This window comes from Streptomyces sp. NPDC001502 (assembly GCF_042894785.1).
In the GTDB taxonomy this organism is placed as follows: domain Bacteria; phylum Actinomycetota; class Actinomycetes; order Streptomycetales; family Streptomycetaceae; genus Streptomyces; species Streptomyces kutzneri.
This window is the reverse complement of the sequence record NZ_JBIAVW010000017.1, coordinates 54,561-109,521: the sequence shown is the minus strand read 5'-3', so window position 1 is coordinate 109,521 and position 54,961 is coordinate 54,561. Positions and strand designations below refer to the sequence as shown.

The 54,961-nt window shown below is 72.4% G+C and carries 53 protein-coding genes and 2 pseudogenes (2 of these 55 only partly in view); 29 read left to right on the top strand and 26 right to left on the bottom strand.

The window, feature by feature from the left end:
* Window positions 1-302, top strand: the final stretch of a protein-coding gene (gene xdhB / locus ACFY0D_RS27270) for a xanthine dehydrogenase molybdopterin binding subunit (RefSeq protein WP_390800689.1). Its footprint begins 2,110 nt before the window's first position; the window shows 302 of its 2,412 coding nt (coding positions 2,111-2,412); the start codon falls outside the window, past its left edge; the stop codon is at window positions 300-302.
* Between the two features lies 1 nt (window position 303).
* Window positions 304-1,104 (top strand): annotated as a pseudogene (gene xdhC / locus ACFY0D_RS27265) (xanthine dehydrogenase accessory protein XdhC); the annotation flags it as partial.
* Window positions 1,105-1,323: 219 nt separating this feature from the next.
* On the opposite strand, the pseudogene ACFY0D_RS27260 reads toward xdhC, so the two are convergent.
* Window positions 1,324-1,473, bottom strand: a pseudogene (locus tag ACFY0D_RS27260) (IS701 family transposase); the annotation flags it as partial.
* 149 nt (window positions 1,474-1,622) lie between these two features.
* Between ACFY0D_RS27260 and ACFY0D_RS27255 the strand changes: the two are divergent.
* Together ACFY0D_RS27255 and ACFY0D_RS27250 are read left to right on the top strand one after the other, a co-directional pair.
* Entirely contained in the window at window positions 1,623-2,411 is a 789-nt protein-coding gene (locus tag ACFY0D_RS27255; RefSeq protein ID WP_024756398.1) for a class I SAM-dependent methyltransferase, read from the top strand.
* A 145-nt stretch (window positions 2,412-2,556) separates the two neighbouring features.
* Window positions 2,557-3,813, top strand: a complete 1,257-nt coding sequence (locus ACFY0D_RS27250) for an IS701 family transposase (protein WP_390800758.1) — start codon at window positions 2,557-2,559, stop codon at window positions 3,811-3,813.
* Between the two features lie 10 nt (window positions 3,814-3,823).
* Here ACFY0D_RS27250 and ACFY0D_RS27245 read toward each other — a convergent pair whose 3' ends face one another.
* The 3 genes from ACFY0D_RS27245 to ACFY0D_RS27235 form a co-directional block, all read right to left on the bottom strand.
* Window positions 3,824-4,711: a hypothetical protein gene (locus ACFY0D_RS27245; RefSeq protein WP_390800688.1), complete on the bottom strand. Its 888-nt coding sequence runs from the start codon at window positions 4,709-4,711 to the stop codon at window positions 3,824-3,826.
* 104 nt (window positions 4,712-4,815) lie between these two features.
* Window positions 4,816-5,184: a hypothetical protein gene (locus tag ACFY0D_RS27240; protein WP_390800687.1), complete on the bottom strand. Its 369-nt coding sequence runs from the start codon at window positions 5,182-5,184 to the stop codon at window positions 4,816-4,818.
* A 143-nt stretch (window positions 5,185-5,327) separates the two neighbouring features.
* Complete coding sequence (locus ACFY0D_RS27235; RefSeq protein WP_390800686.1) at window positions 5,328-6,167, bottom strand: hypothetical protein; 840 nt, start codon at window positions 6,165-6,167, stop codon at window positions 5,328-5,330.
* A gap of 140 nt (window positions 6,168-6,307) precedes the next feature.
* On the opposite strand from ACFY0D_RS27235, the gene ACFY0D_RS27230 reads away from it, so the two are divergent.
* Window positions 6,308-6,844: an NUDIX hydrolase family protein gene (locus ACFY0D_RS27230; protein WP_390800685.1), complete on the top strand. Its 537-nt coding sequence runs from the start codon at window positions 6,308-6,310 to the stop codon at window positions 6,842-6,844.
* A gap of 89 nt (window positions 6,845-6,933) precedes the next feature.
* Here ACFY0D_RS27230 and ACFY0D_RS27225 read toward each other — a convergent pair whose 3' ends face one another.
* Entirely contained in the window at window positions 6,934-7,506 is a 573-nt protein-coding gene (locus ACFY0D_RS27225) for a TetR/AcrR family transcriptional regulator (RefSeq protein ID WP_390800684.1), read from the bottom strand.
* A 147-nt stretch (window positions 7,507-7,653) separates the two neighbouring features.
* Here ACFY0D_RS27225 and ACFY0D_RS27220 point away from each other — a divergent pair, with 147 nt between their 5' ends.
* Both ACFY0D_RS27220 and ACFY0D_RS27215 read left to right on the top strand, forming a co-directional pair.
* Entirely contained in the window at window positions 7,654-8,445 is a 792-nt protein-coding gene (locus tag ACFY0D_RS27220) for an SDR family NAD(P)-dependent oxidoreductase (protein WP_390800683.1), read from the top strand.
* A 112-nt stretch (window positions 8,446-8,557) separates the two neighbouring features.
* Window positions 8,558-11,068, top strand: a complete 2,511-nt coding sequence (locus ACFY0D_RS27215) for a CehA/McbA family metallohydrolase (protein ID WP_390800682.1) — start codon at window positions 8,558-8,560, stop codon at window positions 11,066-11,068.
* A 150-nt stretch (window positions 11,069-11,218) separates the two neighbouring features.
* On the opposite strand, the gene ACFY0D_RS27210 is transcribed toward ACFY0D_RS27215, so the two are convergent.
* Both ACFY0D_RS27210 and cutA read right to left on the bottom strand, forming a co-directional pair.
* Entirely contained in the window at window positions 11,219-12,385 is a 1,167-nt protein-coding gene (locus ACFY0D_RS27210) for an alanine--tRNA ligase-related protein (RefSeq protein WP_390800681.1), read from the bottom strand.
* A 293-nt stretch (window positions 12,386-12,678) separates the two neighbouring features.
* The gene (cutA, locus tag ACFY0D_RS27205; protein WP_390800680.1) at window positions 12,679-13,002 is read right to left on the bottom strand and encodes a divalent-cation tolerance protein CutA; all 324 of its coding nucleotides are present in this window, start codon (window positions 13,000-13,002) and stop codon (window positions 12,679-12,681) included.
* A gap of 151 nt (window positions 13,003-13,153) precedes the next feature.
* Between cutA and ACFY0D_RS27200 the strand changes: the two genes are divergently transcribed.
* On the top strand, window positions 13,154-13,699 hold the full coding sequence (locus ACFY0D_RS27200; RefSeq protein WP_390800679.1) for a hypothetical protein: 546 nt from the start codon (window positions 13,154-13,156) through the stop codon (window positions 13,697-13,699).
* Between the two features lie 44 nt (window positions 13,700-13,743).
* Here ACFY0D_RS27200 and ACFY0D_RS27195 read toward each other — a convergent pair whose 3' ends face one another.
* The 3 genes from ACFY0D_RS27195 to ACFY0D_RS27185 form a co-directional block, all read right to left on the bottom strand.
* Window positions 13,744-15,099: a ClC family H(+)/Cl(-) exchange transporter gene (locus ACFY0D_RS27195; protein ID WP_390800678.1), complete on the bottom strand. Its 1,356-nt coding sequence runs from the start codon at window positions 15,097-15,099 to the stop codon at window positions 13,744-13,746.
* Between the two features lie 2 nt (window positions 15,100-15,101).
* Window positions 15,102-15,716 carry a dihydrofolate reductase family protein gene (locus ACFY0D_RS27190; RefSeq protein ID WP_390800677.1) on the bottom strand — a complete coding sequence of 205 codons (615 nt, stop codon included), beginning with the start codon at window positions 15,714-15,716 and terminating at the stop codon, window positions 15,102-15,104.
* A 209-nt stretch (window positions 15,717-15,925) separates the two neighbouring features.
* Window positions 15,926-16,888, bottom strand: coding sequence for an endonuclease/exonuclease/phosphatase family protein (locus ACFY0D_RS27185; protein ID WP_390800676.1), 963 nt, complete (start codon window positions 16,886-16,888; stop codon window positions 15,926-15,928).
* A gap of 285 nt (window positions 16,889-17,173) precedes the next feature.
* Here ACFY0D_RS27185 and ACFY0D_RS27180 point away from each other — a divergent pair, with 285 nt between their 5' ends.
* On the top strand, window positions 17,174-17,719 hold the full coding sequence (locus ACFY0D_RS27180; protein ID WP_390800675.1) for an HPP family protein: 546 nt from the start codon (window positions 17,174-17,176) through the stop codon (window positions 17,717-17,719).
* Between the two features lie 66 nt (window positions 17,720-17,785).
* On the opposite strand, the gene ACFY0D_RS27175 is transcribed toward ACFY0D_RS27180, so the two are convergent.
* A complete protein-coding gene (locus ACFY0D_RS27175) occupies window positions 17,786-18,085 on the bottom strand; it encodes a hypothetical protein (protein ID WP_390800674.1) in 300 nt (99 codons plus the stop codon).
* Between the two features lie 323 nt (window positions 18,086-18,408).
* Here ACFY0D_RS27175 and ACFY0D_RS27170 point away from each other — a divergent pair, with 323 nt between their 5' ends.
* The 7 genes from ACFY0D_RS27170 (at window position 18,409) to ACFY0D_RS27140 (ending at window position 27,050) form a co-directional block, all read left to right on the top strand.
* Window positions 18,409-18,897 carry a hypothetical protein gene (locus ACFY0D_RS27170; RefSeq protein ID WP_390800673.1) on the top strand — a complete coding sequence of 163 codons (489 nt, stop codon included), beginning with the start codon at window positions 18,409-18,411 and terminating at the stop codon, window positions 18,895-18,897.
* Between the two features lie 442 nt (window positions 18,898-19,339).
* Window positions 19,340-20,560 (top strand): cytochrome P450, cyclodipeptide synthase-associated, encoded by a 1,221-nt coding sequence (locus ACFY0D_RS27165; RefSeq protein ID WP_390800672.1) that lies wholly within the window; start codon window positions 19,340-19,342, stop codon window positions 20,558-20,560.
* Window positions 20,561-20,768: 208 nt separating this feature from the next.
* The gene (locus ACFY0D_RS27160; protein WP_390800671.1) at window positions 20,769-21,161 is read left to right on the top strand and encodes a nuclear transport factor 2 family protein; all 393 of its coding nucleotides are present in this window, start codon (window positions 20,769-20,771) and stop codon (window positions 21,159-21,161) included.
* A gap of 267 nt (window positions 21,162-21,428) precedes the next feature.
* A complete protein-coding gene (locus ACFY0D_RS27155; protein ID WP_390800670.1) occupies window positions 21,429-23,435 on the top strand; it encodes an AAA family ATPase in 2,007 nt (668 codons plus the stop codon).
* Between the two features lie 113 nt (window positions 23,436-23,548).
* A complete protein-coding gene (locus ACFY0D_RS27150; protein WP_390800669.1) occupies window positions 23,549-25,075 on the top strand; it encodes an MFS transporter in 1,527 nt (508 codons plus the stop codon).
* Between the two features lie 52 nt (window positions 25,076-25,127).
* Window positions 25,128-25,568, top strand: coding sequence for an SRPBCC family protein (locus ACFY0D_RS27145; protein ID WP_390800668.1), 441 nt, complete (start codon window positions 25,128-25,130; stop codon window positions 25,566-25,568).
* Between the two features lie 117 nt (window positions 25,569-25,685).
* Entirely contained in the window at window positions 25,686-27,050 is a 1,365-nt protein-coding gene (locus ACFY0D_RS27140; protein ID WP_390800667.1) for a carotenoid oxygenase family protein, read from the top strand.
* Between the two features lie 165 nt (window positions 27,051-27,215).
* Here ACFY0D_RS27140 and ACFY0D_RS27135 read toward each other — a convergent pair whose 3' ends face one another.
* Window positions 27,216-27,572 carry a carboxymuconolactone decarboxylase gene (locus tag ACFY0D_RS27135; RefSeq protein ID WP_390169943.1) on the bottom strand — a complete coding sequence of 119 codons (357 nt, stop codon included), beginning with the start codon at window positions 27,570-27,572 and terminating at the stop codon, window positions 27,216-27,218.
* A gap of 213 nt (window positions 27,573-27,785) precedes the next feature.
* Here ACFY0D_RS27135 and ACFY0D_RS27130 point away from each other — a divergent pair, with 213 nt between their 5' ends.
* Together ACFY0D_RS27130 and ACFY0D_RS27125 are read left to right on the top strand one after the other, a co-directional pair.
* Window positions 27,786-28,967, top strand: a complete 1,182-nt coding sequence (locus ACFY0D_RS27130; protein ID WP_390800666.1) for a glycosyltransferase — start codon at window positions 27,786-27,788, stop codon at window positions 28,965-28,967.
* Between the two features lie 50 nt (window positions 28,968-29,017).
* Complete coding sequence (locus ACFY0D_RS27125) at window positions 29,018-29,890, top strand: alpha/beta fold hydrolase (protein ID WP_390800665.1); 873 nt, start codon at window positions 29,018-29,020, stop codon at window positions 29,888-29,890.
* Window positions 29,891-29,945: 55 nt separating this feature from the next.
* On the opposite strand, the gene ACFY0D_RS27120 is transcribed toward ACFY0D_RS27125, so the two are convergent.
* The 3 genes from ACFY0D_RS27120 to ACFY0D_RS27110 form a co-directional block, all read right to left on the bottom strand.
* Window positions 29,946-30,236: a hypothetical protein gene (locus ACFY0D_RS27120; RefSeq protein WP_390800664.1), complete on the bottom strand. Its 291-nt coding sequence runs from the start codon at window positions 30,234-30,236 to the stop codon at window positions 29,946-29,948.
* A 97-nt stretch (window positions 30,237-30,333) separates the two neighbouring features.
* Window positions 30,334-31,197 carry an NAD(P)H-binding protein gene (locus ACFY0D_RS27115; protein ID WP_390800663.1) on the bottom strand — a complete coding sequence of 288 codons (864 nt, stop codon included), beginning with the start codon at window positions 31,195-31,197 and terminating at the stop codon, window positions 30,334-30,336.
* Window positions 31,194-31,640: a nuclear transport factor 2 family protein gene (locus ACFY0D_RS27110; protein WP_390800662.1), complete on the bottom strand. Its 447-nt coding sequence runs from the start codon at window positions 31,638-31,640 to the stop codon at window positions 31,194-31,196. Before ACFY0D_RS27110 ends, ACFY0D_RS27115 begins: the two co-directional genes overlap by 4 nt.
* A 95-nt stretch (window positions 31,641-31,735) precedes the next feature.
* Here ACFY0D_RS27110 and ACFY0D_RS27105 point away from each other — a divergent pair, with 95 nt between their 5' ends.
* Window positions 31,736-32,347 carry a TetR/AcrR family transcriptional regulator gene (locus tag ACFY0D_RS27105; RefSeq protein ID WP_390800661.1) on the top strand — a complete coding sequence of 204 codons (612 nt, stop codon included), beginning with the start codon at window positions 31,736-31,738 and terminating at the stop codon, window positions 32,345-32,347.
* Window positions 32,348-32,483: 136 nt separating this feature from the next.
* On the opposite strand, the gene ACFY0D_RS27100 is transcribed toward ACFY0D_RS27105, so the two are convergent.
* Window positions 32,484-33,401 (bottom strand): LysR family transcriptional regulator, encoded by a 918-nt coding sequence (locus tag ACFY0D_RS27100; RefSeq protein ID WP_390800660.1) that lies wholly within the window; start codon window positions 33,399-33,401, stop codon window positions 32,484-32,486.
* A 78-nt stretch (window positions 33,402-33,479) separates the two neighbouring features.
* Here ACFY0D_RS27100 and ACFY0D_RS27095 point away from each other — a divergent pair, with 78 nt between their 5' ends.
* Together ACFY0D_RS27095 and ACFY0D_RS27090 are read left to right on the top strand one after the other, a co-directional pair.
* A complete protein-coding gene (locus tag ACFY0D_RS27095) occupies window positions 33,480-35,027 on the top strand; it encodes an aminotransferase class I/II-fold pyridoxal phosphate-dependent enzyme (RefSeq protein WP_390800659.1) in 1,548 nt (515 codons plus the stop codon).
* 90 nt (window positions 35,028-35,117) lie between these two features.
* A complete protein-coding gene (locus tag ACFY0D_RS27090) occupies window positions 35,118-36,077 on the top strand; it encodes an ABC transporter substrate-binding protein (RefSeq protein WP_390800658.1) in 960 nt (319 codons plus the stop codon).
* 138 nt (window positions 36,078-36,215) lie between these two features.
* Here ACFY0D_RS27090 and ACFY0D_RS27085 read toward each other — a convergent pair whose 3' ends face one another.
* The 3 genes from ACFY0D_RS27085 to ACFY0D_RS27075 form a co-directional block, all read right to left on the bottom strand.
* A complete protein-coding gene (locus ACFY0D_RS27085; protein WP_390800657.1) occupies window positions 36,216-36,521 on the bottom strand; it encodes an SHOCT domain-containing protein in 306 nt (101 codons plus the stop codon).
* Window positions 36,522-36,548: 27 nt separating this feature from the next.
* Window positions 36,549-37,025, bottom strand: coding sequence for a DUF6325 family protein (locus ACFY0D_RS27080; RefSeq protein WP_327387368.1), 477 nt, complete (start codon window positions 37,023-37,025; stop codon window positions 36,549-36,551).
* A gap of 87 nt (window positions 37,026-37,112) precedes the next feature.
* Window positions 37,113-37,763, bottom strand: a complete 651-nt coding sequence (locus ACFY0D_RS27075; RefSeq protein WP_390800757.1) for a GAP family protein — start codon at window positions 37,761-37,763, stop codon at window positions 37,113-37,115.
* Window positions 37,764-37,834: 71 nt separating this feature from the next.
* Here ACFY0D_RS27075 and ACFY0D_RS27070 point away from each other — a divergent pair, with 71 nt between their 5' ends.
* The 3 genes from ACFY0D_RS27070 (at window position 37,835) to ACFY0D_RS27060 (ending at window position 42,109) form a co-directional block, all read left to right on the top strand.
* The gene (locus ACFY0D_RS27070) at window positions 37,835-38,836 is read left to right on the top strand and encodes a YihY/virulence factor BrkB family protein (RefSeq protein ID WP_390800656.1); all 1,002 of its coding nucleotides are present in this window, start codon (window positions 37,835-37,837) and stop codon (window positions 38,834-38,836) included.
* A gap of 93 nt (window positions 38,837-38,929) precedes the next feature.
* A complete protein-coding gene (locus ACFY0D_RS27065) occupies window positions 38,930-40,375 on the top strand; it encodes a DUF2252 domain-containing protein (RefSeq protein WP_390800655.1) in 1,446 nt (481 codons plus the stop codon).
* Window positions 40,376-40,462: 87 nt separating this feature from the next.
* Entirely contained in the window at window positions 40,463-42,109 is a 1,647-nt protein-coding gene (locus ACFY0D_RS27060; protein ID WP_390800654.1) for an MFS transporter, read from the top strand.
* Here ACFY0D_RS27060 and ACFY0D_RS27055 read toward each other — a convergent pair.
* Window positions 42,104-43,408, bottom strand: coding sequence for a hypothetical protein (locus tag ACFY0D_RS27055; protein ID WP_390800653.1), 1,305 nt, complete (start codon window positions 43,406-43,408; stop codon window positions 42,104-42,106). The two genes, ACFY0D_RS27060 and ACFY0D_RS27055, sit on opposite strands and share 6 nt — an antisense overlap.
* Before the next feature lie 452 nt (window positions 43,409-43,860).
* Between ACFY0D_RS27055 and helR the strand changes: the two genes are divergently transcribed.
* Complete coding sequence (gene helR, locus ACFY0D_RS27050; RefSeq protein WP_390800652.1) at window positions 43,861-46,041, top strand: RNA polymerase recycling motor ATPase HelR; 2,181 nt, start codon at window positions 43,861-43,863, stop codon at window positions 46,039-46,041.
* On the opposite strand, the gene ACFY0D_RS27045 is transcribed toward helR, so the two are convergent.
* Window positions 46,028-47,458 (bottom strand): glycosyltransferase 87 family protein, encoded by a 1,431-nt coding sequence (locus ACFY0D_RS27045; protein WP_390800651.1) that lies wholly within the window; start codon window positions 47,456-47,458, stop codon window positions 46,028-46,030. The two genes, helR and ACFY0D_RS27045, sit on opposite strands and share 14 nt — an antisense overlap.
* A gap of 112 nt (window positions 47,459-47,570) precedes the next feature.
* Between ACFY0D_RS27045 and ACFY0D_RS27040 the strand changes: the two genes are divergently transcribed.
* Both ACFY0D_RS27040 and ACFY0D_RS27035 read left to right on the top strand, forming a co-directional pair.
* Window positions 47,571-48,713, top strand: coding sequence for a molybdopterin-dependent oxidoreductase (locus ACFY0D_RS27040; RefSeq protein WP_390800650.1), 1,143 nt, complete (start codon window positions 47,571-47,573; stop codon window positions 48,711-48,713).
* Complete coding sequence (locus ACFY0D_RS27035; protein WP_390800649.1) at window positions 48,713-49,123, top strand: hypothetical protein; 411 nt, start codon at window positions 48,713-48,715, stop codon at window positions 49,121-49,123. Before ACFY0D_RS27040 ends, ACFY0D_RS27035 begins: the two co-directional genes overlap by 1 nt.
* 74 nt (window positions 49,124-49,197) lie before the next feature.
* On the opposite strand, the gene ACFY0D_RS27030 is transcribed toward ACFY0D_RS27035, so the two are convergent.
* The 3 genes from ACFY0D_RS27030 to ACFY0D_RS27020 are packed head-to-tail and all read right to left on the bottom strand — an operon-like array spanning window position 49,198 to window position 51,184.
* Window positions 49,198-49,854 (bottom strand): class I SAM-dependent methyltransferase, encoded by a 657-nt coding sequence (locus tag ACFY0D_RS27030; RefSeq protein WP_390800648.1) that lies wholly within the window; start codon window positions 49,852-49,854, stop codon window positions 49,198-49,200.
* Window positions 49,851-50,471, bottom strand: coding sequence for a DUF2064 domain-containing protein (locus ACFY0D_RS27025; protein ID WP_390800647.1), 621 nt, complete (start codon window positions 50,469-50,471; stop codon window positions 49,851-49,853). The genes ACFY0D_RS27030 and ACFY0D_RS27025 overlap by 4 nt, the downstream gene beginning before the upstream one ends.
* A complete protein-coding gene (locus tag ACFY0D_RS27020; protein ID WP_390800646.1) occupies window positions 50,468-51,184 on the bottom strand; it encodes a glycosyltransferase family 2 protein in 717 nt (238 codons plus the stop codon). Before ACFY0D_RS27020 ends, ACFY0D_RS27025 begins: the two co-directional genes overlap by 4 nt.
* A 124-nt stretch (window positions 51,185-51,308) precedes the next feature.
* On the opposite strand from ACFY0D_RS27020, the gene ACFY0D_RS27015 reads away from it, so the two are divergent.
* Together ACFY0D_RS27015 and ACFY0D_RS27010 are read left to right on the top strand one after the other, a co-directional pair.
* Window positions 51,309-52,109: a response regulator transcription factor gene (locus ACFY0D_RS27015; RefSeq protein WP_390800645.1), complete on the top strand. Its 801-nt coding sequence runs from the start codon at window positions 51,309-51,311 to the stop codon at window positions 52,107-52,109.
* Window positions 52,102-53,214, top strand: coding sequence for a sensor histidine kinase (locus ACFY0D_RS27010; RefSeq protein ID WP_390800644.1), 1,113 nt, complete (start codon window positions 52,102-52,104; stop codon window positions 53,212-53,214). Before ACFY0D_RS27015 ends, ACFY0D_RS27010 begins: the two co-directional genes overlap by 8 nt.
* 86 nt (window positions 53,215-53,300) lie before the next feature.
* On the opposite strand, the gene ACFY0D_RS27005 is transcribed toward ACFY0D_RS27010, so the two are convergent.
* Complete coding sequence (locus ACFY0D_RS27005; protein WP_390800643.1) at window positions 53,301-54,329, bottom strand: NAD-dependent epimerase/dehydratase family protein; 1,029 nt, start codon at window positions 54,327-54,329, stop codon at window positions 53,301-53,303.
* 96 nt (window positions 54,330-54,425) lie between these two features.
* Window positions 54,426-54,961 carry the end of a serine hydrolase domain-containing protein gene (locus ACFY0D_RS27000; RefSeq protein WP_390800642.1) on the bottom strand. 871 nt of this gene lie beyond the right edge of the window, so the window shows 536 of its 1,407 coding nt (coding positions 872-1,407); the start codon falls outside the window, past its right edge; the stop codon is at window positions 54,426-54,428.

The following is a 54,961-nucleotide window of genomic DNA, read 5'->3' as shown; positions in this document are numbered from 1 at the left end:
CCGAGGAGTTCAACGTCACGCTGATGGAGAACGCCACCGAAGAGGGCGCGGTGTACGGGTCCAAGGCGGTCGGTGAGCCTCCGCTGATGCTGGCGTTCTGCGTGCGCGAGGCGCTGCGGCAGGCCGCCGCGGCGTTCGGGCCCGCCGGGGTCAGTGTGGAACTCGCCGCCCCCGCCACCCCGGAGGCGGTCTACTGGGCGATCGAAGCGGCCCGCGAGCAGGTCGACGTGCGGGGCGGCGACGGCCACGCGCTGGGCGGCAGCGAGATCCGTACCGACACGAGCGCTTTGAGCAATGCCTGACATGACCTGGATCGCCGCGGTCACGCGGTTGCGAGCACGCCGGGAGCCCGGCGTGCTCGTGACCGTCGCGACCGTGCGCGGCCACGCGCCCCGTGGGGCCGGTGCCAAACTCGTCGTGGGACAGACCGAGACCTGGGGGTCGATCGGCGGCGGCAACATCGAGGCCGTCGCCATCGACCGGGCCCGCCAGCTGAACGTCGAGCCCGATCCGGAGCCGGAACTGATGGAGTTCGCCCTCAACGACAAGGTCATCGGACCTCACGGTGTGCAGTGCTGCGGCGGCGCCGTGAGCTTGCTCCTCGAACCACTGCCGGTGGTCCAGGCGGTGGCCGTCTTCGGCGTCGGGCACGTCGGACTGGAGCTGGCCCGCATCCTGGCCCGCCACAACCTCGATCTGCACCTGATCGACACCCGCTCCGACATGCTCACCGACGAGCGGCTCGGTGTGCTCGCGGATGCGGTGGCGCAGATCCACGTGCACCACACGCCGCTGCTCCCGGAGGAGGTGCTCACGGAGCTGCCGCCCGGCGCCCACGTCCTGATCATGACCCACGATCACGCCGAGGACGCCGCGCTGTGCGATGCCGCCTTGCGGACGGCCGGTCTCGGCTCGATCGGATTGATCGGCTCGGCCGCCAAGTGGGTGCGGTTCCGCAAGCGCCTGGCCGTCGAGGGCGGCCATGACGCAGCCACCATCGACCGGATCAAGACTCCGATCGGAATGACCGAGATCACCGGCAAGGAACCTGCCACGATCGCGGTGAGCGTCGCGGCGGACCTGCTCCGGACCTTCGAGCAGGACCGCCCCGGGGCGGTACCGGACACGGTTGCCGAGATCCCCGAGATCCCCGAGGCACCCAAGGCACCTGAGGCACGTGAGGTCCGTGAAGTCCCCGCGGTTCGCGAGGTCCCCGGGGTCCGCGTACGCTCCGGTATCCGCTGAGGCCCTTCTTCCGGATCACGCCTGACCCGGCCTGACCCGGAAGAAGCGGCCTAGTACTCCAGCCGTAGATCGTGATCTTCATGGCTGGGCGGCTGCTTGCCGTCGGTAGTGGCAGTCGCGGGCGCGGGCCTGGTGTCGGCGTCGCCAGTGTGACCAGCGGAGTCGGTGCGCGAGGTCGTGGGCCCGGCCGGTCAGGGTGGTGAACAGGCGTTGGATCTCGGTGCAGGTCGGTATGGACCGAGGCCAGCCTGTGGCGTCGGCTGCACAGGGCGGTGCTGGACGAACTTGGGAACGAACGGCTCGTTGGATCTCGAAGGATGTGAGGGCCGTCGGGAGCGGCCCGGAACTGAACTGGTGCAGCACACGTCTCCCGCACCATGATCTCAAGTGAGCGCCAAGAGCACGCGATCTCCACCAAGCTGGTCTCGCCGTCCGCAGTGAGTGCGGAACCGTCGAAGACCAACGACTACAACAGCTTCGCCGAGGCGTACGCGGCCGCAAACGAAACCAACCTGGTCAATGCCTACTACGAGCGGCCCGCAATGCTGGCCCTCGCTGGAGACGTGGCCGGCCGACGGATTCTCGACGCCGGCTGCGGCTCGGGGGCCCTGTTTGCCGCGCTGCGCGACCGTGGCGCCGTTGTGAGTGGCTTCGACACGAGTGCCGGGATGCTGGAGCTGGCTCGGCGGCGGCTCGGCGACGGTGCGGACCTGCAGGTGGCGGACCTGGGCAGCCCGCTTCCTTACGCTGATGACACATTCGACGATGTAACGGCGTCCCTGGTGCTGCACTATCTGGAGGACTGGGGGCCGGCGCTGGCCGAGCTGCGACGCGTACTCAGGCCCGGCGGTCGGCTGATCGCATCTGTCGACCATCCCTTTGCCATCAACCTCATACACCGCGAGGCCGGTCGCGAGGCCGAGCACAACTACTTCGACACCACCAAATGGACCGTGGAGTGGACCATTGGCGGCCATACCGCCCTGGTGAGCAGGTGGAACAGGCCGCTGCACGCGATGATCGAGGCTTTCATCGGGGCCGGTTTCCGGATTACGGTCATCAGCGAGCCGGAGCCTGATCCCGCCGCCCGCGAGATGTTCCCCGAGGCCATCGCGGCCAAGCCGCGCTTCCTGTGCTTCCTGTTCTTCGTCCTGCAGGCCGACTAGTACTCCAGCCGTAGGTCGTGATCTTGCTGGTCGGGGCCGGTGCGGAGACGGCTGCGGCCACCGTTGATCATCGTGAGTTGTGTCGACCAACGAAGATCAGGCGGTGGCCGCAGGTCACAGCGTCGTGCCTGCCCGGTGGCGGTCGATGTTCGACCAGCTGACGGGCCGTATCGCGGGCCGGTTCGCGCAGGTCGAACCACGCCGCCACGCAACGGCGTTGGTGCTGGGCCTGCTGGCGGACCTGCCAAGGAAGAACTGCTGGACGCTGGCCGAGCACGCGGGCGACTCCACCCCGGACGGCATGCAGCACCTGCTGCACCGCGCGAAGTGGGACGCCGACGCGGTCCGCGACGACGTACGCGCCTACGTGGTCGAGCACCTGGCCGATGACGAAGCCGTGCTGGTGGTCGACGAGACCGGCGACCTGAAGAAGGGCACCGCCACGGTCGGCGTCCAGCGCCAGTACACCGGCACGGCGGGCCGGATCGAGAACTCCCAGGTCGCCGTCTACCTCGTCTACTCCGCCGCCTGCGGGCATGCCGCGATCGGCCGGGCCCTGTACGTCCCGCGCTCGTGGACCGACGACCTCGACCGCTGCCGGACCGCCGGCATCCCCGAAGACCTCACCTTCACGACCAAGCCGGTACTGGCGGCTCGGATGATCACCCGGGCCCTGGATGCGGGAACGCCCGCCCGCTGGGTCGCCGGCGACGAGGTCTACGGCGACAACCCGCACCTGCGGGCCGCGCTGGAAGACCGCCGGACCGGCTACGTCCTGGCAGTCTCCAGCACCCACCAAGTCACCACGGTGGCAGGGAAGTTCCCGGCCAAGGCCATCGTGGCGAAGATCCCGAAACGGGCCTGGCAGCGGCGCTCGGGCGGAGCGGGCGCCAAGGGCGAGCGGTACTACGACTGGGCCCAGGCCGACATCCACGGCCCCGCCGACCGGCCCGGGCACTGGTGGCTGCTGGTCCGCCGCAACCGGAGAAGCGGCGAACTCGCCTTCTATCGCTGCTTCTCACCCCACTCCGTCCCGCTGTCCGACCTGGTGCGGGTGGCCGGACGGCGCTGGACGGTGGAGGAGACCTTCCAGGCTGGCAAGGGCCTGGCGGGGCTGGACGAGCACCAGGTCCGCCGCTGGACCTCCTGGCACCGCTGGGTCACCCTCGCGATGCTCGCCCACGCCTTCCTCGCCGTCACCGCAGCCGCCGAACGCCGCGACCACCCCGCCCCCGACGACCTGATCCCCTTGACCTGCAACGAGATCCAACGCCTGTTCACCACCCTGACCAGCCGGGCCCACGACCTCGCGCACCGACTCCGCTGGTCACACTGGCGACGCCGACACCAGGCCCGCGCCCGCGACTGCCACTACCGACGGCAAGCAGCCGCCCAGCCATGAAGATCACGATCTACGGCTGGAGTACTAGCCTGCGGCGCCGAGCGGCGAGGGTGTGGCCCCGGCGGTGCGGGGCTCCTGGATCCAGGTCCCGGGCGCATCCGGCGCGGAGTCCTGCGTCCGCGCCGGTACCGCGAGACCGGTGAACGCCGGCGCCGCGGCGGCGACGGCCAGAGGCAGGGCCACCGCGGCGCACCGTCAACTCAGCGCATCGGCCAGCGCTCGGGCGACGCGTCCCGCCACATCGGCCAGAGGGTCGGTCCGCCCTCCGGGAGCCGGATCTCTCCGGTGACGCGGAAGCCCAGCTTCTCCAGAACATCATCACGAGCACGCCGACGATGGTCAGCAGCGAGTAGAAGGGAAGGTTGGTGACATTGCTGGACTCCAGGTAGGCGGGTTGCCCGCGCCGGTCGCAGTCGGCCAGCTGCTGACCGAGCAGCGCCGAACCGACCCCCATCCCCTGGAGTCCCCGGTCCGTCCCCACGGACGGCAGGTACCAGTGCGGCGCCTGCGGATGGGCCTCGTCCATGGCGTTCTGGACCTCCCCGGCCCGCGGCATCCCACGAAGGCCGAAGATGCTCGCGTACCGAGGGAGCGCGGCCAGCTCCTGCACGGCGGAGGGCTTCCAGTGCCCGGGCCCCGACCACAGCGCGGCGGCCAGCAGCCGCCCCTCGCCCGTCGCGGCGACCCGGACGGCACCGGCGCGGGGCCGCTGCTGCCGCTGGGCCAGCCGGAAGTACCGGGCGATCCTGCGTTCCCGGTCGGCAGCGGGAATCATCCATGCCATGACCGGGTCGTCGGCGAAGGCGCGGGCCAGGAGCGCGGCGACCGCCCCCGACTCGGCGGGCCGGGCGAACCGGATCCCGTACCCGGCCCACGGCGGTGCTGGACGTGTGCTCATGGGGCCACGGTAGGCAGCGGGGCCGGCCCGGCCCGGCCCGGCGGCGATGGACACGCCGTACGAGCCACCCGCTCGATCCGGCCGACCATGGCGCCCGCGCGGTGTCAGGAGGTGCGCTTCAGGGTCCAGGTGTTGGGGTTGAAGCTGGGGACTGCGGAGTAGCGACAGCCACTGGAGTAGTAGGTGTTGGTGATGGTCCAGCCGGCGGGCGGCCACGTGGACGCGCAGGCGTTGACCTGGGTGCCGACCGGGTAGCCTCTGAGGTCCTTGATCTGCTTGGTGTTGGGCGTGAAGCCGGAGCCGCACCCGCCGCTGTTCCACCACTGGGCGTCCACCCAGCCGTCCGGGGTGAGCGTGCTGGAGCACATGGTGAGCGTGTCACCGGGTGCCGCCGAGGCGGGGCTCGCGGCAAGGGTGAGAGCGGTGACGGCGGCCATGGCGGCCAGAGCGGCGGCGTGACGGATGCGGATCACGGGACGTTCCTTCCTCGGCGCGCTGGGGCCGCTGCCGACCATCGGCAGGCCGTAGCAGGCGCCTCGTCATTGCTATCCGACCGATTCCGGCTGCAGAAAGTCACCTTTTGGGCATAACGCTGCGACGGTTTAGAGCCGCGCGGTCAGCCGATCGGCTGCCGCATCTCGGCACGCACCTTGAGGGTCGTCTCGGCGGTCTTGGCGAGGTCGACGGAACCCGGCTTCTGCTGCGCGGTCTCCTCGCTGATGATGCCGACCGTGGCGCCGGTGTTCTCGTCGACCCAGGCGCACATCGGCAGGGAGCTCTCGACCCCGCTCTGCCGCACCGTCAGCACCTGGCAGGACAGGGTGATGCCGGATCCGGTGGGCGTGATGTCCCGCGCGGGGACCGCCAGGGACGCGCCTTCGGACTCCGCGGCGCCGCGCAGCATCTTCTTGCGGGCTCCCGCGGTGTCCTTGAACCGGCCGTACATCCCCGAGACGACCAGGGCGCCCGACTCCTTCGGTGACTCGGAGGCGTACTGACCGGCAGCCGGCTTCGGATCGCGGACCGTCGAGTCGTAGGTGCCCTCCAGGGCCTCCTTGCCCGCGGTGGCGGAATGGTCCTGGACCAGCTCGTACTTGCCGTCGACGAGGGTCTTGGGAACGGTGAGCCGGTACCGGGCCTCGGGGAAGCCGGATCCGCTCAGCCTGGCCCCGACCGCGCCGATCGCGCCCAGCACCAGCACCGCTCCCGCGACGATCCCGATCACCATGCCTATCCGGTTCTTGCGCGGCGGCGTGCCCGTCGGGGGCTGTCCCCACGCTCCTTGACCGGGGTACGGGTGCGGCGGACCGGGCTGCCCCGGGTACGGCTGCCCCGGGTACGGCTGCTGGTGCGCGGGCGGCGCGGCATACGGCTGTCCGCCGTAGGGATTCGGGGGCTGCGGGGGGCCGTACGGGCCGGGGGGCTGCTGGGGCTGCTGGGGCTGGGGCATGCTCATGATCGAACGGTACGCCAGCCCCGCGTACCGCGGGATTCCGGCCGCCGTGGCCGCGGGGACAGCCCTCGGGGTTCCCATCTCTCCGGGCCGGTGGACGCGTGGTCTGGGCCGGAACCCGCCCTGGAAAGTAGGATCAAGGAATGTCTGACACGACCGAAACTACGCCCGGCTGGCTGAGCAGCGACGAGCTGGAAATGGCCCGGGCCCAGATGCCGATCCTCTACGTCGAGGCCGTCCCCGTACGCGTGGACGACACCGGCGAAGTCACCACCATCGGACTGCTCCTGCGGATCGGCACGGACGGGGCGATGAGCCGGACCCTGGTGTCCGGCCGTGTCATGCACCACGAGCGGATCCGTGACGCCCTGCTCCGCCACCTGGAGAAGGACCTGGGCCCCGTGGCCCTGCCCCGTATCCCCACGTCCCTGCAGCCCTTCACGGTCGCCGAGTACTTCCCCACGGTGGGCGTCACCCCCTACCACGACCCCCGCCAGCACGCGGTGTCACTCGCCTACATCGTGCCGGTCACGGGGGACTGCCGCCCCCGTCAGGACGCCCTGGACCTGGTCTGGTTCAGCCCGCAGGAAGCACTCTCGGCAGCCGTGCAGGGCGAGATGCCGGGCGGTCACGCGGCGCTGCTGAAGCAGGCGCTCGCGCATGTGGGGTACACGTACTGAAGTCGCCGCGCCCACCGCGCGGCGCTCCACGCCGGTCCGGTCGCTGCCCCTGATGGACGCCGGCAGCGACCGGAGCCGGCCGGCCCCGGCTACGGGGTCTGCGCCGGGGTGAACTTCGTGAGGATCAGCAGGGTGTCGACGAGGTCCTCGGCGGGGGCTCCGGTCGCCAGGCGGCGCAGCTGCTGCCCGAAGACCAGGGCCACGGCCACCCCGGCCAGGCGTTCGGGGTCCGGGACGCCGAGCTGGGTCAGGATGCGGGTGGCCAGCAGGTCGTAGGCGGCGAAGCACTCGGCCGCGGCGGCGCGCAGCCGCTCGTCCCGGCCTGCCTGGACGTACAGCTCGAACGGCGCGATGTGGCGGCTGTCGAAGGCGTTGCCGCCCGCCACCTGTGCCACCACCTCGGCCGCCTGCCCGATGTCGAACCGCTCGTCGGAGCATGCGTCGGCGAGCGCCGTGAAGTGCCGGGTCTCCTCCGCCACGAAGTGCAGCAGGCTCTCACGCAGCAGCTCGTGCTGGGTTGCGAAGTGGTAGGTGACGGAGCCGAGGGAGACCCCGGCCTCCTTGGCGATCCGCCGGTTGGTGACGGCGGCGATGCCGTCCTGCCCGATGATCCGCAGTACGGCGTCGATGATGCTCTGGCGGGTGTCGGAAGCATGGGGCATGGCGTAATTCTGCCCCATGAGCCGCTTCGACCTCCCGGGCGGGGCAGGGGAGTTGAGGACGACGAGGTGTGGACAAGGAGCGGAGCCGTCCATACTGTTCGTTCGAACGAACAGTTGAGGGACTTCGCCAGCCGCACGGGAGTGCTCGTGGACATATCCGGATCGAACGTTCTGCTCACCGGCGCCACCGGAGGAATCGGCGCGGCCCTGGCCGCGCGCCTGACCGCGCAGGGGGCCCGCCTCACGGTCACCGGGCGGCGGGAGGAAGCACTCAAGGCCACCGCCGACGCCTGCGGCGCCCGTACCGTGGTCGCCGATCTGGCCGTACGGTCCGATGTCGTACACCTCGCCGAGAGCTGCGCGGAGACGGACATCCTCGTCGCGAACGCCGCGCTGCCCGCCAGCGGCGACCTCCTGGACTACACCGAGGACCAGCTCGACCGCGCCCTCGACGTCAACCTCCGCGCGCCCGTCCTGCTCTCCCGGCTGCTCGCGGAGCACATGGTGGGCCGCGGTCGCGGCCACATCGTGCTGGTCGGCTCCCTTTCCGGCAAGGCGGCCACCAAGTCGACCTCCCTGTACAACGCGACGAAGTTCGGGCTGCGCGGATTCGCGCTCGCCCTGCGCCAGGAGCTCAGGGGTACGGGGGTGGGGGTGTCCCTGGTCCAGCCCGGCTTCGTCCGCGACGCCGGGATGTTCGCCGCCACCGGTGCCACCACGCCGAACGGCATCAGGACCGTCACGCCCGGCCAGGTCGCCGACGGCGTCGTCCGAGCCGTCCGCCGCGACCGGTGCGAGGTCAACGTCGCGCCGCTGGAGCTGCGGCTGCTGAGCGCCGTCGCCGGGCAGTTCCCCGGGTTCGCCGAGCGCGTCCAGGCCCGTATGGACGTCGACGGGTCCGTGCGACAGATCGTCGAGGCCCAGCGCTCACGCCGTTAGCCGGGCGCGGCCGTTCCCGCGCACCCTCGCACTGCCGCACTCCCGCACTCCCGCACTCCCGCACCAGCACGCACGCCTTCCACGCCACCCCACGTGAACGGAGAGCACGGCTGTGCCGAGTGAACACCTCCCGAGCGATGCGCCCGACCCGCGCTCCGACCCCGGCTCCGGCTCCGGCTTCGGCCCCTCTGTCGAGCGGCGGTCCCTGCTCCGCTTAGGGGCCCTGCTGGCCGCGGGCGGAGCCGCCGCGCTGGTTCCCGCACCGATCGCGCACGCCTCGACGAAGGGCCAGGGCACCGACACGGTGACCACCACCTACCGCGGCCACGCCCCCTACGGCAACGACCAGTGGGCGTACGTCGCCTTCGACGTCCCCGCCGGGGTCCAGCGGATCTCCGTCGCCACGACCCACGACGCCGCCGCCGGGATCCTGGACCTCGGCGTCTTCGGCCCGGCCGGCTTCCGCGGCTGGTCGGGAGGCGCGCGGTCCGGTTTCACCCTCTCCGCCGCGGACGCCACCCCCGGCTACGTGCCCGGACCCGTCGAGCCGGGCGCCTGGTCGGTCATCCTGGGGCCGATGGTCGGCAGCACCGGCGGTATGGCCTGGCAGGTCGACGTCACCCTGCACCACGGGGAACCACTGCCCCAGACCCCTTACGACATCCTGCCGGCCTCGGTGGCCGGGCGGGGCCCCGGCTGGTACCGGGGCGACCTGCACCTGCACAGCGTCCACTCCGACGGGCAGCGCACGGTGGAGGAGATCGTCGCGGCCGCCCGCCAGGAGGGGATGCACTTCATCGCCACCTCCGACCACAACACCAGCTCCACCGGCGTGACCTGGCGCGGCAACGTCCCGACCGACCTGCTGGTCATCAACGCCGAGGAGGTCACCACCCGCCACGGCCACTGGCTGGCCGTCGGCCTGCCGCAGGGCGAATGGGTGGACTGGCGCTACGGCCCCGCGAACCAGGGAGCCTTCGAGGGCCAGGCCCGGCGCGTGCACAGCCTGGGCGGACTCACGATCGCCGCCCATCCGCTCACTCCGGCTGCGGGTTCCTTCTGGGAGTTCGGCCTCGACCGGGTGGACGCGCTGGAGGTGTGGAACGGACCGTGGACCCTGGACGACGCGGCCAACATCGCCGCCTGGCACGTGATGCTCTGCCTCGGCAAGCGGGTCGCCGCCGTCGGCAACAGCGACGCGCACAGCCCCGCGGACGCCGTCGGCCGGCCCCACAACGTCGTGTACGCCGACCGGTTGTCGACCCCCGCCGTACTGGACGCTCTGCGCCTGGGCCGGTCGTACGCCGTCGAATCCGCGGCCGTGACCCTGGACTTCACCGCCCGCGCCGGCGGAGCGGTCGCGGGACCCGGCCAGGAACTGCCCCTGTCGTTCTTCGACGCCGTCGACGTGACCTTGAACGTGACGGGTGCTCCCGACAGCATCGCCACGCTGTACACCGAGTGGGGCATCATGGCCGCCACCTGCATCGACGGCAGCGGCAGCGGGCAGCTGCGCTGGCGTGGCTGGGGCAAGGCCTCCCTGTTCGCCCGGGCCGAGGTGCGCCGGCCCAAGCCCGCCTCCACCACCCTGGACCAACTGGTGGCCCTCACCAACCCGGTGTGGTTCCACTCCGCGCGACTGCCCCCGTACGACGTCGAACGGCGGGTGCTCTTCCACACCGAGCGCCGTCCCGACGGGTCATGGAGCGGCATGCGTCCGCTGCCGGGGGCCGCCGGATCCGGATCCGGCTCGGGCTCCGGCTCCGGCTCGTTCGCGGGGGTACAGAGTGCCGTGGCCGGCATGGCGGACGGCTCGGCCATGGTGCTGGGCATCGCACCCGACAACGGTCTGTGGCTGACCGCCGTACGGGGTTCGGCGGCGCTGCAGCCCTGGCAGCGCGTCGCGGGGCCGGACGGCTCGTCCGGATTCACCGTGCGCGAGGCGGACATCGCGGCCTTTCCCGACGGCACCTGCCAGATCGTGGTGACGGCCATGGACGGCACCGTCTTCCACCAGCAGCGCCGCGCCGACGGCGGGCTGCCCGGGTTCCGGGCGCTGCCCGGAACCACCGCGAAGAGCCGCTGGGGCGCCACGAAGGTGTCGATCGCCGCCATGCCCGACGGGTCCGCCCAGTTGCTCGGTTACGGCACGGACGGCGCCATGTACCACTGCGCCCGCGGGCGGAACGGGACGTGGACGGCCTGGGGGCGCCTGGCCGGCTACGACGGAGCCCCGACGTTCTCCGGTCCGGCCCTGGCGATCACCGGGATGCCCGACGGGTCCTCCCAGGTCCTCGCGATCGGGCTCGACGGGATGGTGTACCACCAGCTGAGGCGGCCGGACGGTTCCTGGACCGGCTTCCGGCCCCCGCGGGGCGTCACCACGGCGACCATGGGGGCCAGCGCCATCGGCATCGCCGGGACTCCCGACGGTTCCGCCCAGGTCGTGGCGGTGGGGCTCGACGGACGGATCTGGCACAACGTCAGGAGGCCGGACGGCTCCTGGACGCCGTTCTCCCAGGTACCCGGCCCGAACGGGAGGGACCCCTTCCCCGCGGGGCAGGTCCGCATCACCGCCCTGCGTGACGGCTCCACGCACATGACGGCCATCAGCGCCGGCTAGGACCCACGGCGTTGTCCGTCGTTGTCAGCGGCGTGCCGAGAGACCCGCGAACCCCGTCAGGCCCACCCGGCCCACCCGGCCCACCAGCACGCCGCTCGGGGCGATCAGGCACGACAAGGCGCCGATGCGCCCCGCCCGTTCCCCGTGTCGTCACTCCTGCAGCAGCTTCGTCACCAGCTCGCGCGGCAGCCCATGGGTGTCGTGGAGGTAGTGGAAGTCCTCCTGGGTCAGCGGGCCCCGGAACCGGGGGCGGGCGAGCACCTGCCGCCCGCGTTCCAGGAGCCGGCGGAACCGGCGCTCCTCCTCGCGCAGGATCCGGCGTACGTCACCCGGGCTCATGTCCTGCCGGAAGTGGTCCAGGGTGTGCCGGACCAGTTCGTCCGGCAGGTCCTCGATGCCACGCGAGGCGTCCTCCCGCCACAGCACGGTGAGCATCCGCCGCACGAGGCGTCGCAGCACGTAGCCCTGCCCGGTGTTGGCCGGGCGCACGCCGTCGCCGAGTACCACGACGGCCGAGCGCAGGTGGTCGCAGACCACGCGCAGCGACCGTTCGTCCAGGGACCACAGGGCCGGTACGGCGCTGCGCCAGGGGTCGAAGACGTCGCACTCGAACACGGACGGCTTGCCCTGGAGCAGGGAGGCGAGCCGCTCCAGGCCGAGGCCGGTGTCCACGTTGCGCTGGGGAAGGGGCACCAGGGAACCGTCGTCGAGCCGGCGGTGGGTCATCGTCACGTGGTTCCACACCTCCACCCAGCGGTCGTCGCGGGTGGGCGTCGACTCGGGCGGGCCGTCGCCGCTCCACAGGAAGATCTCCGAGTCGGGACCGCAGGGTCCCACGGGCCCGTTGGACCACCAGTTGTCCTCCACGGTGAGTTCGACGGGGACGCCGAGCTTCTGCCACAGCTCCAGGGAGGCGGTGTCCGGCCCGGTCCGGTCGTCGCCGGCGTGGACGGTGGCGTGCAGCCGGCCGGGATCCACGCCCAGCCCCTCGGTGAGGAGCCCGTATCCCCAGTCGAGACTGAGCGGGCCTTCGTAGTCGCCCAGCGACCAGGTGCCGAGCATTTCGAAGACCGTCAGGTGGGTGGCGTCGCCGACCTCCTCCAGATCCGTGGTGCGCAGACAGCGCTGGACGTTGACCAGTCGCCTGCCCAGCGGGTGGGGGCGGCCCTCCAGGTAGGGGGTGAGCGGGTGCATGCCGCAGGTGGTGAAGAGTACGGGGTCGCCGGGCGGTGGCAGCAGCGTCGAGCCGACGATACGGCGGTGCCCGCGGTCTTCGAAGTACTCGACGAACGTGGTGACCAGCTGCTCGGTATTCATGGGTGACTCCTTCGCGTCGAGCGGGAGAGGCACCGGAGAACGGGTCCGTGCAGTCTCCGGCCGGGGGGCGAGGGCGCCACGGCACAACCGACGGACCGTTGTCCGGTCGCCGGGGAGAGGGGAAGGTCAGGCGGCGGCAACCGGCGAGCTGGTCGCTCGCGCGGTCGCGGTGGTGCTGGGGCCGGTGACGTTCATGCGGCTCACGATAATGCGAGCCTGCCGCCGGTGCTCGGGTATTTTCGCGCCGGCGGCCGGGGCGGGGGCGGGGCGTGGGGCGTGGGGCGTGGGGCGGGCTACTCCGTCGTGGTTTCCTTCACCACCCACGCCAGGTACTCCTCCGAGGATCCGGCGGTCGGGAGCACGATCCACTGCGGCACCTCGTACGGGTGCTGCTCGTGCACCCATGCCCGCAGCGCGGCGACCTTCTCCTCGGTCGTGTTGAAGGAGAGCCGGTACTCCCGCTCGTGCTGCACGGCGTCCTTCCACCAGTAGAAGGAGGTCATCCGCGCGTCGATCTGCACACCGGCCGTCAGCCGGGCCTCCACCGCGCCCCGCGCGATCTCGTGCGCCCTCGTCTCGTCGTCCACGGTCGTCTGCGCGATCACGATGCTCGTCATGTCGGTCCTCCTGGGTCGGGTTCGGCCACCCTACGGTCGCCATCCGCTCAGCGCGGGGCTCGGGTCGCGGGCGGGACGTGACGAACCGTGCGGTGTTCCGCCGCGGCGCGGCTATCGTGCGGCATCAGGGAACCGGTTCGGGGGAGGGACTGTGGCATTGGTCGATCAACTGCCCGCTCTGATAGGCGTGGTGGTCGGTTCGCTCGGCTCCTACGCCGTACAGACCTTGACCGAGCGCCGGCGGTGGAGGCGGCAGCGGGAGGAGCGGTGGGACGAGAAGCGCTTCGAGACGTACGGCCGTTACGCCAACGCCCTCAAGGCACAGCTTCGCGTCGCCCAGCGCATCGGCGCATCTCTCGGATTCGCGGACGTGGCCGACCCTCTGGCACCGGCCGAGGGTCTGCCCATGCTCGCCGACGCGGAGTCCCACCGGGCGACGGAGTGGGAGTCCGTCCTGCTCGTCGGGGACGCGGCGACGATCGCGGCGGCGCGGCACTGGCACGAGACGGTCTGGACCGTCGAGCTGCTCGTACGGGAGGGTGCGGTCGACGGCGAGAGGTGGACCACGGCGCATCGGCTCGCGAGTGCGGCGCGTGACGCCTTCTACGAGAGCGCGCGGCGCGACCTCGGCATAGAGGGGGCTCCACCGCCGTCGGGGCAGTGGCCACGGCAGTGGCGGGCCGAGCTCTCCGGGTGAGGGTCCGGGGGCCGGCCGCCTCGACCCGGTTTCCGTGGCACGCGTCAGGCACGTTCCAGCATCCGGCGGCGCAGGGCGTCGTAGATGGGTTCGCCGCCCAGCCGGTCCGCGGTCACGGTCGCGGCGAAGCACGCGATCAGCAAGGGCAGCAGGAGCGTGCCGCTCCCCGTCATCTCCACGACCAGGACGGCGCCCGTGAGTGGTGCCCGTACGACGCCCGTGAACACCGCGGCCATCCCTACCACGGCGAACGCGCCCGCGCCCGCCGAGCCGGCCGGCAGCAGGGGGGAGGCGAGCGCGTGGGTGAGCGTCCCCCACAGGGCTCCCAGGGCCAGTAGTGGGGCGAACAGGCCGCCAGGAGTCGCGGCCGCATAGCTCAGGGGTCCGGCCACGAACCGGACGGCGAGGCAGAGCACCAGCGCCGCCACCGTCAGGCTTCCGCCCGTCAGCAGGCGCTCGCTCAACTGGTCGCCGCCGCCCGTGAGGAGCGGATCGAAGGCCATCAGCGCGCCGACGCCGGCCCCGATGACCGCGGCGCGTGCGACCAGGGGCACCCGGGTCAGCCGGTCGCACACCTCCAGTGTCCGTACGACCAGAGCGCTGTACGCGGCGCCCAGCGCGCCGGCCGTCATCCCGGACAGCAGGAAGACCGGCAGCATCCACAGCGGAGGGGCGGGGGCGTCCGACAACGGAAGGACGAGCGCGTCACCCACGATGAGCCGGGAGCAGGCCACCGCCGTGACGGTGCCGACGAGGGTCAGGAGCACCAGACGCGGCCGGACGGTGCCGGTCACCTCCTCGCAGACGAACAACAGCCCGCCCAGCGGGGCGGTGAACGCCACCGCCAGGCCCGCCCCGCCGAGCGCGGTGTGCAGCATGCGGACGTCCTCCGCGCCCTGCGCGTCCCCCGCGCCCGGCCCGTCCCCCGCTTCCCGTGAGTCCGCTGCATCCAGGCGGCCGCGCCGGCCCGCCGCGGACCCGATCGCGGCGCCCATGTGGACGATCGGCCCCTCCCTTCCCAGGACCAGGCCCGACCCGATCGCGATGAGACCACCCAGGAACTTCGCGGGCAGCAGCCAGGCCGTACGGGCCTCGGCCTCCTGCCGCCATACGGCTTCCACGTGCTGGATCCCGCTGCCCGCGGCGTGCGGGACCCGCTGGGCGATCGCACACGCCACCGCGGCGCCCACCGCGGTGAGGACGACCGGAATCAGCCGGCCCGCCGCCCCCAGCCCGGAGGCCGCCTCCAGAACCGAACCGCGCAGCTGGTCGGCATGCTCCAGGCACCACCGGAATCCGCCGCCGACCAGCCCGACCAGAGCGCCCGCCACCCCCGCGACCACGAAGGGGCGGCCGGATCGCCGCCGACCGGAACGGACGCGGCGCGGGGCCTCGCTCATTGCTAGTGCTGGGGCAGGTAGGTCTTGGCGTCCTCGTACGTCCCCTCACCGGGTGCGGTGGCCACGGCGTAGAAGAGGTTCAGCACACCGGTCCGGAAGGTCTCGGCGGACACCAGCTCCAGCGGGATCGACGGCGCGTCCTCCTCGAACAGGCGCATGCCGTTGCGTACGGCGATCGGGTGCAGCAGGAGGTTCAGTTCGTCCAGGAGCCCGGCGGCCACCAGTTGACGTACGACGGAGACCGAGCCGCTGATCCAGACGGGTGTGTCCGTGTCCGGCGCGTTCTTCAGCGCGGCGACCGCTGTGGTGAGGTCGCCGACGAGCAGTTCGGAGTTCCGCCAGGTGAAGTCCTTCGGGCTGTTCGACACCACGATCTTGCGGGCGTCACCGAGCACCTCGGCGAACGGGGCGTCCTCCCCGCCGACCGCTTCCCGGTCCGGCCAGGCGCCCGCGAAGCTGTCGTAGGTCCGGCGCCCGAGCAGCAGGGTGTCGGCCCTGCCGAGGGTCGCGTCGACGGCCGCGCCCATCTCCTCGTTGAAGTAGGGGAAGTGCCACTGATCGGGCGCCTCGACGACACCGTCGAGCGAGATGAACAGCTGCGCCTTGATCTTCCTCATACCGGTCTCCGGGAGATGGTGGTCGGTCCGTCCGCGTACGGCCCCATCCAAGGGCACGCGACCGCCGGGCGGCGTACGACTCCCCGGCAGGGACGCATACGGCTTCGGTGCGGGGAGGGGCGCCGGCGTTCATGTGGCCACGTGGCCACATGTCATGCGGACCGGTGCCGTCGCGCCCCTCCCCTGAGGGCGGGCCTTCGGTCGGCCCGTCAGTTCTCCCAGGCCGCTGCGCCGCGCAGGAGGTGGTGGTCGGACATGCCCGGGGTGCAGGCGGCGGCGTCTCCGCGCACGGTCTTGAACCAGTAGTAGCTCAGGAAGATGTAGTCGATCTTGCCTTCAGGGCTTGCATGCGGCGAGCATCCGCTGGCCCGCTCGACGGTCGCCTCACCGCTGCGGCAGCGGTCCCCGGACTGGGGGCAGTCGGAACCGGTGAACTCCGACTTGTCGTTCTCGTCGACCTCCTGGAACACCCCGGTTCCCCCGCCGTGGTTGTAGAGGGGAGCCATGCGCGCGTCCTTGGGCAGCATGTTGAAGTCTCCGGCGAGCACCACCGGGTCTCCCTGGTCGGCGAAACCACGCGTGACGCGGGCCACCTGTGCGGCCTGGGCCTCCGGCTCGTCCCCCTTGAAGCTGAGGTGGGTGTTGCACGCACGGACCGTGCGCTCGCCGACAGCGGCGCGGGCGCACAGCAGGATCCGCTGTTCACCGCCCGACCGGTTGTCGAGCATGGTGACGCTCCGACTCCCGTTGTTGATCACGCCGGGGCTTCCCTTGGCGAAGGTCGCCAGACCGTAGCGGGTGTCGGCACCCCACTTGGCGCACTTGTCCGCATGGGGCAGGGCGGCGCCCCAGACGGAGTCGTACATCTGGCCGCCGTCGGTGCGGTTCTGCAGCCCGTCACGCAGCAGCACCCACTGTCCGTAACACATTTCCTGCAGCATCACGAGGTCCGCGTTCCAGTTGTCCATGGCGCCGACGAGCTTGTCGCGCCAGGCGGTTCCGGACCCGTTGTAGATGGCGCAGGACGCGCCGCAGACGTTGTACGTGATGAACCTGGGGCTCGGCCAGTTGGCGGCGTCGGGGGTGTCGGCCTGCGCGGGGCCGGGGCCCGAGGCGAAGAGCAGTCCGACGGAGAAGAGGCTCGCGAGTAAGACGCGTAGGACAGGGCGCACGGGCAGCTCGTTCCGTGATCGATTACAGGTGGCGCGCATTCTCACAGTCGTCGAACATGCGCGCCACGAAATATCGGGGCAGCTGCCTGAACACCGCGGACGTCGGGGACGTCGGGGACGTCGGGCAGGGCAAGGACGGCCCTCAGGCTCCCGGTCGAACACGGGTGAGCGCTGGGCGTTGTAGGCCGGTGACAGATCGACGGTGCAGGGTGGCTGACGGTGCGACCCCTCCCGTCGTCCCACCGACCCGCCGACCCGTGTACCGCCGTGCCAGGAGCCGCCCTAGTGAACGCTGACTCCATGCTGCCCCAGCGCCACGCGCCCGGCCCCCGGCCGCCTCGCGAGGACGTTCCGCTCCCGAGGCGGCGCGGGCGCGCGGGAGCGGCCCTCCACGGCGTCGGCGCGGTCACCGCCGTCCTGCTCGTGCTCGCGGCCATCGGGGCGGCGATCGGCGAACCGGTGCTCATACCGTCCCTTGCCGCCAGTGCCGGAGTCCTGCACAGCACGCCCACCCTGCCCACGGCCCAGCCCCGGAGCGTCGTCGTCGCGCACCTGCTGGGCGCCGGAGCCGGGTACGTGGTCCTCGCGCTGTGGCAGAGCGGCCCCTGGAGCGCTGCGCTGGCCGGGGGGCTGACGTTCGCCGCCACCACCCTCGCCCGGACCCCGCACTCGCCCGCCTGCGCCACCGCCGTCGTCGTCGTGCTGCAGGCCCCCGCACCTGTGCGGTTCGTCCCCCTGCTGCTCGGCGCCACCGTGGTCCTCGTCCTCGCCGGCTTCGCGGCGTCCCGCGTACGCCGGGGCGCAGCCCGGTACCCCGTCCGCTGGTGGTAGCGGCGGCGGCGCGGCGTACGACGCGCTACGCCGCGGCCGCCGAAGGCTCCCCTTCCGGCGTCGCCCTCATCGGGGCAGGAAACCGAAGATCCTCGCCAGCGCGGCGACCAGACTGAGGTGGGCGACGACCAGGAACACCCACTCCATGGGGCCCATACTCCACCGGCTGCGGGCCGTCAGCCGCCATGCGTACGCCACGCAGCCGAGGCCGAGCACGAACAACGGCGCCCAGAGGACGGCCCACCAGGACCGGACCTCGGTGATCCGGAGCACGAGGGACAGCACGGCGAACAGCGTCACGGCCAGACCCCAACCGGGCTTCTCCTCTTCCTCGACGGCGGACGACAAGGCTGGCGAGGCGTTCAAGGCAGGTCCTCTCGGGTCCACTGGGGGCAAGGCCACAAGGGGTGCCGCACGTGCGAATCCAGTCGCCCCGGCGTTCGAACACGGCTTACCCTAACCATCAGTTGAAGAGCTGTGACTGATTCTGCTGGCGCCCTGGCCTCAGGGCGCACACAGGGGGGACGCTCGTGCGATACCTACTTCGCGCTGCCTTCGGCGCAGCGATACTGCTGGTCACGGCCTCCACGGGCTGCTCGGGTGGCGAAGGGGGCTCTGCGAGGCCGTCGGCCACCCGAGCCGCCTCCTCGACCGCTGCGCCGACTCCCTCGCCCCCGGGTCTGACCGAGGTGGTCGACCGGACCCGTACCGCCCTGATGACGTCGGGGGCGGTGGGCGCCGACGCCCCCGGCTCTCAGGGCCTGATGCTGGTCGAGGCCTGGCCGACCGGCGCCGCCTACGCTTGGGAGACGCCCGACCAGCGGCTGTGCTGGGCGTCGGTTGCCGGAACCACGTTCTCCGAGCGAGCCTGCGCCTCCGAGCCCATGGCCATCGAGAACGTGAGGGGAGTGGGCACGCTCGCGACCCTCTTCACCGATGGCTGGGTTCTTCTCTTCGCCGCCGACCACCAGCAGGTGACCTCCGCGACCTGCGGCGGCGAACCCCTGGAGGTCCGCCGGGTCGGTACCGTCGCGCACGGTGCCCGGACGCTGTACGCCGTGTGGTTCCCGGACTACACGAAGGGCAGCATCGCTCTGCTGCTGAGCCACGACGGCACGACTTCCGAGGCTCAGCTCCGGCTCGGCGGCCTCGGCGACCGTACCTGCGCCGCCTCCTAGCCCTCTCTTTTGGACTGATCGGCGACCTGGCCGGTTTCGGTGGTCGGCGGCCACGGCTCACGGAGGTCGGCCGGTCCTGCAGGTCGTCCACCTGATGCGCCCTGATCCGACACGATCCGATCTGATTCATCCTGAACACACCAGCCGCAGGAGCAAGCACCGCGACAGCGGGCGGCATCGGGCCGACTTGATGCCGTGAGCTGCGGATCTTGCATCGGTTTCCGCCCAATGGTCGGGTGGGAAGTCGCCCCAACCTGCGCAACCCATGCGGCCGTTCGCACGTCTTGCAGGCCGGGCGACCCGCCTGCCCGCTCTCTCGCGAACGCGAGGGGCACAGGCGGCGCCCCGGCCGGAACCCCCCTTCGGCCAGGACCAGGGCGCACGCTTCGCCGACCCCGGTCCTTGTCCCCCCACGCGTTGCGCAGTTCGAGAGGTCTTTACCATGTCCGTGGCCGACACCGGTTTCAGCGTCCTGTCCGAGGACTTCGCCGCCGCCCCCCACCGCTCCTTCGCACGGCTGCGGGAGCGAGCTCCGGTGCACTACGAGCCGGCGATCGACAGCTACTTCCTCTCCCGCCACGAGGACGTGAAGCGGGTGCTGACCGACCATGAGGCGTTCACCACCGAGACACTGCAGGTGCGCGCCGAGCCGGTGATGCGCGGGCCGGTGCTCGCCCAGATGACCGGGGCCGAGCACACCGCCAAACGAAGAATCGTCGTCCGGGCCTTCACCGGTCCGGCACTCCAGGACCAGATACGCGCCATCCACGCCAACGCCGCCGAACTCCTGGCCCCCTTCCTCGCCCGGGGCCGGATGGACCTGGTCAACGACTTCGGCAAGCCCTTCGCCGTCCACGTGACGCTCGACGTCCTGGGCCTGGACCGAAGGGACTGGCAACAGGTGGCCGCCTGGCACAGCGGTGTGGCCGAGTTCATCACCAGCCTCACCCTCACCCCCGAACGCCGCCGCCACTGCATGGACTGCGCCGAGCGGTTGGAGGCCTATCTCCTCCCCGTGATCGAACAGCGGCGCCGCCACCCCGGCGACGACCTGATATCGAAGCTGTGCACCGCCGAGTTCGACGGCATCGCCATGAGCGATCGCGACGTCACCGCGCTGATCATCAACGTCCTCGTCGCCGCCGCCGAGCCCGCGGACAAGACACTGGCCCTGCTCTTCAAGCACCTGATCGACCACCCCGAGCAGCTGGCACAGGTCCGCCGGGACCCGGACCTGCTGGCCGCCGCGATCGCCGAGACCCTGCGTTACACCCCGCCGGTCCAGCTCATTCCCCGCCAGGCGGAGGAGGACAGCGTGTTCGCCGGGACCACCGTCCCGGCGGGCGCCACCGTCTTCTGCATGATCGGCGCGGCCAACCGCGACCCGGACGCCTTCACCGCCCCGGACACCTTCGACATCCACCGCCCGGACCTGGGCACCGCCCGCTCCTTCACCGCGGCTGCCCAGCACCTGTCCTTCGGTACCGGACTCCACCAGTGCGTCGGCTCGGCCTTCGCGCGCGCCGAGATCGAGACCGTCGCCGCGATGCTCCTGCCCCTGCTCGACCAGGTCCGTTACAGCCCCGGCTTCCGGTACCAGGAGGCCGGCCTGTACACCCGGGGCCCACTCTCGCTGTCGCTGGACTTCACCCCCGTCCGCTGAAGCGGCACCGGCCGTGACCGACGTACATGACCGGCGTCCGTCCCTCGCCCGGCATCCCCGGCATCCCCGGCCTCCCCGGCGTCCCCGGCCTCCCCCGCTTTCCCGCGCGTCCCGGGCTTCCCGGGCTTCCCCCGGGCACAGTCCTCCGCGGCTCCTGGAACCCGGACCTCCCCCGTACACCCCCCACTCCGAGCAGGCGAAGACGACCATGACACCGACCGACATCACCCGAGCCATCGACGACCTGCTGTTCACCCCGGGCCTCGACCTCACCGAAGCCATCGACCGGCACTTCACCGCCGACTACCGCCAGCGCACCAACGGCGTGTGGAGTGACCGGACCTCGTTCGCCGAGCACATGACGCGCCTGCGCTCCCTGATCCGCAGCGGGCACATCGAGGTCCACGACGAGCTCCGCGACGGACCGCGCTACGCCGACCGGCACACCGTCACCCTCGTCCACGACGACGGCCACACCTCCCGCACCGAGGTCTACCTCTTCGCCGAGCTGGCCCCCGACGGCCGCTTCCGGCGCGTCGAAGAGACCACCCTCCTGGTCACCGGTCAACCCGACGACGGGAATCTCGGTCTCATCAGGTGACATGAACGGGCCTTACGCGGAGCGCCCGCTCCGCGAAGGGCCCGTGACCCGACCGAGCCTCCAGGGTGTGCGGCTCCCGGCGGGAACGACGAGGACCCGGCGTCCGTGACGTCCTCCCGGCCGGCTCGCACCGCTCACCCGCCGTCACGCCCGGCCCCTCCATGAGGAGGCCGGCACGGCTTCGCCAGGTCGGAGCCAGGTGGTCCGCGAAGGATCCCGGACCACCACGATCGCTGTCCGCTGCCGGAACAAAGGGATGGAGCCGCCATGGTGTCCGTGGGGGAAAGACTGAGCAGAGCGCGCGTACGGGCCTTCGTCGGCCGGGACGAGGAACTCGGGCGCTTCGGCGCGGCGTTGGCCGGTGATCCGCAGGCGCCGTTCGCGTTCTACGTGTACGGGCCGGGCGGCATCGGGAAGTCGACGCTGCTGCGGCGACTGGCGGACCACGCGCGGGCGGCCGGCCGGCTGCTCGTCGAACTCGACGGCCGGTTCGTCAGCCGGGACCCGGCCGATTTCGAGCACGCCGCCGGACCGTTCCTGGACGTCCCGGGCACAGTCCTCTTCGTGGACTCCTTCGAGCACTGCCAGTGGCTGGAGAGCTGGCTGTGGCACCACTTCCTGCCGCGCGCCGCGGACGACACCCTGGTCGTCCTCGGCGGCCGGCGCGCTCCGCAGCCGCAGTGGGCCGCCGATCCCGCCTGGTCCCGGCTCCTGCACGTGAGCGAGCTGGAGCCGTTCTCCGCGGAGCAGGCCCGGAGCCTGCTGGTGGCGGCGCAGATCCGGCCCGAACTACGCGACCGGGTGCTGCGCTTCGCCGGAGGCAACCCGCTGGCGCTGTCGCTGGCGGCCGCGGCCGGATCCGAGGGCTGCGGCCGGGAGGAGATCTGGGCGCCCACGGCGGACGTGCTGCGCACCCTGCTGGCGGGGCTGATCGGGGAGGTGCCCACGGCGGCCCACCGCCGTGCCCTGGAGGTGGCGGCGCAGGCCCACTCGACGTCCGAGGAGCTGCTGGCCGCGGTCCTTCCCGGGGAGGACGTCCATCCGCTCTTCTCCTGGCTGCGGGACCTGCCGTTCATGGAGTCCACCCTGCGGGGCCTGTACCCGCACGACGCGGCACGCGAGACGCTGGCCGCCGACCTGCGCTGGCGGGCGCCCAACGCCTTCGAGGCGATGCGCCAGCGCCTGGCGGACGAGTACCTGCGCATCCTGCGCGAGGCGCCCGAGGAGCGGGTGTGGACGGTCACCGACGATCTCTTCTACCTGTTCCGGGAGGGCGCGACGCTGGCCCGGCTGCGCTCCTGGTCCCGCGAGGACGAGGTCCACGACCGTCCTCTGCAGCCGGACGACATCGATGTCATCCTGCGCATGGCCACCGAGACGGAAGGGGCCGCGTCCGCGGACCTGGTCCGCTACTGGGCGCAGCGCCAGCCGCAGGCCTTCAGCGTCTACCGGCTCGTGAGCACGGGCCGGATCGTGGCGTTCACGGCCCGGCTGGCCCTGCCCTCCCCTCCCGACGCCCAGGACCTGGCCACCGATCCCGTCGTGGCCGCCGCGTGGCGGTACACCGAGGCCACCGCGCCGGTGAGCCCCGGTGAGCACATCGGGGTCAGCCGCTTCTCGATCTACCCCGAGCAGTACCAGGTGCCCTCGCGCGTCATCGACCTGAGCAGTTCCCGGGCCCAGGCGGAGGCGGCCCGCGCCCGCGGGCGCGCGTACGGCTTCGCCGTCTTCCGGGACGCCGAGACCTGGGCCGAACGCGTCAAGGGCACCCTGGTGGACACGGGGGCGCGGCCGCGGGTCGGCGAGTACACGTACGGGCTGTTCGGCGTCGACTGGCGTCAACTGCCGGTGGAGTCATGGCTCATGCACTTCATAACGGCCACCGAAGCGCCCGCTGCGCCGTCGGGACCGTCGCCCGTCTCGCGCACCGCGTTCGACCAGGCCGTACGCGAGGCGCTGGCCCACTGGCGTGATGCGGACGCGTTCGCCGCCTGTGCCCTGATGCGCACCCGTCTCGCGGCCGACCTCGGTGATCCTGTCGGGGAGTTGCGTGCCCTGCTGCGCCGGGCCGTCGACGACCTCGGGCTCGACCCGCGCGGGGTGCGTGCCCGCGAGGCCCTGACGGCGGGCTACTTCTCCGGCGCGCCCACCCAGGAGGCGGCGGCCCGCCGCCTCGGCCTTCCGTACGGCACCTACCGTCGCCACCTGCGCCAGGGCCTGGACCTGCTCTGCGAGGCCCTGTGGCAGCGGGAGTTGCACGACCCCCGTCAGTGACGGCGGACGCGCGGCTTCGCCGCTGCCGGGTGGACAGGTGCGGACAGGAGTGGACAGTGGCCACCCCGGCCGGGCCTGGATAGTGGACACCGTCCGCGCCGAGTCTGTGCGACATGAACGTTGCACTCACGCAGACGGGCCGGGCAGCAGGCCGGGCCCCCGGGCCGGGAGCGGTGCTCGCCGCGCTCGCCGCGGCCCAGTTCACCGTCATGCTCGCCACCTCGATCGTCAATGTGGCGCTGCCGCAGATCCGTGCGGGGGCCGGCCTCTCGGACGGCGGGACCACCTGGGTGGTCAACGCCTACGGCCTGGCGTTCGGCGCGCTGCTCCTGGCGGGCGGACGGGTTGCCGACCTGCTCGGCCGCCGCCGGGTGCTGGCCGCCGGGCTCGCCCTGTTCGCGCTGGCTTCGGTGGCGGCGGGACTGACCACCTCCGCCGGCGTGCTGATCACGGCCCGTGCGGTGCAGGGCGTCGGCGCCGCCGCGATCGCCCCGGCCGCGCTCGCCCTGGTGATGGACCGGTTCCCGCCCGGCCCCGGGCGCGGCAGGGCGCTGGGCGTGTGGGGAGCGGTCTCCGGCGCGGGAGCGGCGGGCGGTGTGCTGCTGGGCGGTGTGCTCACCCAGGCCTGGGGCTGGCCCTGGATCTTCCACTCGGTGGCGCTCGGAGCGGCGGTGGTGCTGGCCGCCGTGGTGGCGCTGGTGCCACGGGACGCGCCGGCGGAGGCCGGCGGAAAGGGCGAGCGGCAGCGCGGCCGGTTCGACCTGCTGGGCACCGTCACCGTCACCCTCGCCCTGACCTGCCTGGTGTGGGGGCTGACCACCGCACGCGGCGCCGGCTGGACCGACGCCCTGGTGCTGGGCTCCCTCGGCGCCGCCGCCGTGCTGCTCGCGGCCTTCTATGTGATCGAGCGCCGCCGGCCGAACGCGCTCATACCGCCGCGGCTGCTCACCGCCGGGCGGGTCGCCGCGGGCAATGTGCTGATGGCGCTGCTGGGTTCCGTATGGATCGCCCTGTTCTTCTTCCTGCCGCTCTACCAGCAACAGGTCCTCGGATCCGGCCCCTTGGTCACCGGTGTGGGACAACTCCCGCTCGCCCTCGCCCATATGATCGGCTCCGCTCTCGCACCGCGGGTCGCCCGGGTCATCGGTGCCACCGCGACCGTGACCGCGGCCCTGCTGACCGAGGCGGCCGGTCTGCTGTGGCTGTCGTGGATGCGGGCGGACGGGAGCTATCTCGTCGATGTCCTGGGGCCGAGCATCCTGGTCGGTCTGGGCCTGAGCATCGCCTTCGTCCAGCTCACCGCGCTCGCCGTGGACGGCGTACCGCGGCAGGACGCGGGGCTGGCCGGCGGACTGGTGAACACCACCCGGCAGGTCGGCGGCGCGATCGGCCTCGCCGCCCTGGCCACCCTCGCCGGCTCCGTCACCACCCACGCGTCCACCGGCCTGCCTCCCCTGGAAGCCCTCACCGCCGGATACCGGGCCGCCTTCACCGTCTCCGCCGCCGTCCTCGCCACCACCGCACTCCTCGCACTGTTCCTCACCCGCCGCAGCGGGGCCCGTACCCCGACCGCCGCCACCGCCCTGCCCGCCACGGACCCGGGAACCTCCCCGCTCTCCCCCGCCGGGCCGGCCCGGTAGATCAGCCACAGCCGCACCACCGACACATCTCATCCAGACAGGAAGTACAGCCATGGTCACCATCGACGAGACCGCTCCCGTGATCGTCCGCCTGAGCACCGTGATCGACGCCCCGCTCACGACCGTGTGGGCGCTGCACACCGACGTCGCGGCCTGGCCCGCCTGGAACTCGGACATCGACCGGACCGAGGTCGACGGACCGCTGCTGCCCGGCAGGTCCTTCAGCTGGCTCACCCACGGCCTGGACATCACCTCCACCGTGCAGGAGCTGGTCCCCGGGAAGCGGATCGTCTGGGGCGGAACCGTCGACGGCATCGTCGGCATCCACGTGTGGGCCTTCGAACAGTCCGCTGCCGGGGTCGTCGTCCACACCGAGGAGTCCTGGAGCGGCGCCCCGGTCGACGCCGAGACCGACGAACTCGGCAAGGCGCTCCACGACTCCCTGGAGGGCTGGCTCGCCCACCTCAAGAGCCGTGCCGAACAGGCTGCCTGACCGAGCACCACATCCGCGCTTCCGCGCACCTGCAGTTCCACGTACCCACGTACCCACGTATTTCCACGCATCTCCACGCGTCCACGTATCCACGTACCCACGAGAGGGATTCCTGCCATGACGACCACCCCGCCGTACCTGACCGGCCACTACACCCCCGTCGCCGAGGAGGTCTCCGCCTCCGGCCTCACCGTCGAGGGCACGCTGCCGCCCGAGCTGACGGGCCGGCTGCTGCGCAACGGGCACAACCCCAAGCCCGGTGTCACCCCCACCCACTGGTTCAAGGGCAGTGGGATGGTCCACGGCATCCGGCTGCGCGACGGGCGCGCCGAGTGGTACCGCAACCGCTGGGTCCACACCCCCGCCCTCGACGGCGCTCCCTACATGACCGAGCACGGCCCCGACCTGACCGCCAGCGCCGCCGGCACCCACGTCATCGAACACGGCGGACGCCTCCTCGCGCTGTGCGAGGCCAACCTCCCCTTCGAGCTCACCCCGGACCTCGACACGGTCGGCGCCTACGACTTCGACGGCAAACTGCGCACCGCCATGACCGCGCACCCCAAGGAAGACCCCGTGACCGGGGAGCTCCACTTCTTCGGCTCCTCCCCCTTCCCGCCGTTCCTGACCCACTACGTCGCCGACGCCAAGGGCGCCATCACCCACAGCGCCGAGGTTCCCGGAGCGACCGCCTCCCTCAAGCACGACTTCGCCATCACCCGCCGCCACGTCGTCTTCGTCGAGGGCAACGTCACCTTCGACCACACCGAAAGCTCCGGCATCCCCTACAGCTGGAGCGACCACCAGCCCGCCCGTATCGGCGTCATGCCCCGCGGCGAGGACGGCGCCCGCCACACCCGCTGGTTCTCCATCGAACCCGGCAACATGCTCCACGTCTCGAACGCCTACGAGGACGGCCAGGGCCGCATCGTCCTGGAAGGCCCCACCGTCGACCGCGAGGGCTTCCACCTCTCCTGGAACTGGTGGGTCGGCGCACCCGGACGCGGCAGCGAACCCGTCGCCCGCTCCTACACCCGCCGCTGGATCCTCGACCTGATCGCCGGCACCGTCGACGAACAGATCATCGACGACCTCCCCGTCGAGTTCCCGACCATCAACGAGGACTACCTCGGCGCCGAGAACCGCTACCAGTACGCCATCTCCTTCCCCGACGAGAAGGGCTTCGGCGGCTACGGCATCGTGAAGTACGACCGCACCACCGGCGCCCGCCGCATCCACCAGATCGGCGACGCCCGCATGCCGAGCGAGGCCGTCTTCGTCCCCGCCACCGGCACGACCCACGAGGACGACGGCTACCTCCTCACCGTCGTCTCCGACCTCAAGCAGAACGCGTCACAGCTCCTCGTGCTGGACGCCTCCGGCCTCGACCGCATCGCCACCGTCCACCTCCCCCACCGCGTCAGCGCCGGCCTCCACGGCTCCTGGATCCCCGACACCACCCTGGACGGCTCCGCGGGCTGACCCTGGGCAGGGATGCGCCCGCGCACTGCCGCATCCACCACCGCCCACCGAGAACGGCCCTCCCCCCGGGGCCGGTTGCCGGAGCCGCGAGACGTTCGCGGCTCCGGCACACCCATGTTCCGAGCGCGGCAGGCGCAGCAGGCGCGCAGGTCCGGTCGGAGAGGATCAGGTCTTGTGGCGGCTTTCGGCTTCGGCGTTCGCCATGGCTTCGGCTTCGCTTTCGACCATGGCTATGGCGACGCCGAACGCCTGGGCTATGTGGCCGGCGGCCGACATGACGCGCGCGGTGCCCACGACGGGGGCGATCGCGACGAGCACGTCCTGCAGCTGCTCGACGGTGAAGTCGGCCTTGACCGCGGGGCTGATGTGGGCCAGGTAGGAGATGGCCGGGGCGTCCATGGCCACGAGGGCGGCGATGCGGGTGGTGATGAGCGTCTTCTCGTCCATGCCGCAGTGCTCGATGGAGTCGATGGTCATCGCGGCGAGCGTGTCGAGAATGGGAGCGTCAGACCTGGTGGCCATGTCGGAACCGCCTTTCGGTGCTGAACTGAGCCGGACGCGCCGGCCCTGACCGCGGGACCGGGGGCGTGTCGGCGGGTTGCCGTTTCAGCGTAGGCGTCCCCCGGAGCCCGCGCCCGTTGGGCCGTCCGGGCGAATACCCGCAGGTCGCGGGCGCTTCGCAGGTGCTCGTGCCCCGTCGCAGGCCGCGGGCGGACCGGACAGTAGGGTGGCCGGATGGACGCTTCCTCGCTCTCCCGTCCCTTCCGGCTGCTCGTGACAGGCGGCGGGACCGGCGGTCACACCTACCCTGCCCTGACGGCGATCCGCACGTTGCGCGGCCGCCTCGCTGCCGAAGGATCCGCGCTCGATGTGCTGTGGATCGGAACCGCGGACGGTCTGGAGGCGCGGGTCGCTCCGGCCGAGGGCATCGCGTTCAGGACGGTCGCCACGGGGAAGATCCGCAGGTCGGCGAATCCCCTGAAGATGCTCTCGGCGGCGAACGTCAAGGACATGGCACGGGTGCCGCTCGGCGTGGCCCAGGCCCGTACGGTCGTGGCCGAGTTCCGGCCGGACGTGGTCCTGGCGACGGGCGGGTACGTGGCCGTCCCGGCCGGGCTCGCCGCCCGGTTGTGCAAGCGCCCTCTGGTGCTGCACGAGCAGACGGTCCGGCTGGGTCTGGCGAACCGGAAGCTGGCCGGTTCGGCGACGCGCATCGCGGTGTCCTCCGAGTCGTCGCTGCCGCTGCTGCCGGCCGAGGTACGCGGCCGGGCGGTCGTCACCGGCAATCCGGTGAGGCCCGAGATCCTGACCGGGCACCCCGACAAGGCGGTGCGGGCGCTGAACCTGACGGGGTTCGACAGGCGTCTTCCGACGGTCTACGTCACCGGCGGGGCGCAGGGCGCCCAGCAGATCAACGGCGTGGTGCGGGAGGTGCTTCCGTGGCTGCTGAGCCACGCGAACGTGATCCACCAGTGCGGCCCGGCCAACGTCGACGGCCTCCGGTCCGCTGCCGCGGGTCTCGACCCGGTCCTCGCGGGCCGGTACCACCTGACGGGCTTCGTCGGGCCGGAGCTGCCCGACGTACTGGCGCTCGCCGATGTGGTGGTGTCCCGTTCCGGGGCGGGCACGCTGGCGGAGCTGACCGCGCTGGGCAAGCCCGCGGTGTTCGTTCCGCTGGCCACCTCGGCCGGGAACGAGCAGGCGCACAACGCGCGGCACCTGGCCGATGCGGGCGCTGCGGTGGCCCTGCTCGGCGAGGTCACCGGGCGGACCCTCGCGGAGGCGGTCGGTCCGCTGCTGACCGACGCCGCCGGGCGGACGGCGATGGCGCAGCGTGCGCGTGCGTACGGGAGGCCGGACGCCGCGGACCGGCTGGTGGACGTCCTGCTGTCCGCGGCGGCGGGGGGTTCCGACTGACCGGTGCCGCCCGTGCGTGGGCATGATGGGACGGGCGAGGAGGAGCGGCGATGGCTGAGCGCGTGATCGAGGTGGACGGCATCGAGCTGTGCACCGAGTCCTTCGGCGATCCCTCCGATCCGCCCGTCCTGCTCGTCATGGGCCTGGGGGCTTCGATGCTCTGGTGGGAGGAGGGCTTCTGCCGGATGCTCGCCGCGGGCGGGCGCTTCGTGATCCGTTACGACCACCGTGACACCGGCCGGTCGGTCACCTACGCGCCGGGCCGTCCCGGGTACACCGCCGCGGACCTGGTCGCCGACGCCGTCCGCGTGCTGCGCGCCCATGAGGTCCCGGCCGCGCACGTCGTGGGCGTGTCGGCCGGAGGGGCCCTCGCGCAGCTGCTGGCGCTCGATCACGCCGCCCGTGTCCGCTCGCTCGTCCTGATCAGTACGTCCTGCGCCGTGCCCGGCGACGACGAGCTGCCCCCGCCGACGCAGGAGTTCACCCGGTTCGCCGCGGCCGCCCCACCCGATCCGTCGGATGCCGACGCGGTGATCGACCACCAGGTCGCCTACGCGCGCGTGCTCGCGGGAGGGCGGCGCCCGTTCGACGAGGCCGCCGCCCGCGGCCTGGTCCGCCGCGACGTCGAGCGCGCGCACGATTTCGGCGCGGCCCGCAACCACGACTCGCTCACGGACGGCAAGGTCTCACAGGCCCCCTTGTCCTCGATCACCGTCCCCACGCTGGTGATCCACGGAACCGCCGATCCGATGTTCCCGCTCCGGCACGGTGAGGCACTCGCGGAACGGATTCCCGGGGGCCGGCTGTTGGCTCTGGAGGATGCCGGCCACGGGGTCGAGCGACCCGACTGGGCCACGATCGTCACCGCGATCCTCGAACACACCGCCGCCGGCTCTTCCGGGCAAGTGATCGTTTCAGAATGAGTTGAACTGCACCCCGACCGGGGCCGCGACATCGACGGGCGCGCCAACCGCCGGGTCAGTAGCGGAAGCGAGCCTTGGACCCGTCGATGTTCAGCATGCAGTTCTTGAACACGTGCAACGGAGGCCGCTCGCCATCCACCGGAACCAGCGTGAGCTCCACGTCCTGCAATGGCTTGACCACAGCGACAAACCGAGACCCGTCCGGGTCCGGGCCCCTGAAGGCCGCCCTTGCCTCGAACAACGCCCGCACACCCTCCCAGCCGGGCCCCGGGGTGAAGCGCGCCAGGAAGAACGGCTGATCGCAGCCCTCCTCACTGAGCTCACCGACCAGGACTTCGCCACGCAAGAGCCGCCACCGCGTCATAGTCCCCGCCCCATCGCGCAGTCGAAAGAGCATCCTCGCAGTGGGGGCGCGTCCGGCCAAGGGCTTCGTCCTGAAACGATCAGAAGGCGGAGAGCTCTCGTACGGCGACCGTCCGGAAGTCGTGGGGCGGGCGGCCGGTGAGGCGGTGGACGGTGTCCGTGGTGCGGTCCTCGGCTCCTTCGGCGATGGACCGGTCCATCCCGGCCAGCATCGTGGCGAACGCCGGCGGGATGACCGCGGCCAGGCGGTCGCGCATGGCCTCGTAGGTGAGGTGGTGGTGGACCACCCGGCGGCCGGTGACCTCGGTGAGGAGTGCGGCGATGTCGTCGTGGCTCAGGGCCTCCGGGCCGGTCAGGACCAGGTCGGTGTCGGGCGCACGGTCGTCGGTGAGGGCGCGGGCCGCGACGGCGGCGATGTCGTCGGCGTCGACGAATCCGACCCGGCCGGTCCCGGCCGCGGTCAGGATGACGCCGTCGGCACGGATGCTGTCGGCGTGGGCGTGTGTGCCGGTGAAGTTCTGCATGAACCAGGAGGGGCGCAGTACCGCCCATTCGTCGAACAGGCCGGGCAGGGCCCGGTGCACCTGTCCGACCGCCGGGCCGCCCTCGGCGATCGCCGAGGAGCTCAGCAGGACGGCGCGGCGTACGCCGGCGGCGCGGGCCCGGTCGAGGAAGGGCAGCATGACCGCGGCCGGGTCCGGGTCGCCGACGGGCGGGACGAGGTAGACGCGGTCGGCCCCGGCGACGGCGTCGCCGAAGCAGGTGGGGTCGTACCAGTCGAAGCGGACGGGCTCGGCGCCCGGGAGCGGCGTGGCCCGGCGGCTGCCGGCTTTGACGCGCCGCCCGGCGGCGACGAGGTGCGCCGTGGTGCGGCTGCCGGTGGTGCCGGTGGCGCCGATGACCAGGGTGGTGCCGACCGGGGTGGTGGTGGCGGGGGTGGTCATCGGGCGCTGCTCCTCGTGGGGTTGGGGTCCGTCGTGAAGGCCGCCCCGGGTTCGTGGACGGCAAGGGGGTTCCAGTAGTCGCGGTAGGAGGTGAACTGCCCGTCCTGGACGGTCACGACGGCGATGTACGTCATGTCGAAGGGCGCCCCGGTGGCGACCAGACGGCCCACTCCGCGCATCTCGACCACGATGGTGCCCGGGTCGGTGGTCTCGTGGATCCGCAGGTCGGGGAAGTCGTGCAGGTCGATGTGGTCGGGATAGTCCCGCATGTAGGCGGCGATGGCCTCCCGCCCCTCCAGCCGCCCGGGCCAGCCCGGAGGGGCGAAGGGGAATTCCATGGCGCCGTGCTCGGCCCACAGGCCGACCCAGGAGGCGATGTCCTTGTCCAGGAGCAGGCGGAGGCTGTGGCGGTACAGATCCGGGGGTGAGGTGGTTGCGGGCATGACGGTTCTCCGTCCACTACGATACGGACCGACGGTCCGTTTCTCTCCCCGAAAGATACGGACCGACGGTCCGTTTCGCAACCGGAGGGAACCCGATGACCGTCGAACGCAAGCCGCGCAAGGACGCGGTCCGCAACCGGGCGGCCGTCTTCGCCGCCGCCGACACCCTCTTCACCCACTGCGGGAGCCCCGAGGAGGTCACCATGGCCGATATCGCGGCAGCGGCCGGCGTCGGCAAGGCGACGCTCTTCCGCGCCTTCGGCGATCGGGGCGGACTGATCCGCGCGCTCTACGAGGCACGGCTCGAACCGATCCGGGAAGCGGTCGAACAGGGCCCCCAGCCGCTGGGGCCGGCCACGCCGGCGCCCCGTCGCGTACCGGCCCTGCTCGACGCCCTCCTGTGCTTCAAGCTCGACAACCGCCACCTCGCCCTGGCGCTGGAGGGAAGCGGCGCGGACAGCCCCTACCGGACGGAGCACTACGAGCAGTGGCACACCCTGCTCCGGGACCTGCTGCGGCTCGTCCCCGGTCCGGCCGACACCGACTTCTGCGCCCACGCCCTGCTCGCGGCCACCCGGGCCGACCTCGTCGCGTACCTGGCCGGCGAGAAGGGCGTACCCCGCGAGGAGCTGCGGGCTCAGCTGGCGGGCTTCACCGCGGCGGTCCTCGACGCCCGCGCGGGACGCGGGCCGGCCACCGGGGAGTGACCGCCCGCCCCCGCAGGCGGCGGTCTCTTTCGCGAGATCGGCCGATGGGGTCGCCGAGGGACGCACGGCGGGCCGGGCCCGCCGTGATCCTCTCCTCCGGCGGTCCAGGGCGGGGCCCGTGAGCCGCGCCGCGGGGTCAGGCCGCCGCCCAGCGGTCCGTGATCAGCGCGGCCTGCTCCCGCAGCGCCTCGATCAGTTCCTGGGCGGCGCCGGCGGAGGTGGACCGCAGTACGGCGACGCTGATCTCCCGGGCGAGGTCAGGTCTGGCCAAGGGGCGTACGGCCAGGTCGGGTCGGTGCGGCCCCAGGGCGAGCCGCGGCACGAGGGCCACGCCCGTCCCCGCGGCCACGAGACCCTGGACCACCGCGTAGTCGTCGGTACGCATCACGTGCAGGGGCTCGTACCCCTCCTGGCCGCACGCCCATGCCAGCACGCGGTCGCAGGGGTCATGGGGGTCGGCGGCGCCCACCCATGCGGTGTCCCGCAGATCGCCGAGGGACACCTGGTCGCGCGCTGCGCAGGGGTGGTCCTCCGGCATGACCAGGAGCAGCGGATCGGACAGCAGCGGGTGGACTTCGAAGTCCTCGTCGAGGTCGAGGCTGTCGCCCGGCTGTGAGAAGACGAGGGCGGCGTCGAGCTCCTTGGCCCGCAACCCGCGCAGCAGCAGGGGAAGCTCGCCTTCGGTGAGCGAGATGTGGACCCCTTGCTGGTGGAGGCGCTTGACCGCGGGGGCCAGCAGCAGGGCGCCCGCCGTGGGGAACGTGCCGATGTGGAGGGTGCGCATACCGCGCTCGGCGAGGTTGCGCACCTCCAGCTCGGCGTGGCGCAGACGGTCGAGTACGGCTTCGGCGTGCGGCAGCAGGGCTTGGCCGAGCTCGGTCAGCGTGGCGCCGCGCGGTCCGCGCTGCACGAGCTGGGCGTTGAAGTGGGCTTCCAGGGCGGCCAGATGGTGGGAGATCGTGGGCTGGCTGTAGTGCAGCGCGCGACCGGCCGCGGCGAGCGAGCCCTCCTGCGCGATCGAGCGGAGTACCTGGAGCTGCCTCACGTCGAGCATATAGACAGCGTATGGAGGGGTAACGAAAAGTCCACCATTCCTCGATGACCGGACGGCTGTCACGCTCCGGGGGTGAACATGAGAACGACCGATCACCGCACCTCCTCCTCCCCCTCCCCCACCGCCGTCCCCGCTGCCGCCCCGACCTCCCGGCCTGGCGTCGGCCAGCTGGGTGCCCCGTACGCCGAGGCGGTGCTGGGCCATGCGGGACGGGACTGGCTGAGACTGAACGTCCCCGGCCATGCCGCCGCCCCCGGATCGGATCTCGCCGGCTTCTTCGGCTCGCGGATCACGGCCCTGGACTTCCCGCCGCTGCTCGACGGCATCGACCTCGGCCCGGACACCCCGCTGGACAGGGCGCTGGCGCTGGCGGCCGAGGCCTGGGGCGCGCGGCGCACATGGTTCCTGACGAACGGCGCTTCGCAGGGCAATCAGATCGCCTCGATGGTCGCCCCCGCCCTGGGACGCACGCTCGTCGTGCAGCGCAGTGTGCACTCCAGCGTGATCGACGGGCTGGTGCTGTCCGGCCTGGACGCCGTCTTCGTCCAGCCGTCCGTCGACCCGGGGCAGGGCATCGCCCACGGTGTGACCGCGGCGGACGTGGCGGCGGCGCTCGAACGGACACCGGACGCGGCCGCCGTGTACATCGTGTCCCCGAGCTACTTCGGCGCGGTGGCCGACGTACGTGCCATCGCGGACACCGCCCATGCCGCGGGGGTACCGCTGATCGTCGACGAGGCGTGGGGGTCGCACTTCGGCTTCCACCCCTGCCTCCCCGCGAGCGCCCTCTCCTCGGGCGCGGACCTGGCGACTTCGAGTACGCACAAACTGGCGGGCAGCCTGACGCAGTCGGCGATGCTCCACCTGGCGGAGGGCCCCTTCGCAGACCTGCTCGAACCGCTCGTGGACCGGGCGTTCCGGCTCGTGCAGTCCACGAGCGCGAGTGCGCTGCTGACGGCGTCGCTCGATCTCGCCCGAAGGAGTCTGGTCACCGACGCCGACACGACGGGCAGCTCGGTCGGGGCCGCGGACCGGGTGCGGGCCGCCGTCCGCGCGCTGGGCCGTTTCACGGTGGTGAGCGACGGGTTCCACGCTTTCCCCGACATCGTCGGAGCCGACCCGCTGCGCATCGCGATCGACACCCGGGCCGGCGGGATCACGGGCCACGAGGCCAGGCGAAGGCTCTTCCGGGACCACCAGATCATGGTCGAAGTGGCGACCGGTGCGGCGATCGTCGCCGTGATCGGCGCGGGGTCCGTCCCCGACACCGACCGGTTCGTGGAAGCCCTGCACACCCTGCCCTCCCCGCTCAGCGCCGACTCGACCGACGCCCACGCCCACGCCCACGCCGGCGGCATGCCGCGGCTGCCGGCTCCCGGTGCCACGAAGCTCACCGCCCGCGAGGCGTTCCTGAGCCCGGCCCTGGTCGTGGCCGCACAGGAGGCCGTCGGGCGGATCTCCGCGGACACCCTGGCGGCGTATCCGCCGGGCATCCCCAACGTCCTGCCGGGCGAAGTCGTCACCGCCGAGGCCGTCCGGTTCCTTCAGCGGACCGCGGCCGCGCCGAACGGCCATGTCCGCGGCGCACTCGACCCGGGCGTGACGCGGCTGCGCGTCGTCGCCTGAGCCACCGGGCACGTCCCGTCGTCCCGTCGTCCCGTCCGCCGGCACTCCCCGGCGTTTTCCCCTCACACCGCCCCGAGAGAGAGCACAGCCATGGCCGCACGCATACCGACCCGGCGGACGACCGCCGCCGTCCTCGTCACCACCACCGCCACCCTGCTGCTGGGCGCCTGCGGGGACCAGACCGAAGCGGGCCGGAGCGCCGCTGCCGGCCCGGGCGGTGGAGCCGGTGGTGCGAAGAGCGACGCACCGCTGTTCGCCGAGCTGCCCGCGGACATCCAGCGGGCCGGTGTCATCAAGGTCGGTACGGACGCCACGTACGCGCCGATGGAGTTCACCGAGAACGGGAAGATCGTCGGTGTCGATCCGGACATCGCCGAAGCGCTCGGCAAGCAGCTCGGCGTGAAGTTCGTCTTCACCAACGGCACCTTCGACAGCCTCGTCACGTCCCTCAACTCCGGACGGCAGGACATCGTGATGTCGTCGATGAGCGACACCATGGCCCGCCAGCAGGGTCTGGACGGCAAGGGCGCCAAGACCGGCAACGGTGTCGATTTCGTCGACTACTTCGTCGCGGGCTCGGTCGTGTACGTCCAGAAGGGCAACCCCCACCAGCTCAAGTCGATCGCCGATCTGTGCGGCAGGAAGGCCGCCGTACAGCGGGGCACCACCTTCGAGGAGGTGGCCAAGGCCCGGTCGAAGGAGTGCGAGGCCGCCGGGAAGCCGGCCGTCTCGATCGAGTCCTTCGCGACCGACGCCGAGGCCCAGACCCGTGTCAAGGCGGGCGGCGCCGTCGCCGGAGTCAACGACTACCCGGTGGCGGCGTACCTGGCCCTCAAGGCCGACGGCGGAAACGCCTTCGAGATCGTCGGCAACCAGATCGAGGCCGGCCCCTTCGGAATCGCCGTGGCCAAGGACAGGCCGGAACTGCGCGACGCGCTGAAGGCTGCGCTTGCGGCGATCATCGAGGACGGTTCGTACAAGAAGGCACTCGACAAGTGGGGTGCGGGCACGGGGGCGGTCGCCGTGGCGAACGTCAACACCGGTTCCTGACCCGCACGCACCGCTGAAGGGCAGTCGTGGTGACCGCTGAAGGGCAGTCGTGACCGACACCGTCGACACATGTCCCGCCGGGGCGGCGCTCGCCCGTGTGTCTGGTGCTGTGACCGGCAAGGCTTGCCGGTCACGGCCCTAGCCCAGCAGTCGGCGCTTCTGCTCGGCGAACTCCGTCTCGGTCAGCACGCCCTGTTCCTTGAGGGTGCTGAGCTGCTTCAGCTGTTCGATCTTGGTGGTCATGTCGTCGGCCGGTGCCGCGGCGGGCGGAGGCGGAGGCGGGGGCGGCGCCGCCTGCTGCTGCTGCGCTTCCTGCTGGGCCTGCTGCTGGGCGTCCTGCTGCGCCCATCGGCCGCCCTGGCGGCGGGACACACGGTTGGACACCGCGGTGGCGGTGCCCGCGATGACGGCGGTGCGGGCGACCCCGCGAAGGAGTCCGGGCATGATGCTCATCTCCAGGCTGTGTGGGCTTCACTCTCCGGCGGGCGGTTCCTCCAGGGCGTCCAGCGACGCCAGCAGGGCCTGCACGGGAATCCTTCCGGCGGCCACGAGCTGCGCTCCGCCGCGTCGCAGGGCACGGGCGAAAGGCGCCGCCCAGGTGTTCTCGTACACGATGACCCCGGCCGAGCTCCCGGGTTCCAGCGCGGCGGCCGCCTCCTGGATGTCGCCGCCGTCGAGCAGGCCGGACGACGCGCCCTCGAACACGGTGAGGTCGACCTCGCCGCCACCGAGGTCCTGGAGCTCCAGCGCGGTCACCGTGCCGTCCTCCTCCTTGCGGATGAAGGCGAAGTCGAAGATGCGGATGATGCCCCGGTCGACGAGGTCGACGAGGATCGGGAACCCCTCGCCCGTCATCCGGTTGCCCGGGAATTCGACCACGATGTAATCGACCGGGCCGAGTTCGTCGATGTCGCCGAAATCGGCTCGCGGCTCGGTCTCGCTGCTCATGGCAGCTCCTGTCGCAGAGGCGGGAAGGTCTTTTCATTCCAGCACGCTGCCCGCGCCCCCGCATGTCTGGCCGGTTCCGCCGGCCGGTCAACCGGTCAGCTCGTAGATGCTCTGCCCGGTCAGCCACAGGCCGAGCAGCAGGCAGACGAACACGATGGCCTCGTCCTTGTGCCCCTCCATCCACGTGCGCATCCGCAGCAGCCGGGCCTGGGCGGCCTCCGGTGCGAACACCATGTACAGCTCCGCGGCCAGCAGGCCGGAGCTGGCGAGCAGGCAGAAGCCGAGCAGGGCGATGAACGTGGTCGCGTGCGAGGTGTCGGCCTCGATCACGGTCGTCGCGCCCGCCGCGACCATGCCCCAGGGCTGGATCAGCACGGCCAGGCCCGCCGCGGCCCACACCGAGCCGACGTCCACGTGGGAGGGCTTCGGGGTGGTGTCCCGGGCGGCCTTCGCTTTCCTGCGGCGGTAGCGGCGTATCCCGTAGACCACCAGTCCCACCCCGATGGCCAGCTTGAGTGCGAGCGCCGCCACGCCGGGCGGGGACCGGGGCGCCGGGGGTTGGCCGCCGGTCAGCGCCAGCACGATCGCGATCACCGCGACGAGGTTGCCCAGCCAGGCCAGGAGGAAGGCCAGCCCCTTCCACACGCCTCTGCGCGAAGACACCACGAGGATGAACGCCATCATGGGCAGCGGGTAGAGGGCGATGGCCAACGCGATCAGCATGAGGTCGAGGACCATGGCGCCCCAATCGTGCGACGACATACGACACTACGCACCGGACCGGGCTCCGACACCTTTTGCCCATCGAGATGCCGCCCTGTTCCGCGTCCACCAACCTGGACGCAGACGAAGGAGGCCGCCATGACGACGACCCGGCATCCGCGGTCCGTGCCGCGCGCCGCTGCGGGCCGCTGATGTGGCCGGAGCGCAAGGAACGGTGGCGCAAGCGCTCCCGGGAGCTGGTCGCGGCCGCCAAACGGACGCAGGAGCGGGCCGAGACCCGGTTCCCCGTGATCACCCATGTCACGGAGCGCATGATCGACGTGAACATCTTCGACTCCGCCACCCGGCTGGCCGCCCAGTGCTTCCTGACCGCCGTGCCCCTGCTCTTCGTCGTCGCCTCGTTCGCCCCGGAGGAGGTACGCGACCAGCTGGTCTCCTCCGTACGCACGATGTTCGGGCTCACCGGTCAGGCGAACGATCAGCTGAGCAACGTGTTCGACGGATCCGGCGAGGACGACGTCCGCAACGCGGTGGGAGCGGTCGGCGCCGTGATCGTGCTGCTGTCGGCGACCGCGGTGAGCCGTGCCATGCAGCGGCTGTGCAAACGTGCCTGGCAGATCCCGCGGGGTGGGACGCGGATCGCGATCTGGCGCTGGTTCGCCTGGATCGGCGCCTGGATGGTCCTGCTGATCTTCCAGGGGCCCGTCCGCGACGGATTCGGACTCGGCCTGTGGCTCGGGATCCCCCTCACGCTCCTCCTCCAGACGGCGGCCTGGTGGTGGAGCCAGCACCTCCTGCTGGGCGGGGTGATCCGGTGGCCCCCGCTGCTGCCCGGCGCCCTCATCACCGCCGCCGCGGTGACCGCGCTGTCGCTGGGCGCGCGGGTCTACATGCCGATCGCCCTCAACCGGTCGCTCGCCACGTACGGGTCCACCGGCTCGGTGTTCGTCATCCTCTCGTGGCTGATCGTGCTGTGCGTGGCCGTCGCCGTCGGCATCACCCTGGGCGCGGCCCTCGCTCAGGAGCCGTACCTGGCCCGCCGGCTGGGCAGCCCGGTGCCGGGCAGGATGCGGCAGGAGGGTGACTGAGGGACGGCGGCGGCGCCGTGGGGCAGCGGTGGGGGGTGAGTGCCATGCTGGGAGGCGGGGGTCCTGGTGGCCGGGAGGTCGACGACGATGACGATGCGCGACACGACCGCGACCGCGGCCACGACGGCGACGGCGACGGCGACGGACGGTGGTCCCCGGCTTTCCGCCGAGGACCGGGCCGTGAACGGCCGGGCCGCCCGGGCCGCCGCTCCGAGGTCCGCCCACGGGGACTTCGAGCCGGCGGCCGACCGGCTGGATCCGATGGATGTCATCGAGCGGCAGTCCGCCACCCGCTTGCAGGAGCTGGTGCCGATCCGCTACGGCCGGATGGCGGAGTCGCCGTTCCGTTTCTACCGGGGCGCCGCCGCGATCATGGCGGGCGATCTGGCCGGCACACCCGACTCGGGTATCCGGGTCCAGCTGTGCGGCGACGCGCACATGCTGAACTTCCGGCTGCTCGGCTCCCCGGAGCGGAACCTGCTGTTCGACATCAACGACTTCGACGAGACGCTGCCCGGACCGTGGGAATGGGACGTCAAGCGGCTCGCGACCAGCCTGGTCATCGCCGGGCGGGAGAACGGTTACTCCGAGCGCGAGCGCGCGTCGATCGTGACATCGGCGGTGGCCGGCTACCGCGAGCAGATGCGTACCTTCGCCCAGATGCGCAACCTCGACGTCTGGTACGCGAGGGTGGACGAGTCGCACCTCCAGGCGGTGGCGGAGGGCGCGCTCCACACCCGCGGCCGCAAGAACCTGTCCGAGGCGCTGAGCAAGGCGCGCGGGCACGACAGCCTGCAGGCGTTCGAGAAGCTCACCGAGGTGGTCGACGGACGCCGCCGCTTCGCCGCCGTGCCGCAGCTGATCACACCGGCTTCCGAACTGCTGCCGGGTCAGGAGCGCGACGCGATCGAGGACCAGATCCGGGACCTCGTCGGGCGGTACGGCGACAGTCTCCCGACGGACCGCAGACACCTGCTGCGGCAGTACTCCATCGTCGACATGGCCCGCAAGGTGGTGGGCGTCGGCAGTGTCGGCACGCGGTGCTGGATCGTCCTGCTGCTGGGCCGCGACGGCGACGACCCACTGATCCTGCAGGCCAAGGAGGCCGGTGAATCGGTGCTCGCCGCGTACACGGGCGCCAGCGGGTACGCCACCCAGGGCGAGCGGGTCGTGGCCGGTCAGCGGCTGATGCAGGCCGCGAGCGACATCTTCCTCGGCTGGCAGCAGACGCACGGGATCGACGGCGTCGACCGGGACTTCTACGTACGCCAGCTGCGCGACTGGAAGGGCATCGCCGAACCCGCCCGGATGGTGCCGCGCGGTATGCGGGTCTTCGCCGGCCTGTGCGGTGTCACCCTGGCGCGGGCGCACGCCCGGTCCGGCGACCGGATCGCCATCGCGGCATATCTGGGCGGTGGCAACGTGTTCGACCAGGCGCTCGTGCGGTTCGCGGAGCGCTACGCCGACCTCAACGAGCGCGACCATCAGCGTCTGGTGGACGCCATCGCGTCCGGCCGGGTGACCGCCGTCGCGGCCTGAGCCGGACCGGGCCGGCGCTTCGGCCAGTCGGCTGACACGGCGGGCGAGGTGCCCGGCCGCCTCCCGCGGGCATGGCACTCTGCGCGCATGACAGCGGCGAAGGCGGGACCGGCCGGGGCGGCGGGGAACGCGGGGAACACGAAGCTCATCCTGCTGACACTCGCGGCAGGGCAGTTCCTGATGGCCCTGGACAGCTCGGTGATGAACGTCTCGATCGCCACGGTGGCGGAGGACATCGGCACCACGGTGAGCGGTATGCAGGGCGCGATCACGGCCTACACGCTGGTGATGGCGATGCTCATGATCAGCGGTGGCAAGGTCGGCGCGCTCATCGGCCGCAAACGGGCGTTCATGATCGGCTGCGTCATCTACGGACTGGGGTCCCTCACGACCTCGCTCGCCCCGAACCTGACGGTCCTGCTGCTGGGCTGGTCGTTCCTGGAGGGCGTGGGAGCGGCGCTGATCCTGCCCGCGATCGTGGCGCTCGTCGCCTCCAACTTCGGCAAGGAGCAACGGCCGGCCGCCTACGGCCTGATCGCGGCGGCGGCAGCCGTGGCGATCGCGGTCGGACCGCTCATCGGCGGCGCCGCGACCACCTTCTTCTCCTGGCGCTGGGTGTTCGCCGGGGAGGTCGTGATGGTCCTCGTCATCCTGCTGCTGGCCCGCCCGATCGCCGACGCGCCCCCGGACCACCGGCCGCGGATCGACGTACTCGGCGCGATCCTGTCCGCCGCGGGCATCGGGCTGTTCGTGTTCGGCATCCTGCGGACCAGCGAATGGGGCTGGTTCCGGCCCAAGGCCGGGGGCCCCTCGTGGTTCGGGGTCTCGCCCGTCGTCTGGCTCGTGATGGCCGGGCTGATGCTGGTCTGGCTGTTCTTCCGCTGGGAGGCACGCCTGGTGGCGCGGGGTGTCGAACCGCTCGTCGACCCGGAATTGCTGAAGAACCGGCAGCTCTCCGGCGGGCTGACGATGTTCCTCTTCCAGTACCTCGTGCAGATGGGCGTGTTCTTCGTCGTCCCGCTCTACCTGTCGGTGGCGCTCGGCCTGTCCGCCCTCCACACGGGCGCGCTGATCCTGCCGCTCTCCATCACGCTGCTCGCCGCCGCGATCGGGGTCCCCAGGTTCATCCCGAACGCCTCACCCCGGCGCGTCGTGCGCTGGGGCATCCTGGCGATGTTCGCCGGAGCCGTCATCCTGATGGCCGCCCTCACCCCGGATTCCGGCGCGGAGGTCGTCACCGTCCCCATGCTGCTCATCGGGCTCGGGATCGGACTGCTCGCCTCCCAGCTGGGGGCCGTCACCGTGTCGGCCGTACCGGACGAGCAGAGCGCCGAGGTCGGCGGCATCCAGAACACCGTCACCAACCTCGGCGCCTCGATCGGCACCGCTCTCGCCGGGTCGATCATGATCGCCGTGCTGACGAGTTCGTTCCTCACCACCATCGACCAGAACCCGGCGATCCCGGCCGACGTGAAGACCCACACGCACACCGCCCTCGCCGGGAGCGCCCCGTTCCTGTCGGACGAACAGCTCGCCACGGCCCTCGAAGAGGCGGGCACGGACCCGGTGGTGGCCCAGGCGGCACTCGACGCGAACGAGAAGGCACGGATCGAAGGGCTGCGGGCCGCACTCGCCCTCCTCGCTCTGGCGGCGCTGCTCGCCCTCTTCTTCACCCAGCGCATCCCGGCGGCCCAGCCGTCCGCGGCGCGCGGCCCGGCCGACGCCCCGTCATGACGGGTGCGGACTCGGGGTCGTCTCCTCGGCGGGGGCGGACGTGTCCTCGGCGAGGAAGTCCGTGACCGCGAGCGCGAAGAGCAGGGCGAGGGCGAGGCCCACGACCACCCAGCCGGTGGGGTAGGACCACAGGATGTAGACGATGACGGCGATCGCGACCAGGCCCCAGGTGAACCAGGCGCGGTGGCGCCGGATGAACGGGCCGACCGGGCCGGTACGCAGGCCCAGCCGGTCCGCCGTGGCGCGGGTGGCGACGATGCCGGAGTGCCAGATCTGGCGGGCGGCCGTGGCGTACTTGCCCGGGCCGGAGAGCCAGGCGGCGAGGGCGATCACGATGCCGAGGACGACGACCATGCGGATCGTCGTGCGCAGGAGGCGGATCATCGCGTCGTAGACGGAGCCGGCGGCGGCCTGGTTGACGGTGTCCGGGAGCGCGTTGAGGTAGACCGTACGGAAGACGGTCAGCCCGAGACCGAGGACCGCGACGGCGAAGGCGACCGCGAGGGCCGCGGTGACCAGGATGCGGCGCCGGTGGGCGGAGAGCAGGACGCCCGCGGCGACGAGCAGCACGGCGATGACGGGCAGCCACAGGCCGAGGATCTCCAGGAGCCGGAAGCCCGTCTTGACCCGGCCGATGTCGTTGGACTGGACGACGGTGAAGTCGGTGTGGATCTCGGGGATCTTGGCCGCGACGCCCATCCCGGCGTCCACGAGCCGTGTTTTCACCTGTTCGATCACGGGCGCGAGGTCGATGGTCACCGCGTCGTTCTTGATCTCCACCGCGCCGTCGCCGCTGCCGGTCAGGGCTTTGACGAGTGAGGTGTGGATCGTGCGGTTGGCGTTGGTCCAGATCGTCTCGAACTGGTCCGAGGCGATGACGTCCTGCGCCTTCTCCTTGACGAAGCTGCTGACCGCGCCCTCCAGCGAGCCTCCGAGTTTGCCCAGGGCCTTCTGGAGCAGCGGCCGCTGGTCGGGGGCCACGTCCTCCAGGAGGGTGGCGAGGTCGAGGTGTTCCATGAGGGCGGCGGTGACGCGGTTGGCGGCGGCCGCCTGGACATCCGGGTCGGAGGCCAGCGGGGCGACGGTGGAGACGTAGCGGTCCGTGTCCCCGACGATGCTGGAGGTCCAGGACGCGACGATGCCCAGCGGGGCCAGCACACAGCCGATGATGATCAGGACGGCTGACAGCAGCGACTTCATCCGGTGCTTCGGCGGAGTCCGTTGCGCGGCCTCCGCTTCCAGGGCGGCGACCCTGGCCCGCAGTGCCGCGAGTTCGCCCGCGCTTTCGTCACCCTGCATGGCTGACCTCCTACGGGGTCGGGAGCCGTGGATCCCGGAGGATCGGTGGATGACGCTGAACCTGCGCCGGAGCAGGCGGCTCCCCTTGCCCCACAGCCTGCCCCGGCGCGCCAGGGGCGGCATCCGCAGTTCGGCCGTACGAATGAACGCGGAGGTTCGCCGGATTCACCGGGCGGGAGGAGAGGCCGGGACGGGCGCGCTGTGCGCTGCCACTCGGCGGGGAGGACGTCCGTACGGAGCGGACGATCAAGGGAAGGAGGAGTACCCACTCCTTTCCACTCTCAAGTTATAACGCACAGGGGGGCTTGCGGCAAGGCCCCACTCGTACCGCAGAATCGCACCTCGAAGCCAGGACCTGCGGAAACGGGAGATCCCCATAGTGCGTGTGCTGTTGTCGGTTGACGGGTCGTTCGATGAGTTCGCGGGTGCCACCGCAGATCGGAGCTGCTGACATGGACTCCCTGACCACCACCAGTGCGTTCGACCTTCCCGCCCGCCTCTCCGCCAAGGCCGACCCGGCGTTGATCGGCGGCGACGAGAAGCACTTCGCGGCCGTCGCACAGAGCCTGGAGCAGACGATCGCCGAGCTGTCCGACCGCCTGGAGGCACTGCGCAGGGCCCCCGGCGGCCTGGGCCGGGAGGCGATGGACCGGGACGTGGAGATCCACCGGCTGACGGGCCGTCTGCGGACCCTGCGGCGCTTCGGGTTGGACCTGTGTCTCGGGCGCATGGTCGGCGAGGACGACCCCGAGCCCGTGTACATCGGGCGGCTCGGCCTCACCGACGGCGCGGGGGGCCGGCTGCTGATCGACTGGCGCTCGCCCGCGGCCGAGCCGTTCTTCGCCGCGACCCACGCCGGCCCGATGGGTCTGGCGAGCCGCCGCAGGTACCGCTGGACCCGCGGCCGGATCGGTGACTACTGGGACGAGGTGTTCACCGCCGACGGGTTCGAGGGGCACGCCGCGCTCGACGACCAGTCCGCCTTCATCGCCGGACTGGGCAGCAGCCGGTCGCCGCGGATGCGTGACGTGCTCGCCACGATCCAGTCCGACCAGGACGCCGTCATCCGCGCGGGTTCGCGCGGCGCCCTCGTCGTCGACGGCGGTCCGGGCACGGGCAAGACCGTCGTGGCCCTGCACCGCTCCGCGCATCTCCTCTACTCCGACCCCCGCCTCGGTCACCGTCGGGGCGGTGTGCTGTTCGTCGGTCCGCACCAGCCCTACCTGGCCTATGTCGCGGATGTGCTGCCCAGCCTCGGTGAGGAGGGCGTGCAGACCTGCACCGTGCGGGACCTCGTCGCCGAGGGGGCCTCGGCCGCGGCCGAGGCCGACCCGCGGGTGGCGTTCCTGAAGTCGTCCGCGGAGATGGTGAAGGCGATCGAGAAGGCCGTCCGGATCTACGAGGAGCCGCCCGCCGAGGGGATGACGGTCACGACCCCGTGGTCCGACGTCTGGCTGAGCCCGGACGACTGGGCGGAGGCGTTCGAGGCGGCCGCGGGTACCGCGCACAACGAGGCGCGCGAGGTGATCTGGGAGGAGCTGCTGACGATCCTGCTCGACAAGTTCGACGACGAGGACCTCTCGCCCGACCTGTTCCGCAGATCGCTGCGGTACGACGAGGAGCTGGTCGGGACGCTCGACCGCGCGTGGCCGACGATCGATGCGGCCGATCTCGTCGGGGACCTGTGGTCGGTGCCGTCCTACCTGCGGATGTGCGCCCCGTGGCTCAGCCGCGAGGACGTGGCGCAGTTGCAGCGCGCGGACGCCCAGGCCTGGACGGTGTCCGACCTGCCGCTCCTGGACGCGGCGCGGCAGCGGCTCGGAGACCCTGAGTCGGCGCGGCGGCTGCGGCGGCGGGGCGCCGCGGTGGCGGCCGAACGCGAGCGCATGGCCGGAGTCATCGACGACCTGCTAGCGGCCGATGACGACGGTGAGGGCGCCGTGACGATGCTGCGCGGCAAGGACCTGCAGGACAGCCTGATCGACGAGGGCGCGCTGCCCGGCGCGGACCCGGACCTGCTCGCCGGACCGTTCGCGCACATCGTCGTGGACGAGGCTCAGGAACTGACCGACGCGGAGTGGCAGATGCTGCTGCTGCGCTGCCCGTCGCGCAGCTTCACCATCGTCGGGGACCGCGCCCAGGCCCGGCAGGGGTTCACGGAGTCGTGGCGGGAGCGGCTGGAGCGGATCGGGTTCGACCGGATCGACGTGGCCTCCCTGACCATCAACTACCGGACGCCCGAGGAGGTCATGGCGGTGGCGGAGCCGGCCATCCGGGAAGCGCTCCCGGACGCCAACGTGCCGGCCTCCGTCCGCAGCAGCGGCATTCCCGTCGTGCACGGATCCGTCGCGGAGCTGGACTCGATCCTCGACGGCTGGCTGGACGCGCACGCCGACGGGGTCGCCTGTGTCATCGGCGCCGACGGCATCGGGGCCGGCGAGATCGGGGCCGGCGCCTTCCGGGAGACCTCCCGGGTCCGGTCGCTGACCCCCGGGCTGTCGAAGGGGCTGGAGTTCGACCTCGTCGTCCTCGTCGACCCGCAGACCTTCGGTACGGGGATCGAAGGAGCGGTCGACCGCTATGTCGCGATGACCCGGGCGACGCAGCAGCTCGTCATCCTCACGAGTTCCTGACCCGCTCGTGGCGTCCGTCCGCCGGCGGACGCGCAGGCCGGGCCCCGCCGGATCCGCGCCGCCGCCGGACCACCGGGGCCACCAGGACGACGAGGACCGCGGCGCCGTACGCGGTCGCGCTCAGCGCCGGCCGGTGGCCGAAGACCGGTGCGAGGAGGTAGCCGGCCGCGCCCGCGAGGGCGATGCCGAGCCATTCCCAGCGTCCGTCCAGGGCCACGAGGGCGATCAGGAGCAGGGCGTACCAGGAGTAGCCGGGAGTGAGGAGCGCGAAGGCCCATCCGGTGACCAGGAGGGCGCCGCTCCACGGGCGCCGGGGGTCGCCGCGCCGCATCACGTACAGGGACACGCCCGCCATGGCGGCGAGGAGCACCGGCAGCGCCCAGCTGTCGGGCAGGACGAGGCGGAGCAGGGCGTAGCGGGAGCCGGCGGAGGGGTCGTCGTAGCCCTCCTCGTCCACGTAGCCGCCGAGGTAGCCGAGGACGGAGTCGTGCGAGAGGAGGACGTAGGGCAGGTAGGCCAGCAGGGTGAAGGCAGCGGCGGGAACCAGGACGGCGGCCGCGTCGCGGACCCGGCGCACCCCGGACAGCGCGCCGGGCAGGACGACGGCGGGCATGAGTTTGGTGGCGATGGCGGCGCCGAGGACGAGGCCTCCCGCTGCCCGGCGGCGGAGGCCGCGCTCCGCGACGAGACCGAGGCCGATGACGGCGAGCAGCACGCCCAGTACGTCCACGTGCGCGTTGTTCACGGCTTCGATCGGTACGGCGGGACACCAGGCCCAGTACGCGGCGCGGCGCAGGTCCTGCCCCCGGCGGCGCAGGATCAGCAGCAGTGCGCCGGTCACGCCGAGGGAGAGGAGGCCGGCCCCGATCTGGAGCGGCTTGTGCCGGGCTCCGTGCGGGGAGAGCCGGTCGACCGCCAGGAAGTACGCCTCGGCGACGGGCGGGTAGATGGTGTGCACGGCGGGCCGGTTGATGCGGGTGCAGTGCGGGACGGGGCCGCCGCCGGGAAGCGGGGCACGGTCCGGGCCCGCGCAGGCGGCGCCCGTGGGAAAGAGCCAGGGGTCGCGCAGCCGGGCCGGTCCAGGGTCCTGCGGGGCGTGGTCGTACGGGGAGATGCCGGCCGACTGGACCCGCCCGTCCCAGGCGTAGCGGTAGGAGTCGGTGCTGGTCCGGGGCGGCGCCACCAGCCCGGTCACGGCGACGGCGAGGGCCCCGGCGAGGAGCAGGGGCACGACGCGGTGGGCCGGGACCCTGCGCAGGGCGAGCAGGGCGAGGGCGAACAGCGCCCAGCAAACCGCGTACCGGAGGAACAGCCCCGCGGCGTCGGTGAAGTAGCCGTCGTGGCGGACGGTGAGGACGAGGGCGGCGGTCAGGGCGGCGAGGGCCGCGAGTGCGGTCGGGACGGTGCGCGGTTTCACCTCCGCAGCGTCCCAGCAAGTGGTCCGGAAGTGGCGCCCGCCGTCCGGCACGTCCGCATTCCGTAAGGTGTTCAACCCGCCCACCGGGGTGGCGGCGGGGTGTCATGGGCTCATGCGCTTCACTCCGCCCCCGGGCCCGCCCATCACCTTCACGGCGCGGCTGCACGACGCCCGTACCGCGACGGTGATCGGCCGCCTGCTCGGGCTCGCCATCGTCGTCTGTTTCGCCACCGGTGTGCTCAGCCACTTCCTCCAGCACCCGCCGGCCTGGCTCGCCGACCGGCTGCCGAGCCGCCCGTACTGGGGCTACCGGTTCAGCCAGGGCCTGCACGTGGCCTCGGGCACCGCCGCGATCCCACTGCTGCTCGCCAAGCTGTGGACGGTCTACCCGCGGCTCTTCGCGTGGCCGCCGGTACGGTCCGTGCGGCACGCGCTGGAACGCCTCTCGGTGGCCGTGCTCGTCGCCGCCGCGCTCTTCCAGCTGTTCACCGGGCTGCTGAACACCTTCCAGTGGTACCCCTGGCCGTTCTCCTTCGTGCCCGTGCACTACGCCGTCGCCTGGCTCCTGCTGGGATCGGTGCTGCTGCACGTCGCCGTTCAATGGCCGCGGATCCGCGACCACTTCACCCGCCGCTCCCCCGGCACCCTGGCGCTGCCCGAGGCCGACGGGCCGGACCGGCGGCAGCTGCTGGCGGCCGTCGCGGCGGGGGTCGGCGCGGTCACGCTGACCACGGTCGGGCAGTCCGTCACCGCGCTCGGCCCGCTGGAACTGTTCGCTCCGCGCAGCCCGGCCCACGGTCCGCAGGGGCTGCCGGTGAACCGTACGGCTGCCGCGGCCCGCGTCACCGCGGCCTCGCTGGACGGCTGGCGGCTGACCCTGGCCGGGCCGCGCCCGGCCACCCTCACGCTGGCGGAGCTGCGCGCGCTCCCGCAGCACGAGGTGACCCTGCCCATCGCCTGCGTGGAGGGCTGGAGCAAGTCCGCCCGGTGGACGGGGGTACGGGTGCTGGACCTGCTGGAGCGGGCCGGAGGGGGACCGGACGCACGCTGCCGGGTGGTGTCGCTGGAAGTGGCGGGCGCGTACCGGGTGATGGAGATGGGCCGCCTGTACGCGCAGGACCCGCTCACCCTGCTGGCGCTGCGCCTGAACGGTGAGGTGCTGTCCCTGGACCACGGCTACCCGGCGCGGATCATCGCCCCGAACCGGCCGGGCGTGCTCCAGACCAAGTGGGTCGGCCGACTGGAGGTGGCGTGATGGCCTTCCGGTACGCGGTCGGCGGCTTCGGCCTGGCCGTCATGGCCTTCGGCGGATTCCTGCTGGTGCGGGAGCCCGAGCCGTGGCGGATCGCCCTGTGGCTCGCGGGCGGCGTCCTCGTGCACGACGGGCTGATCGCTCCCCTGGTCATCGCGGTCGGGGCGCTCTGCGCGGCGGCGGGCCTGCGCCTGCGCGGGGTCCCGCGCGCCGCGCTGGTCGTCGCGGGGTCCCTGACGGTGATCGCCCTGCCGCCGCTCCTGCGCCCCGGTGGCGTGGCCAACGCGTCGGTGCTGCCGCTCGATTACCCACGGAACTGGCTGCTGGCGATGGCCGCGATCGGCGTGCTCACGGCCGGGTACGCGGGAGCGCGCGCGTGGGCGCGGCGGCGACGCGCGGCCCTGCGGCGCTGACGAGGGAAACAGGGACGAGGAAGGGGGAGCTGCTGCCGTACCGGCAGCAGCTCCCCCTTCCTCTACCGCCCCTGTCAGCGCCGCAGGTCCACGAAGCAGCGGCCCGCGGCCTGCCAGGTGGCGGCCCGGGTCCAGCCGGCGTCCGCGGCACGGCCGCACAGGGCGCGGGCGCCGAGCCGGGCCCACCAGAAGGGCGCCCCGTGCCCGCCACGGCCGTCGTCGACGTGGACCTCTACGCGTTCGTCGACGTCGGCGGTGGTCACCTCGACCAGCAAGGAGCCGTCCGGGGCGGCGAGTTGGGCGGCACGGGTCAGCAGAGCGGCCGGGTCGCCGCCGATGCCGATGTTGCCGTCGATGAGCAGGACCGTGCCCCAGCGTCCCTCGCCGGGCAGCGGGTCGAAGACCGACCGGCACAGGGCGCTGCCGCCGGCTCGCGTCGTACGGGCCACGGCCTCGGGGGTGACGTCCACGCCCAGCGCCCGGTGCCCGCGCGCGGCCAGGGTGGCGACGAGGCGCCCCGGGCCGCAGCCGATGTCCAGGACGGGTCCCGTACAGCGGGCGAGGACGCCCTCGTCCGCCTCGTCCGGTTCGGCGCACCAGCGCTCCACCTCCAGCGGCAGCAGCCAGCCGTCCGCGCGCCGCAGGTAGAGGGGGCCCTGGCCGGCGCGCAGCGCGTCGGCGTAGGGGTCGGCCCGCCAGGCGAGGGCGGGTTCGGCGAGTTGGGCGGTCATCGTGTCACCGTGCGGAGGCCGGAGTGCAGGGCGGCGAAGCGGGTACCGGGCACGGCGGCGGCGACCCGCGCCGCGTCGGCCGGGGTGTCCACGTCGCACAGCTCGGGCAGGTCCCGTACCGCCCGCCCGGAGGCGGTCAGCCGGCCGCGCTGCAGTTCGCCCGTGGTCGGCAGGGACATCGGTACGCCGAGGAACAGGGCCGGGTCGGGCTCGGCGAGGCCGAGCGCCCAGAACCCGCCGTCGTCGGCGGGGCCGAACCAGGCGTCCGTCTCGCTGAAGTCGAGGCCGCGGGCGAGGAGGTCCGGGGTGACCTGCGGGGTGTCCATGCCGATGAGCAGGGCCGGCCCGGTGGCCCGGGCGAAGGCCTCGGCCAGCCGGGCGTCGAGCCCGCCCGCGCACTGCGGCACGATCTCGATGCCGTGGGGCAGCCAGGGTCCGGGCGCTCCGTCGAGTACGAGAACGCGCCGCAGGGCCGGGGTGTCGAGTACGGCGGCCAGGGTGTCCTGGAGCGCGGCGCGCGCCAGCTCGGCGGCCTGCTCGGGGGTGAAGTGCGGGGTGAGGCGGGTCTTGACCCGGCCGGCGACGGGGGCCTTGGCGATGACGAGGAGGGTGCTCATGCGGAAACCCCCTCGCTGGGCGCGGAGCGGCCGCCCGGAGGCTCGGCGAGCACCACGCGCATGTCCCGTACCGCCTGCCATGTGCCCCGCCAGGTGCCGGTGACCTTGGACTTCCCGGAGCGGGGCAGGTACGGGACGTCGGTCTCGGCGACGCGCCATCCGGCGTCGGCGGCCCGGACGACCATCTGGAGCGGGTAGCCGCTGCGCCGGTCGGTCAGTTGCAGGCCGAGCAGCGCCTCGCGGCGCGCGACCCGCATCGGTCCGAGGTCGTGCAGCCGCAGTCCGGTACGGCGGCGCAGCATCCGCGCCAGCGCGAGGTTCCCTGCACGGGCGTGCACGGGCCAGGCGCCGCGCCCCTGCGGGCGGCGGCGGCCGAGCAGCAGGTCGGCCCTGCCCGCGGCGACGTCCGCCGCCATGGCGGCGAGCAGCCCGGGGTCCATGGAGGCGTCGCAGTCGCAGAAGCAGACCAGGTCGGCACGGGCCGCGAGGAGCCCGGCGTGGCAGGCGGCGCCGAAACCGCGCCGGTCCTCGTGCACGACGGTGGCGCCCAGGCTCCGGGCGATCTCCGCCGAGCCGTCGGTCGAGCCGTTGTCGACGACGATGGCGCGCCATCCGGCCGGCACACGGGCCAGCACCCAGGGAAGCGCCTGCGCCTCGTCGAGGCACGGCAGTACGAGGTCCGCGCGGGGCGGAGCACAAGCTGATGAAGTCACCCTCCACACCGTAGGAATCGGAACCGGGGAAAAGGGGCCCGCAGACCTTACGAAACACGGACGCCGTCCCACGGGAGGGGGTCCCGCGCCACACCTGGGCGCGGGCAGGTGACAGCCTGGGGTCATGGCAGTGAGCAATGTGGAGCGTACGAACGGGGAATCCCGCGGCAGCCAGGGCAGCGTTCTGGTCGTCGACGACGATCCGACCGTCTCGGAGGTCGTGGCCGGGTACCTGGAGCGGGCCGGATTCACGGTGCGCCTGGCGGCGGACGGTCCGGCCGGCCTGCGTGCCGCCGAGGAGCACCGCCCCGACCTGATGGTCCTCGACCTGATGCTCCCCGGGATGGACGGCCTGGAGGTCTGCCGCCGGCTGCGCGCCGGGGAGAACGGCGTCCGGCCCGTCCCCGTCATCATGCTCACCGCACGCGGGGACGAGGACGACCGGATCCTGGGCCTGGAGGTGGGCGCGGACGACTACGTGACCAAGCCGTTCAGCCCGCGGGAGCTCGTGCTGCGGGTGCGCTCCGTACTGCGCCGGGCGCAGGCCGGTACCCCGGCCGGTGGCGCGGAGGGCGGTCCGCGGCTCGCCGTGGCGGGCCTGGTACTGGACCCGGCGGCCCGCCGGGTCCACAAGGAGGGCCGGGAGCTCGCGCTCACCCTGCGGGAGTTCGATCTCCTCGCCTACTTCCTGCGCCACCCCGGCCAGGTCTGCGACCGGGAGCGGCTGATGCGCGAGGTCTGGGGCTGGGACTTCGGCGACCTGTCGACGGTCACCGTGCACATCCGGCGGCTTCGCGGCAAGATCGAGGACGATCCGGGGAGCCCGCAGCTGATCCGGACCGTCTGGGGCGCCGGCTACCGCTTCGAGCCGGCCCCGGACACCGCGGCCGAGCACGACTTCCGGACGGAGGACGGCCATGCGTGACTTTCTGCTGATCGCCGTGTACGCGCTCCTCGGCGCGGGTGCCGCCGGGCTGCTCGGGGCCGTGGCGCTGCGGATACTGCGCCGGCGCAGCGTCGCCGTCTCCCTCGCGATCGTCGCCGCGGTCGCCGTGTCCGCGATGCTCGCCGGAACGCTGACCGTGGCGTGGGCGATGTTCCTTTCCTCCCACGACCTGGCCGTCGTGACCATGGTCGTCGCGACGGCCGCGGCCGTCTCGATGGCCACCGCGCTGCTGCTGGGCCGCCAGGTCGTCCGGCGCTGCCGGGAACTCGTCGGCGCGGCCCGGGTCTTCGGGGAGGAAGGTACGTTCGCGGCGCCGACGGTGCCCGCTCCCGCCGAATTCACGGCGCTGAGCCGCGAACTGGCCCTCACCAGCGAACGGCTGGCGGCGTCCCGCGAGCGCGAGCGGGCCCTGGAGGCCTCGCGGCGCGAGCTCGTGGCCTGGATCTCGCACGATCTGCGCACCCCGCTGGCCGGGCTGCGCGCGATGTCGGAGGCGCTGGAGGACGGCATGGCCGCCGATCCCGCCCGCTACCACCGGCAGATCCGTACCGAGGTCGACCGCCTCAACTCCATGGTCGGCGACCTCTTCGAACTCTCCCGCATCCACGCGGGTGCGCTGTCCCTCACCCTGACCCGGATGTCCCTCCACGACCTGGTGGGCGACGCCGTGGCCGGCACCGATGCGCTCGCCCGCGAGCACGGCGTACGGCTGGTCGGCGAGGGAGTCGCCTCGCTGCCGGTGGAGGTGGACGGCAAGGAGATGACCCGGGTGCTGTCCAACCTCCTGGTCAACGCCATCCGCCACACACCGGCCGACGGGACGGTCGCGATCGCCGCCGAACGCCGCGCGGACTCCGTGGTGCTCTCGGTCACCGATGCCTGCGGAGGCATCCCCGAGGAGGACCTCCCGCGCGTCTTCGACACGGGCTGGCGCGGCACCCCGGCCCGTACCCCTCCCTCGGGCGCGGGCCTGGGCCTGGCGATCGTCCGGGGCATCGTCGAGGCCCACGCGGGCCACGCGAACGTCCACAACGTCTCCGGCGGCTGCCGCTTCGAACTGACCCTGCCGGCCGCTGCCGGCTAGGGGCAGCGGACCTGTGGGTCGCGGTCAGTAGAAGCTGTCCGCGTCCGGTGCGCCGCCTTCGTGCGTGTGGGTCCGCCACGCCGGTGTCACGGTCCCGGCGCGATGGAAACGGCCTGGCCCGTGGCCAGTTCGGCCATGCCCGCGGCGAAGGGGACGGCCGGGCGCCAGCCCAGCTCGTGGCGCAGGCGCGCCGAGTCGGCGGTGATGTGCCGGACGTCGCCGAGCCGGTACTCGCCCGTGACGACCGGGGCCGGGCCACCGCACGCGGCAGCCAGCGCCCCGGCCATGTCGCCGACGGTCCGCGGGTCGCCGCTGCCGACGTTGTACGCGGTGAGGCCCGCGGGCCCGGCGCCCGCGTCCCCCTCGGCCAGGGCATCCAGCGCCACCGCGTTGGCCGCGGCCACGTCCCGCACGTGGACGAAGTCCCGGCGCTGTCCGCCGTCCTCGAAGACGCGCGGCGCCTCGCCGCGCGCGAGCGAGGACGTGAACAGCGCCGCCACCCCCGCGTACGGGGTGTCACGGGGCATCCTCGGCCCGTAGACGTTGTGGTAGCGCAGCGAGACGACGCGTCCGCCGGTGGCCCGGGCCCAGGAGGCCGCGAGGTGTTCCTGGGCGAGCTTGGTCGTGGCGTAGACGTTCCGGGGGTCCGTCGGGGCGTCCTCCGTGACCAGCCCCGGCGCCAGGTCGGCGCCGCAGACCGGGCAGCGCGGCTCGAACCGCCCGGCCCGCAGATCGCTCTCGGCGCGCGGGCCGGGCCGGACCGTGCCGTGGGCGGGGCACTCGTAGCGTCCCTCGCCGTAGACGACCATCGACCCGGCGAGCAGCAGCCGCGGTACCCGCGCCCGCGCCATCTCGGCCAGCAGCACCGCGGTGCCCAGGTCGTTGGCCGACACGTAGCCGGGCGCGTCCCCGAAGTCCTTCCCGAGCCCCACCCTGGCGGCCTGGTGACAGACCGCGTCCATGCCTGCCAGTGCCTGTGCCACGGCGTCCGGGTCCCTTACGTCCCGCCCGCCCTCGGCCAGGTCGAAGACCACCGGCTCATGGCCGCGGCCGATCAGCTCGGCGACGATGTGCGAGCCGATGAAGCCCGCGCCTCCAGTCACAAGTACGCGCATGCCCCGACGCTATGCCGCGTACGGCCCGGCGAGGCGCGTGCCGGGCCGCACGTCACGGTTCCGTAAGGACCCGGACGCCGGCGTACCTGTGGCCGATCAGCGCACGGGACCCGACAGCGGTGCGGGAAGCGCCGGCATGATCGGGGGCAGAACGCGCGGAGCGGCCGACGGGGTCTGAGAGGAGGGGGCCTGGGCGGACGGGGTCTCGGAGGAGCGGTTCTTCGCGGCCGGGTCCGGGGTGCGCGGCGCGGTGGTGCCGCAGAGGGACCGGTCGCGGTAGTCGCGCATCGCGGCGTCGGCCGGATGCGGGTCGAAGGCGGTGCCGTCCGCGTTGACTCGCTGGTACTTCATCAGGTTGTACCCGATGGCGAACTGACGGCTGCCGTCCGGGCTGGACAGCGCCCAGGTGCCGGCGCCCCAGACTCCCCCGTCGTGCCCCCAGGCCGGGCCGCACGGCGTGTCGATGGAGTAGATGCCGAAGCCGTAGCGCATGGCCACGGCGCCCGTCTCGTCCTTGACGTCGACCGTGGTGCGCATCTGGTCCAGCTGGCGGCGCGGCAGGATGTCGCCGCCCAGCAGGGCGCGGTAGAAGGTGTTGAGGTCCTGCGGGGTGGAGACGAGGGCTCCGGCGG

Coding starts and splice junctions, on each gene's coding strand:
- ACFY0D_RS27255 (WP_024756398.1), top strand. CDS start 1,623: ATGATCTCAAGTGAGCGCCAAGAGCACGCGATCTCCACCAAGCTGGTC.
- ACFY0D_RS27250 (WP_390800758.1), top strand. CDS start 2,557: ATGTTCGACCAGCTGACGGGCCGTATCGCGGGCCGGTTCGCGCAGGTC.
- ACFY0D_RS27245 (WP_390800688.1), bottom strand. CDS start 4,711: ATGAGCACACGTCCAGCACCGCCGTGGGCCGGGTACGGGATCCGGTTC.
- ACFY0D_RS27235 (WP_390800686.1), bottom strand. CDS start 6,167: ATGAGCATGCCCCAGCCCCAGCAGCCCCAGCAGCCCCCCGGCCCGTAC.
- ACFY0D_RS27230 (WP_390800685.1), top strand. CDS start 6,308: ATGTCTGACACGACCGAAACTACGCCCGGCTGGCTGAGCAGCGACGAG.
- ACFY0D_RS27225 (WP_390800684.1), bottom strand. CDS start 7,506: ATGCCCCATGCTTCCGACACCCGCCAGAGCATCATCGACGCCGTACTG.
- ACFY0D_RS27210 (WP_390800681.1), bottom strand. CDS start 12,385: ATGAATACCGAGCAGCTGGTCACCACGTTCGTCGAGTACTTCGAAGAC.
- cutA (WP_390800680.1), bottom strand. CDS start 13,002: ATGACGAGCATCGTGATCGCGCAGACGACCGTGGACGACGAGACGAGG.
- ACFY0D_RS27195 (WP_390800678.1), bottom strand. CDS start 15,099: ATGAGCGAGGCCCCGCGCCGCGTCCGTTCCGGTCGGCGGCGATCCGGC.
- ACFY0D_RS27190 (WP_390800677.1), bottom strand. CDS start 15,716: ATGAGGAAGATCAAGGCGCAGCTGTTCATCTCGCTCGACGGTGTCGTC.
- ACFY0D_RS27165 (WP_390800672.1), top strand. CDS start 19,340: ATGTCCGTGGCCGACACCGGTTTCAGCGTCCTGTCCGAGGACTTCGCC.
- ACFY0D_RS27160 (WP_390800671.1), top strand. CDS start 20,769: ATGACACCGACCGACATCACCCGAGCCATCGACGACCTGCTGTTCACC.
- ACFY0D_RS27155 (WP_390800670.1), top strand. CDS start 21,429: ATGGTGTCCGTGGGGGAAAGACTGAGCAGAGCGCGCGTACGGGCCTTC.
- ACFY0D_RS27150 (WP_390800669.1), top strand. CDS start 23,549: ATGAACGTTGCACTCACGCAGACGGGCCGGGCAGCAGGCCGGGCCCCC.
- ACFY0D_RS27145 (WP_390800668.1), top strand. CDS start 25,128: ATGGTCACCATCGACGAGACCGCTCCCGTGATCGTCCGCCTGAGCACC.
- ACFY0D_RS27140 (WP_390800667.1), top strand. CDS start 25,686: ATGACGACCACCCCGCCGTACCTGACCGGCCACTACACCCCCGTCGCC.
- ACFY0D_RS27135 (WP_390169943.1), bottom strand. CDS start 27,572: ATGGCCACCAGGTCTGACGCTCCCATTCTCGACACGCTCGCCGCGATG.
- ACFY0D_RS27130 (WP_390800666.1), top strand. CDS start 27,786: ATGGACGCTTCCTCGCTCTCCCGTCCCTTCCGGCTGCTCGTGACAGGC.
- ACFY0D_RS27125 (WP_390800665.1), top strand. CDS start 29,018: ATGGCTGAGCGCGTGATCGAGGTGGACGGCATCGAGCTGTGCACCGAG.
- ACFY0D_RS27115 (WP_390800663.1), bottom strand. CDS start 31,197: ATGACCACCCCCGCCACCACCACCCCGGTCGGCACCACCCTGGTCATC.
- ACFY0D_RS27110 (WP_390800662.1), bottom strand. CDS start 31,640: ATGCCCGCAACCACCTCACCCCCGGATCTGTACCGCCACAGCCTCCGC.
- ACFY0D_RS27105 (WP_390800661.1), top strand. CDS start 31,736: ATGACCGTCGAACGCAAGCCGCGCAAGGACGCGGTCCGCAACCGGGCG.
- ACFY0D_RS27100 (WP_390800660.1), bottom strand. CDS start 33,401: ATGCTCGACGTGAGGCAGCTCCAGGTACTCCGCTCGATCGCGCAGGAG.
- ACFY0D_RS27095 (WP_390800659.1), top strand. CDS start 33,480: ATGAGAACGACCGATCACCGCACCTCCTCCTCCCCCTCCCCCACCGCC.
- ACFY0D_RS27090 (WP_390800658.1), top strand. CDS start 35,118: ATGGCCGCACGCATACCGACCCGGCGGACGACCGCCGCCGTCCTCGTC.
- ACFY0D_RS27085 (WP_390800657.1), bottom strand. CDS start 36,521: ATGCCCGGACTCCTTCGCGGGGTCGCCCGCACCGCCGTCATCGCGGGC.
- ACFY0D_RS27080 (WP_327387368.1), bottom strand. CDS start 37,025: ATGAGCAGCGAGACCGAGCCGCGAGCCGATTTCGGCGACATCGACGAA.
- ACFY0D_RS27075 (WP_390800757.1), bottom strand. CDS start 37,763: ATGGTCCTCGACCTCATGCTGATCGCGTTGGCCATCGCCCTCTACCCG.
- ACFY0D_RS27070 (WP_390800656.1), top strand. CDS start 37,835: ATGCCGCCCTGTTCCGCGTCCACCAACCTGGACGCAGACGAAGGAGGC.
- ACFY0D_RS27065 (WP_390800655.1), top strand. CDS start 38,930: ATGCGCGACACGACCGCGACCGCGGCCACGACGGCGACGGCGACGGCG.
- ACFY0D_RS27060 (WP_390800654.1), top strand. CDS start 40,463: ATGACAGCGGCGAAGGCGGGACCGGCCGGGGCGGCGGGGAACGCGGGG.
- ACFY0D_RS27055 (WP_390800653.1), bottom strand. CDS start 43,408: ATGCAGGGTGACGAAAGCGCGGGCGAACTCGCGGCACTGCGGGCCAGG.
- helR (WP_390800652.1), top strand. CDS start 43,861: ATGGACTCCCTGACCACCACCAGTGCGTTCGACCTTCCCGCCCGCCTC.
- ACFY0D_RS27040 (WP_390800650.1), top strand. CDS start 47,571: ATGCGCTTCACTCCGCCCCCGGGCCCGCCCATCACCTTCACGGCGCGG.
- ACFY0D_RS27035 (WP_390800649.1), top strand. CDS start 48,713: ATGGCCTTCCGGTACGCGGTCGGCGGCTTCGGCCTGGCCGTCATGGCC.
- ACFY0D_RS27030 (WP_390800648.1), bottom strand. CDS start 49,854: ATGACCGCCCAACTCGCCGAACCCGCCCTCGCCTGGCGGGCCGACCCC.
- ACFY0D_RS27025 (WP_390800647.1), bottom strand. CDS start 50,471: ATGAGCACCCTCCTCGTCATCGCCAAGGCCCCCGTCGCCGGCCGGGTC.
- ACFY0D_RS27015 (WP_390800645.1), top strand. CDS start 51,309: ATGGCAGTGAGCAATGTGGAGCGTACGAACGGGGAATCCCGCGGCAGC.
- ACFY0D_RS27010 (WP_390800644.1), top strand. CDS start 52,102: ATGCGTGACTTTCTGCTGATCGCCGTGTACGCGCTCCTCGGCGCGGGT.
- ACFY0D_RS27005 (WP_390800643.1), bottom strand. CDS start 54,329: ATGCGCGTACTTGTGACTGGAGGCGCGGGCTTCATCGGCTCGCACATC.